Genomic DNA, 57,671 nt, shown 5'->3' with positions numbered 1-57,671 from the left:
GATCGGTCACAAGGACCTGTTCTGCACCCAGGGCATCCGCACCAGTTGCGGCTCGAAGATGCTCGACAACTTCAAGGCTCCGTACGACGCCACCGTGGTCGCCAAACTGGCCGCCGCCGGTGCCGTGACCCTGGGCAAGACCAACATGGACGAATTCGCCATGGGGTCGGCCAACGAGTCGAGCTACTACGGCGCGGTGAAAAACCCGTGGAACCTGGAGCACGTGCCTGGCGGTTCGTCGGGTGGTTCGGCGGCAGCAGTTGCCGCTCGTCTGTTGCCTGCGGCGACAGCCACCGATACCGGCGGCTCTATCCGACAGCCGGCAGCATTCACCAACCTCACCGGCCTGAAACCGACCTACGGTCGCGTTTCGCGCTGGGGCATGATCGCCTATGCGTCCAGCCTCGATCAGGGCGGCCCGTTGGCACGCACGGCCGAAGACTGCGCGATCCTGCTGCAAGGCATGGCCGGCTTCGACCCGCAGGACTCCACCAGCATCGATGAACCGGTGCCGGATTACAGCGCCAGCCTCAATGGCTCGCTGCAAGGCCTGCGCATTGGCGTGCCGAAGGAATACTTCAGCGCCGGTCTCGACCCGCGCATCGCCGAGTTGATCCACAACAGCGTCAAGGAGCTGGAAAAGCTCGGCGCCGTGATCAAGGAAATCAGTCTGCCGAACATGCAGCACGCGATTCCCGCGTACTACGTGATCGCCCCGGCGGAAGCCTCGTCCAACCTGTCGCGTTTCGACGGCGTGCGTTTCGGCCATCGCTGCGCAGACCCGAAAGACCTGACCGACCTGTACAAGCGTTCGCGCGGCGAAGGTTTCGGCCCGGAAGTACAACGCCGGATCATGGTCGGCGCCTACGCGCTGTCGGCCGGCTACTACGACGCCTACTACCTGAAAGCGCAAAAGATCCGTCGCCTGGTCAAGAACGACTTCATGGCCGCTTTCAATGAGGTCGACATCATCCTCGGCCCAACCACGCCGAACCCGGCCTGGAAACTCGGCGCCAAGAACAGCGACCCGGTCGCTGCGTACCTGGAAGACGTCTACACCATCACCGCCAACCTCGCGGGCCTGCCGGGCCTGTCGATGCCGGCCGGTTTTGTCGACGGTCTGCCGGTCGGCGTGCAGTTGCTCGCCCCGTATTTCCAGGAAGGCCGCTTGCTCAACGTTGCGCACCAGTACCAGTTACACACTGACTGGCACACCCGCACTCCACAGGGGTTTTGAAACTGCTGCGCTCGGTAATGCTGCGTTGAAAACTGGCTCGTAATGCTCATTGACTACAGTCAACTCCGCTTACTCGCCAGTTTCCGCCTTGCCTTACCTTCGCTCGCGACGTTTCAAAATCCCCTGTTAAGGCTTCTGAGGAGAAACACATGCAATGGGAAGTCGTGATCGGGCTGGAGATTCATACCCAGCTCACCACCCGGTCGAAAATCTTTTCCGGTAGTTCCACCACCTTCGGCTCCGAGCCGAACACCCAGGCCAGCCTGGTCGACCTGGGCATGCCTGGCGTACTGCCGGTGCTGAACCAGGAAGCGGTGCGCATGGCGGTGATGTTCGGCCTGGCGATTGACGCCGAGATCGGTCAGCACAACGTGTTCGCCCGTAAAAACTATTTCTACCCGGACCTGCCCAAGGGCTACCAGATCAGCCAGATGGAGTTGCCGATTGTCGGCAAGGGCCACCTGGACATCGCCATGGAAGACGGCACGATCAAACGCGTCGGCGTCACCCGTGCGCACCTGGAAGAAGACGCCGGCAAGAGCCTGCATGAAGAATTCAGCGGTTCTACCGGCATCGACCTGAACCGTGCCGGTACGCCGCTGCTGGAAATCGTCTCCGAGCCGGACATGCGCAGCGCCAAGGAAGCCGTGGCCTACGTCAAGACGATCCACGCGCTGGTGCGTTACCTGGGCATCTGCGACGGCAACATGGCCGAAGGCTCGCTGCGTTGCGACTGCAACGTGTCGATCCGTCCAAAGGGCCAGGTCGAGTTCGGCACCCGCTGCGAGATCAAGAACGTCAACTCGTTCCGCTTCATCGAGAAGGCGATCAACAGCGAAGTCCGCCGTCAGATCGAGCTGATCGAAGACGGCGGCAAGGTGATCCAGCAGACCCGCCTGTACGATCCGAACAAGGACGAAACCCGTCCGATGCGCAGCAAAGAGGAAGCCAACGACTACCGTTACTTCCCCGACCCGGACCTGCTGCCGGTGGTCATCGAGGACTCGTTCCTCGACGAGGTGCGCGCCACGCTGCCGGAACTGCCGCCGCAGAAACGCGAGCGCTTCCAGGAGCAGTTCGGCCTGTCGGTCTATGACGCCAGCGTCCTGGCCACCAGCCGCGAGCAAGCCGACTACTTCGAAAAAGTCGTGAGCATTGCCGGCGACGCCAAACTGGCGGCGAACTGGGTCATGGTCGAACTGGGCAGCCTGTTGAACAAGCAAGGCCTGGAAATCGACGAAGCCCCGGTATCGGCCGAGCAGTTGGGCGGCATGCTGCTGCGCATCAAGGACAACACCATCTCCGGCAAAATCGCCAAGACGGTGTTCGAAGCCATGGCCAGCGGCGAAGGCAGCGCAGACGAGATCATCGACAAGCGCGGCCTGAAGCAAGTCACCGACAGCGGCGCGATCTCGGCTGTTCTCGACGAAATGCTCGCGGCCAACGCCGAACAGGTTGAACAGTACCGCGCGGCTGACGAAGCCAAACGCGGCAAAATGTTCGGCTTCTTCGTCGGCCAGGCGATGAAAGCCTCCAAAGGCAAAGCCAACCCGCAACAGGTCAACGAACTGCTGAAAAGCAAGCTCGAAGGCTGATTGCAATGGAGCCAGCCCTGCATACTGGCTCCATTCCCTGTGGCGAGGGAGCTTGCTCCCGCTGGTCTGCAAAGCAGACCCAAATCGGCAACCGCATTCTTTCAGCAAGCATGCATCAACCGATTTTGCGACCGCTTCGCGGCCGAGCGGGAGCAAGCTCCCTCGCCACATTTATTTTGGGAATCTTTAAATGAAGCGTCTACTCGGTGCCTGCGCCCTGCTCTCCCTGCTGGCCGGTTGCGCCAGTAACGATCTCATCGATCCACACGGCTACGACAAGACCGGCGTGGCGTCCTATTACGGCGCCAAACACCAAGGTAAACGTACCGCCAGTGGCGAGCGTTTCGACAAGAGTTCCCTGACCGCCGCCCATCGCCAGTTGCCCTTCGGCACGCGGGTGAAGGTCACCAACCTGAACAACGACAAATCCTGCGTGGTCCGCATCAACGACCGTGGGCCACATACCCGTGGGCGCCTGATCGACCTGTCCCATGAAGCCGCCGAACGCTTGGGCATGCTCAAGAGCGGCACCGCGCGGGTTCGCGTGCAAGCCATCGACGACTGACAGACGGAGCCCAGGCCATTTTTGGATTAACCGACCTTCCCCTGCTCAGCGTGCTGCAACTGCTCAGCGGCCTGGTGTTGCTGATCGCCGGCGCCGAACTGCTGGTGCGCGCCGCCGTGCGCCTGGCCGCACGCTTGAAGGTCCGCCCGCTGATCATCGGCCTGACCATCGTCGCCTTCGGCAGCAGCGCGCCGCAAATGGCCGTCAGCCTGCAAGCGACCCTGGCCCATAACACCGACATCGCCGTGGGCAGCGTCATCGGCAGCGGGATCTTCAACATCCTCGTCACCCTCGGGCTGTCGGCCCTGATCATTCCGCTGCGGGTCTCGCGACAACTGGTGCGCCTGGACATTCCCCTGATGATCGGCGCCAGCCTGCTGGTGTTCGCCCTGGCCTGGAACGAAGAACTGACCCCGCTCGACGGCGCCGTGCTGCTGACCGCGCTGGTGTTGTACCTGGCGCTCCTGCTGCGCCAGTCACGGCGCTCGGGCCCCGCCCGCAGGCGCACACCGACGACGGCACGATCAAGCCTCGGGCACCCTGGTTGAGCAGCCTGTTGCTGATGCTGCTGGGGCTGGCGTTGCTGGTCTTCGCCGGGCACTTGCTGCTGGGCGCGGCGGTATCGGTGGCAATGGACCTGGGCCTGTCGGAGCGGATCATCGGCCTGACCATCGTGGCCGTCAGCACCTCACTACCGGAACTGGCGACCTCGCTGATCGCCGCCCTGCGCGGCCAGCGTGATATTGCCGTGGGCAACGTGATCGGCAGCAACCTGTTCAACCTGCTCGGCGTGCTGGGGTTCACCGCGCTGGTGGCGCCCACCCCGTTGTCGGTGTCGCCCAATGCGCTGAGTTTCGATTTGCCGGTGATGCTCGGCGTGGCGCTGCTGTGTTTACCGGTGATCTATTCCGGCTACCGCATCACCCGAGCCGAAGGCCTGCTGTTTCTCGCCTTGTACCTGGCGTATGGGCTGCATGTGGTGTCGTTCACCACGGGCATGCCCCTGGCGGGCAAACTTGAACACCTGATGCTGTTTTTCGTCCTGCCGGCGCTGGTGGCGTTTTTGCTGTTTACGTCACTGCGTGCCTGGCGCCGCCAACATCACAAGAGGGAATCGCCGTGACCGACTCGAACAAAGCGACAGGCATTGAAATGCGTCGCCAGGTGATGGGCGATGCGTTTGTCGATCGCGCCATGGACAATGCCACCGAGCTGACCCAGCCGTTTCAAGCGTTCGTCAACGAACACGCCTGGGGAGCCGTGTGGAACCGGGGTGGCCTGGAACTGAAAACCCGCAGCCTGATCACCCTCGCGGCCCTGACCTCGCTCAAGTGCCCGCAAGAACTCAAAGGCCACGTGCGCGGCGCGCTGAACAACGGCTGCACGGTCGACGAGATCCGCGAAACGCTGATGCACTGCGCGGTGTATGCCGGTGTGCCAGCGGCGATGGAAGCGTTTCGGGCGGCGCAGGAAGTGATCGACAGCTACCAGAAGCCGGAGTAAGACGCCGACGTTCATGGTGTCAGTGAGCTTGCTATCGCGAGCAAGCTCGCTCCCACAGTGGATTCTTGGTGTACACCTATTTTGTGTTCCACACAGATCAAATGTGGGAGTGAGCTCGCTCGCGATTGGACCTGAAGGGCAATGAAGATCTATCGGTTAAATCCAGCCACCCCACTGCAACACGAATATCCCCAGGTTGGTGGTCACCGCCGCCATCAGCGTGGTAATGACGATGATCGCCGCCGCCAGCTCATGATTACCATTGGCCGCCCGGGCCATCACAAAACTGGCCGCGGCGGTCGGGCTGCCGAAATACAGGAACAAAATCCCCAGTTCCGCCCCGCGAAACCCCCACAGCCAGGCCCCGAGTGTTGCAAGGATCGGCAGGCCGATCATCTTCACCAGGCTTGAACTCAACGCCAGGTCACCGCTTTTGCGCAACGCCGCCAGCGACAGCGTGCCACCAATGCAGATCAGCGCCAGTGGCAAGGTCATTTGCGCCAGGTAACCACCGGACGTCTCCAGCCAGCCGGGCAAGCCAATCTGAAAGTACGCGAAGGGCGCAGCCGCGAGCACGCTGAGAATCAGCGGATTGCTGACCACGCTTTTACAGATGCTCCACGGATCGGACTTGATCACCGGGCTGTACACCGCCAGGACGATGGTCGACAGCGTGTTGTAGAAGAGGATCACCAGCGCCGCGAGAATCGCCCCGAGGGAAATCCCGTAGTCGCCATACATGCTCGCCGCCAGCGCCAGGCCGATCACCCCGTTGTTGCCGCGAAACGCGCCTTGGGTGTAGATCCCGCGATCCTCACGCGGGCAACGCCAGATTGCCCAGCCCCAAGCGATGGCAAAACACGCCAGCGTCGCGACCGCGAAGTAGATCAGCAGCGCCGGTTTAAGTGCCGCGTGCAGGTCGGCGTGCAAAATCCCGAGGAACAACAAGGCCGGCATGTTGACGTTGAACACCAGGGACGACGCCGTGTGGATGAAGTTGTCGTCGATCCAGCGGATGCGCTTGAGCAGCACCCCCAAAAACAACATGGCAAAGACCGGCGCGGTGATGTTCAGCGTTTCAAGAAAGATTGCCAGCATGCCTGGTGAACCTTGGAGGACGTCGTTAGGGCGCTAATGATAAGCCAGCGCAGCGCCTTGCAGATCAAAAGATCTGCTTGAGCAGCCCCTCGCCACTGAAAGTTGCCCCCCCTTCCAAAGGCCGATGACGTCGGTATCGGCCCAATCACGGACCAGACAAAACCGTACCTTGACGTAGGAAGTTTCTCAGCTAAGCTCGAAAACAACTGTATAGATGTACAGCTATAAAAACCAAAACCTACGACATATCAAGGAGCTAGAAATGTCAGGTCTACACGCACGAGAGCAGGATAAACCGCAGCACGACCCAGCAATCATTGCCGATCTGGAAAGCCTGTTCAGCGAACAGGGCGTCGCCATTTCCGGTGATGGCGAACACCTGAAACTCATCATCGACGGCCATCACGGCATCAAGTATCACAAACCCGGGCTATTGCCCAACAATCCGCAAAACACGTCAAAGATCCAGCCGCCACTGCGCTTCGAGGGCGGTGAACACACCGCCATCGGTGATGCGACGTTACTGCGTTTCGCCAAGGATGCGCCCCCCATTCCTGCCTGGCAGGTGGAATTGCACCTGCCCAATGGCCTGGCCCTGAGCTACGGCCAGATCGTCGCCCTGGGCGGGGATTTTTATGGCATTCCCGACCAGCCGATCTGTGACGGCGTGACCCCGGTCGACCGCATCCAGCGCTTCAGCAACGCATTCGATTCGATGGCCACGGTGCCTGCGGCAAAAGACGAAGCGCAGCGAATTTTGGCCGTCATGCAACAGGAAATCGTCGCCGCCAATCAGGCGATCAAGGACGGCAAGCAACCCCACGAAGCCTACGATGCCCTCGGCGACACGCTGAATGCACAGTGGAACAAAATCACCGGCGGCGGCAGCTTTATCTCGGACCTGTTCCCGCTGGGGCGCTACCTCAAACTGGCGGCGAACAACGCCGACCACTTTGGTGAATGGGCGATGCTGGCGTACAACGCTGGCCACACAGCGGCCTTGCAACAGGCCGTGCTGGCACAAAAAAGTGGCGACGAAAAACAACTGGAACTGGCCTACGCGATGAACGCGTTTGCCGATCACTACCTGACCGACCTGTTTTCTGCCGGGCACCTTCGGGTCCCGCGCAAACAAATGGCCGCCGTGGTCACGCCCAGTGACCTGGGCTCGCTGATCACCCGCTTCATGCATGACGAGGACAGCAAGTTCGGCCTCAATGTCAGCAACGCCCAAGGCGATCACTGGCATGCCTATGGCGACAAGCGCTTCTTCGACACCGTCGACAGCGCGAACCGTCGGCTGGTTGGCCAGGCCGTGCAACGCTCGGCGGACGACGTCTTCGACACCTTCCTCAGCGGCACGCTGCCCGCCCCTTCCAGCTACGGCGCCTTGAAGTTGCTGCCTGACCTGAACGCCGCAAAGAAACCGGCGGGCAACTTCGCAGCACTGTTTGTGCAAGAGGGCGACAAAGTGCTGCGACGCAGCGACGTCAATAACCTCAACGACACCCAGCGCATCGACAACTGGTGGGGGTGGAGCACGTACCTGCTGCTCAAGAACTACTCGCCGAACAAACCGGCCGGCTACCTCGATTCGCCGAGCGTCGCGCCCTCCATCAACAACGATGGCTGGCAGAGCCACACGCCCTGCGTGCCCAATTGGCTGGCGGGCAATGCCGTGCGGTATGCCTTCAGCTACACCAACGGCTTTAACGAATCCTATATCGGCCCATGGTCCGCCTATACAGAACTGACCGAGCGTTTTCAGCCCACGCTGAATGTGCCGACTGACGGCAACACACGGAATATTTTCCGTCAGTTTCGCGGCGGTTCGCCGGAACTGATCGGCGCCATCGACCGGTTCGCCACCACCTTCATTGACCGCAACGCCTGACAAGGAGATCAACCATGACCATCAACCTGAAACTCGAACTGGCCTCGGGCCAATCCCTCCAGGGCGCACCGCTGGAACTGCTGGCCAATGGCGCGCCCATTGCCAGGGCGACAGTGGATGACAAGGGGCACGTCGCGTTCAATGCCAAGCCTGGCTACGGGCAACTGGCGGTAAGGGTGGATCGTTCGATTCTCAAGAACGGCTGACCGAAAAAACGCAGAGCCCCCATTACGGGGGCTCTGCGTCCATCCTGAACATCGCACTCAACGACAAGGCTGCGTGCCGACGACCACAGCGTTTTCACGCCGTCACGGTCTGCTCCACCAAGTGCCCGCTCTCGATGCGCACATGCCGTGGATGGAAGCGTTTGAGGCTGCTGCGATGGCCGACGCTGACGATGCTCAACCCCGGCAACTGATCGATCAACGCCTGATACAACGACGCTTCATCTTCTTCGTCCATCGCCGACGTCGCTTCGTCCAGGTACAACCAGTGCGGCGCATACAGCAGCGCGCGGGCAAAACCGAGACGCTGCTGCTCACCCGGCGACAGCATGCGTTGCCAGTGATTGGCTTCATCCAGACGGGAAACCAGGTGCGGCAAGCGACAGGTTTCCAGCACGTGCACGTAGCGATCATGCGGATAGGTGTCGCCAGACTGTGGATAACTCAGGGCTTCACGCAGGCTGCCAATCGGCAGATAGGGTTTTTGCGGCAGGAACAGGTAGCGCGCCGCCGGCAGGCGTATGTTGCCGTGCCCCGTTGGCCAGAGCCCACCCATCGCCCGCAGCAAAGTACTTTTGCCGCTGCCGGAACGACCGCTGAGCATCAGGCGATCACCTTCCTCCACGATCATGTCGGCGTTGTTGAGCAAGCGACGACCGTCAGCCAGGTCCAGCCCCAGGTGCTGAACCTTCAATGCGGCACCCTGACTCTGCACATCAATGGCCGGCAAGCGGTCTTCGTTGTCGCTCATGGCCTGACGGAAACTCAGCAACCGGTCACACGTGGCGCGCCACGACGCGAGGTCGGCATACGCACTGATAAACCAGCTGAAGTTCTCCTGGACGTTGCCGAACGCCGAGTTGATTTGCATCAGCTCACCCAGTTCGATCTTGCCCGCGAAGTAACGCGGCGCGGCAACCATGAAGGGAAAGATGATCGCGATCTGGCCATAACCGGCGGTGAAGAAAGTCAGCCGCTTGGACACTTTCATGATGTCCCAGAAGTTGTGCCAGACCTTGCCAAACCGCGTGCTCAGCCGTTGCTGCTCATTCGGCTCGCCGTTGTACAAGGCAATGCTCTCGGCGTTTTCACGCACCCGGACCATGGAAAAACGCAGGTCGGCTTCGAACCGTTGTTGTTGGTTGTTCAGGCCGATCAAGCGGCGCCCGATCAGGTGAGTGATCCAGCTGCCCACCAGCGCATACACCAATGCGCACCAGAACATGTAGCCGGGGATGGTGTAACCGAACACTTCGATGCTGCCGGACACGCCCCACAGGATGATCGAAAACGACACCAGGCTGACCACGGTGCGTATCAGCCCCATGCCCAGGCTCAAGGTATTGGAGGTGAAATTGTTGAGGTCTTCGGAAATCCGCTGGTCCGGGTTATCGGTGTAACCGCCCTGCTCCAGCTGGTAGTAGTTCTTGTGACCGAGCCAACGGGCGAAGTGTTTTTCAGTCAGCCAGGCGCGCCAGCGGATCGTCAGCATCTGGGTCAGGTACAACCGATACACCGCCCCGAGAATCGCCACCGCAGCAATGCCGCAGAAATACAGGATCAGGCTCCAGAATGCCGCATCGTCCTTTTTTTGCAGGGCGTTGTAGAAATCCTTGTACCAACTGTTGATCCACACCGAAATCGCCACGCTGAACAGCGACAGACCGATCACCGCGACCAGCAACAACCAGGCCTTGCCCTTCTCTTCGCTGCGCCAGTACGGCGTGATCATGCCCCACACCCGGCGAAAGAACTCACCGCGCACTGCATCGTTGACCGCGGAATACTCAGCGTTCTGATTCATGGTTAAGGCTCGATAGAGAAAAGAACACGCACAAACCGATCATAGATGATCGGCTTGGGTTGTCGCGTCGTCTGGCGATATTCGTTCAGCGCCGGTTCAGCGGCGAACACCTGCGTGGTGGCGCTTGCAGAGAGTGTCGACCGTCGGTCAGCACTGTCAGATTTGACAGTAGATCGCCTGGCAGCTTTCGATTTCACTAGGCCTGCTTGCACGCCACCGCTGCAAGTACAGCACCCTGCTGAAAACCCAGATTATCGAGGATTTACCCATGGACGATCACAAGCACAGTAAAGAAGGAAGCGTGTCTAAATTTCCCCCTCCTGTTGCCGTAGATGCACGGAAAGGCGTGATACGCCTCGTTGACCTAGAGGGAGAAGAGTTCACCGAGTTAAAACTACCCGATAACCTGATTATTGGGCCAGTCGGTACCCTCGTTAGATTTAGCGTCCACATTCTCCAAAACCCGGAGGAATGGAAGTCGGAATATTCCGAGCAGCGAACGGCCAAACTGCCGGTAAAGTTTTTACGTGACAACCGAGGTAAGCACATCGAGATCAGGTTTCAGGTGAAAGAGGACGACACGGCAACGACCTCTCAAGCGCTGAATCTCCATATTGCCGGTTAACAATACGCGCCTGACTAAAAAGCTACGCTTGATCAAGGTAGCTTTTCAGCGGTGCACTCAAACGCCATCAGCTCAACGCCGAACCGGCCGCTTCTGCAATTTGCGCTGCAAGGTGCGACGGTGCATGCCCAGGGCGCGGGCAGTGGCGGAGATGTTGCCTTCGTGTTCGGTCAATACGCGCTGGATGTGTTCCCACTGCAGGCGGTCCACCGACATCGGGTTTTCCGGCACCAGGGTGTCGAGGTCGGCGTGCTCGGACAGCAAAGCGGCCAGCACGTCATCAGCATCGGCCGGTTTGCACAGGTAGTTGCAGGCGCCGCGCTTGATCGCTTCGACGGCGGTGGCAATGCTCGAATAACCGGTGAGGATCAGCACGCGCATTTCCGGGTCGAGCTCAAGCAGCTTGGGCAGCAGCACCAGGCCGGAATCGCCGTCCATTTTCAGGTCCAGCGCGGCGTAGTCCGGCAGGTCATGCTGGGCGATGAGCAGGCCTTCTTCGGCAGAACCTGCGGTGCTGACGCGAAAGCCGCGGCGGCTCATGGCGCGGGCCATGACGCGGGTGAAAGTAGCGTCGTCGTCTACCAGCAGTAAATGCGGCAGTTCTTCGCCTTCGACTTGGATCTCGTCACTCATGTTCGTCTCCTCGGGCGACACGGGGCAGGCGCAGCTCGGTGAGCGTGCCGCCTTCCTCATGACTGTAGAGTTTCACTGAGCCACCAGCGCGTGTCACGCTGGCCTTGCTCAAAAACAGGCCCAGGCCGAAACCTTTGCCCTTGGTGGTAAAAAACGGTTTGCCGATCTGCTCGGCAATCGCCAGCGGCACACCGGCGCCGTGGTCGCGAATGCTGATCGTCAGGTCCTCGGCGTTCCAGTCCAGCGTCACTTCCAGCCCTTCAGGGCAGGCATCCGCGGCGTTGTTCAGCAAATTCAGCAAGGCCTGGGTCAGGTCCGGCGGCGGCGCCAGGCGCGGCTCTGTGCCCTGCCCCAGACGCTGCAAGCGGTAACTGGCTTCGGGCCGCATCAGGTGCCAGCGATTCAGGGCTTCATTCAGCCAGGCGCTGACGTCCTGCATCTCCACCGCCAGCCGACGATTGGCTTCTGCCGCGCGAACCAGTTGCTGCAACGTCTCCTTGCAGAGTTTGACCTGATCCTGCAACACGCTCAAATCGTCCTGCAACAATGGATCGGGGTGATCCTGCTGCATCTCCTTGAGCAGCACGCTCATGGTCGCCAACGGCGTACCGAGTTCGTGAGCGGCGCCAGCGGCCTGGGTGGCCACGGCCAGCAGTTGCTGATCGCGCAGGCCCTCTTCGCGACGAATGGCCCGCAGTTCTTCCTGGCGGCGCAGCTCTTCGGCCATCCGCGCGGCGAAAAAGGTGATCACCGCAGCTGCCAGGGCGAAGCTCAGCCACATCCCGTAGATCTGCATCTTTTCCCGATACATCGGGAATGTCTCCAGTGGGTAGAACTGCATCAGCAATAAGGTGTACATCGTCAACGCGATGCCGGACAGAATCACCGAGAAACGCCACGGCAATGTCACGGCTGCAATTGTCAGCGGCACCAGGTAATAGGAAACGAACGGGTTGGTCGAACCGCCGGAGAAGTACAGCAGGGCACTGTGGATAAACAGGTCGCAGGCCAGTTGCACGGCGTATTCAAGCTCAGTCACCGGCCACGAAGTGCGCAAACGGATCGCGGTGAACGCGCAGAGCAGCATCGAACAGCCAAGGGTCGCCGCCAGTTGCAGCCACGGCAGAGGCAGCAGCTCGAACCAATAGGCGAGCCCCACCGAACCGGCCTGCGCGGCCAGTACCAACGTGCGGATGAACGTCAGCCGCCAGAGGTTCTGGCGAGTTGCGGAAAGTAGTTGTACGGGGGCGAGCATGAGCTCTCCTGATGAGCGCTCCAGGCGAATCGCGTCGAGTATAACCAAGCGCGAGGGCTGACAGGCAAAAGTGCGGCAAAGCGCCACATGGCAGTGAAGATCCATTGTGGCGAGGGCGCTTGCTCCCGCCGGACTGCGAGGCAGGCCCAAGACTGTCGACCGGGTACATCAGGCAAACTGCGTACACGGATTTTGCAACGGCTGCGCAGCCGAACGGGACGATGTGGCGCGCCGACAAGCTCCCTCGCCACAGGGAGCGGTGTGCGATCAGATCTGTATAGAAGTTGTAACTGTGCGAACCAGACCACAAACGCTAGAGTCTGATGGGTTCACGCAGGCTCGGACCCTTACCCCTGCGCACCGTCCAAGGAGTTTTCATGCACACATTCAGCCGCAGCGCCGCCCTTCTCGCCCTCAGTGTCGGCACCGTTGCCAGCCTGCCGGCACTGGCCGCCGATGAACTTCACTACAATCAGGTGTCCCTGCGCGCCGAAGTCAGCCAGGAAGTGGCCCGCGACCTGATGATCGTGACCCTCTACACCGAGGAACAAAACACCGATCCGGCGAAACTCGCCGCCACCGTCAGCACCACCATGAACAAGGCGCTGGCCCAGGCCAAACAGGTCAAGGACATCAATCTGCGCCAGGGTAGCCGCAACAGCTACCCGATCTACGACACCAAAGGCCAGAAGATCACCGGCTGGCGTGAACGCGCCGAACTGCGCCTGGAAAGCTCGGACTTTGCCGCACTGTCCAAACTCACCGGCGAACTGCTCACCGACCTGAAAATGGGCGGCATGGACTTCGCCATCGCCACCCCGACCCGCAAGACCAGCGAAGACGCGTTGCTCAAGGAAGCAGTCGACGCCTTCAAGGCTCGTGCCCAACTGACCACCGAAGCCCTGGGCGGCAAAGGCTACAAAATCGTCAACCTGAACCTCAACAGCAACGGTTACCCACAACCGTACCTGCGCGGGCCGATGATGATGAAAGCGGCAGGCATGGACTCGGCGCCGGTGACCCCGGAAGTCGAAGCCGGCACCAGCCAGGTCAGCATGACGGCCGATGGGTCGATTGAAGTCTTGATGCCTTGACACCTCATGACATCAGCCAGCCTTTGCGCTGGCTGATGTCGTTTACTGACGGCCAGGTGCCCGAAACAAGACAAAAGCGCTACCAAAGGAAGCATGAGGTTGCACCCGGTAGCACCCTGAATATGTGGTTGATGACTGCGCAGTGCGCGTCCAATTCCGGCGCTCGAATACCGGTGCAGATGATCAGCGGTCCGGGTAAATCCTTAAACAACAAGTACCTATTACACCCCTCGCACACTCCACGATGTGCCAGCCACTAAGCTAGGAACTCGCCGACTGCAAGACAAGCCCATTCGGCCTGACGCGCGTCCAGAAAACAGGTCTGAATAAGTAACACCCACGCCCCAACCGAGTGCGTTAGACGCTCCGGTCGCCCCTCTACGGTGCGTCGCTTGCACCGAAAAAAACCTCCGCAAACGGTCAAATGCGTCAAGTTTTATACATATGCGACATTAAGGTACGTTCGTGCCACTGTTTAAGGCTTGTAGCCGCTCTGGATCTTGCATTGGGTATGGGGCCTGCATAAGTATCCGCAGGTCGACTCACGAGGTCGCCCTCTAATTCCAAAAATGACAACAATCATGAGGCCAACATGCTTAAACACGCGGTCATTCCGTTTTTAGTCGGCGCAAGCTTGTTAGCTAGCGCACCTTTCGCCGTCGCTGCGACTAACCTGGTGTTTTGCTCCGAAGGGAGTCCGGCCGGTTTCGACCCAGGCCAGTACACCACCGGAACCGACTTCGACGCCTCAGCAGAAACCATGTTCAACCGTCTGAGCCAGTTCGAACGAGGCGGCACCGCCGTTGTTCCTGGCCTGGCCACCAGCTGGGACATTTCCCCGGATGGCCTGACTTACACCTTCCATCTGCGCGATGGGGTGAAGTTCCACACCACGTCTTATTTCACGCCGACCCGTAACTTCAACGCCGATGACGTGCTGTTCACCTTCAACCGCATGATCGACAAAGACATGCCGTTCCGCAAAGCCTACCCCACCGAGTTCCCGTACTTCACGGACATGGGGATGGACACCAACATCAAGCAAATCGAAAAAATCGACGACAAGACCGTCAAGTTCACTCTGGGCACGGTAGACGCCGCGTTCATCCAGAACCTGGCCATGAGCTTCGCCTCTATTCAGTCCGCCGAGTACGCCGACAAGCTGCTCAAGGAAGGCAAGCCGGGCGACATCAACCAGAAGCCGATCGGCACTGGTCCGTTTGTGTTCAAGAGCTACCAGAAAGACTCCAACATCCGCTACACCGGCAACAAGGATTACTGGAAGCCTGAAGACGTGAAGATCGACAACCTGATCTTCGCCATCACCACCGACCCGTCGGTACGTATCCAGAAGCTGAAAAAAGACGAGTGCCAGGTCACCCTCTTCCCGCGTCCGGCCGACCTCAAGGCCCTGGGTGAAGACAAGAACCTGAAACTGCCGCATCAGGCCGGTTTCAACCTCGGCTACATCGCCTACAACGTCATGCCTGTGCTCAAGGGCCGCACCGACGCCAACCCGTTGGCCAAGCTCGAAGTGCGCCAGGCGCTGGACATGGCGGTGAACAAGCAGCAAATCATCGACTCGGTTTACCAAGGTGCTGGCCAACTGGCCGTCAACGCCATGCCCCCGACCCAATGGTCTTACGACACCACCATCAAGGACGCCAAGTACGACCCTGAGAAGGCCAAGGAGCTGCTGAAAAAAGCCGACGTCAAACCCGGCACCGAAATCACCCTGTGGGCCATGCCGGTTCAGCGTCCGTACAACCCCAACGCCAAGCTGATGGCCGAGATGCTGCAATCGGACTGGGCGAAGATTGGCCTCAAGGTCAATATCGTCAGCTACGAATGGGGCGAGTACATCAAGCGTTCCAAGGGCGGCGAGAACCAGGCAATGATCATTGGCTGGAGCGGCGACAATGGTGACCCGGACAACTGGCTCAACGTGCTGTTCGGTTGCGACTCCCTGAGCGGCAACAACTTCTCCAAATGGTGCGACAAGCCGTACGACACCATCATCAAGGAAGCCAAAGCCACCACGGACGTTGGCAAACGCACCGAGCTGTACAAGCAGGCGCAACACCTCCTCAAAGATGCCGTCCCGATGACACCTATCGCTCACTCGACGGTGTATCAACCCATGCGCAACACCGTGCAGGACTTCAAGATCAGCCCGTTTGGTCTGAACTCCTTCTACGGCGTCAGCGTCAGCAAATAAGGTGTAGCAACGGCGGCGTTTTTTTAACGGCGCCGTTGCTTTATCTGCCAGGACCGCAGGAACTCGCGTACCTCGAACCTACTGCATAACACTGCAGCGGTATCAGGACGTGTTGCCTTTTCCTACGTGTCTTTCAGGCCCTACGCATTTACTGCCCCACCTTCGGCTCATACCGTCTAGGCGCGGTAAACCTGCGATCCGGGCTGGCGTTTGCTGCACGTGATGGTTTGAACTCAGCGAGGCCTGCACGTCCCCGGACGGGACGATGCCCCCGCTGCAATCAATAAAAAAAGAGAGGGAGCGTCATGCGTCATACCTTGGTTTTATCCGCATTGCTGGGTACCGGCCTGTTGGCCGCCACCTCCATCAGCCAGGCCGCCAACAACAGCCTGGTGTTTTGCTCTGAAGGCAGCCCGGCCGGCTTTGACACCGCGCAGTACACCACGGCGACCGACAACGATGCCGCGGAGCCGCTGTACAACCGACTGGCCGAGTTCGAAAAAGGCGCGACCACTGTCGTACCTGGTCTGGCGACGAGATGGGATATTTCCGAAGATGGCCTCACGTACACCTTCCACCTGCGCGAAGGGGTGAAGTTCCACACCACCAAGTACTTCACGCCGAGCCGCGATTTCAACGCCGACGATGTGCTGTTCACCTTCAATCGCATGCTCGACTCCGAGCACCCTTTCCGCAAGGCTTACCCCACCGAGTTCCCGTACTTCACCGGGATGAGCCTGAACAAAAACATCGCGAAGGTCGAAAAGACCGGGCCGCTGACCGTGGTCATGACGCTCAACAGCGTCGACGCCGCGTTCATCCAGAACATCGCCATGAGCTTCGCCGCGATCCTTTCGGCCGAGTACGCCGACCAGTTGCTCAAGTCCGGCAAGCCGAGCGAGATCAACCAGAAGCCGATCGGTACCGGGCCTTTCGTGTTCCAGCGCTACCAGAAAGACTCGCAGATCCGTTACGCCGGCAACAAACAGTACTGGGACCCGAGCCGCGTCAAGCTCGACCAACTGATTTTTGCCATCAACACCGACGCCTCCGTCCGCGTGCAAAAACTCAAGGCCGGCGAATGCCAGATTACCCTGCACCCGCGCCCGGCCGACGTTGAAGCGTTGAAGAACGACCCGAAACTCAAACTCATCGAAAAGCCGGGGTTCAACCTTGGCTACATCGCCTATAACGTGCGGCACAAACCCTTCGACCAGCTCGAAGTGCGCCAGGCACTGGACATGGCGGTGAACAAGCAGGGCATCCTCAACGCCGTGTACCAGGGCGCCGGTCAACTGGCGGTCAACGCCATGCCGCCAACGCAATGGTCCTACGACGAAACCATCAAGGACACCGCCTACAACCCGGAAAAAGCCAAGGAATTGCTCAAGGCTGCCGGGGTCAAGGAAGGCACTGAAATTACCCTCTGGGCCATGCCGGTCCAGCGTCCATACAACCCGAACGCTAAACTGATGGCCGAGATGCTCCAGGCTGACTGGGCCAAGATCGGCCTGAAAGTGAAGATCGTCAGCTACGAATGGGGCGAATACATCAAGCGCACCAAGAATGGCGAGCACGACATCAGCCTGATCGGTTGGACCGGCGACAACGGGGACCCGGACAACTGGCTCGGCACGCTGTACAGCTGCGACGCGATTGGCGGCAACAACTACTCCATGTGGTGTGACCCGCAATACGACAAGCTGATCAAGCAAGCCAAGGTTGTCACCGACCGTGATCAACGCACGGTGCTTTACAAACAGGCGCAGCAATTGCTCAAGCAGCAAGTGCCGATCACGCCTGTCGCCCACTCGACGGTCAACCAGCCGTTGAGCGCCAAAGTCGAAGGATTCAAGGTCAGTCCCTTCGGCCGTAACGTTTTCTCGGGTGTCGGCATAGACCAGTAACCGTTTAGCCAAACCGCTGGGGGCGTTTCTCGCCCTCACGCAAACGTGTCGCCTGAAATCGGCAATCGTGCTCCCGGCAAACGTTTGCGGTGCTTTGAATGAGTTCCAAACCGATAGCCGGATCACCAAAAAAGACCGGCACTAAAAAAAGAAAGAAAGGAGCTTCACCCATGAAACTGAGCAGCACCGCATTATTGGCTTTAGCCATCAGTAGCATTACGGCCACCGCGTACGCCGAGAACGTCAGCCAGGACTTCGTTCCGACCGGCCTGAACACCACCAACGCCCAGGCCGAAGCCAAGGGGTTTGTCGAGGGTCAGAGCCTGGGGGGCACGACGCGTAACTGGTACTCCAACGAAATGAAGCGACGTGATAGCCGCTTCAGCTACAAGAAAGAAAAGACCGACAAAAACCCGACCAAGGTCTCTCGTCGTTACAACTGGACGCAAGGCACCATCCTCAACTACACCTCCGGTTTTACCGAAGGCACCGTGGGTGTGAGCACCGAAGTCGCGGCCTACAATGAAATTGCCCTGATCCGCGACCAGGAAGACATCGCCGGCGGCTCCAACCGTACACTCGCCGATGGTGGCAAGGATGCTGTGGGCCAGTGGAGCAAACTGGGCCTGGCCAACGTCAAGTTCCGCGTATCGAACACCACCCTGACCGCCGGTCGCCAGAACTACAGCACCCCGATTGTCGATGTCATCGGCAACCGTGCGCTGCCTTCGAGCTTTGAAGGGGTGAGCCTGCACAGTGAAGAATTGAACAACCTGTCATTCGACGCAGGCGTCTTCGACCGTGTCTCGCCACGTACCGAGCAAAGCCTGGCGAAGTTCCGCTCCGAGTACGCCAGCAACAAAACCGAAGCCGACAAAGTCAGCATCGTGGGCCTGGCCTATCAGCCGTTCAAAAGCCTGAAAACCAGCCTGTACGGCTCCCAGGTCGAAGACTTGTGGAACCAGTACTACTTCGGCGCCACCCACGAACTGGGCGACAGCTCGGTCCTGAGCCTGACCACCGGCCTGAACTATTACAAAACGGTCGATACCGGCAAGAAACTGATGGGCGACATCGACAACGATACCTACTCCCTGTCGTTCGGCCTGACTCACCAGGCTCACAGCCTGACCTTCTCGTACCAGGAAGTGAACGGTAACGAGTACTTCGACTACCTGCACGAAACCAACGGCATCTACCTGGCCAACTCCCTGTTGTCCGACTTCAACGGCCCGAACGAAAAATCGTTCCAGATCGCCTACGGTCTGAACATGGCCGAGTACGGCGTGCCAGGCCTGAAGTTCAACATCTACCAGGCTCGCGGCTGGGGCATCGACGGTACTCACTACACCGGCAACCGCGGTGTAGAAGGTAAAGGCTACGACGGTATCCAGACGCAGAACGGTGAAAGCCACTATGAATACGGCATCGGGACTGCCTACGCAGTTCAAAGCGGTCCGCTGAAAGCCACCACGATTCGCGCGACCTACACCGCACACCGCGCTTCCAAAGAACAGTCTGACGGCAGCATCAACGAATTCCGTCTGGTTACCACCATTCCATTCAACATTCTTTAAGCACCAGGTGAACGGCTGATTCATGAGGAATCAGCCGTTCAGCATTTCTGGTTCAACCGATTGCAGGGGGTTCTTGATGAAAATGCTTCCTTTACGAGCGGCCATCGCCGCCGCGCTGCTGAGTGTCGCCGTTGGCGCCTCGGCCAAACCCTTGGTGGTCTGTACCGAAGCCAGCCCGGAAGGCTTCGATATGGTCCAGTACACGACTGCAGTCACAGCCGATGCGGTGGCCGAAACTATCTTCAATCGCCTGGTGGACTTCAAGCCCGGCACCACCGAAGTGGTCCCTGCACTGGCCGAGTCCTGGGACATCAGCCCGGACGCCCTGACCTACACGTTCCATTTGCGCAAAGGCGTCAAGTTCCACACCACCGATTATTTCAAGCCGACCCGCGACCTGAATGCCGACGACGTGGTCTGGAGTTTCCAGCGTCAGCTGGACCCGAAACACCCCTGGCATGACAAGTCCAGCGTGGGCTTCCCGTACTTTGAAAGCATGGGCTTCAAGGAACTGCTCAAAAGCGTCGAGAAAGTCGACGAGCACACCGTGAGGTTCACCCTGACCCGTCCCGAGGCGCCGTTCCTGCCCGACGTGGCCATGGCGTTCGCCTCGATCTACCCGGCCGAATACGCCGACCAGTTGCTCAAGGCCAACAAGACCGCCGACCTCAACAACAAACCTGTCGGCACTGGCCCGTTTGTGTTCCAGCGCTACGCCAAGGACGCCCAGGTTCGCTTCAAAGCCAACACCGACTACTTCCGCGGTGCACCACCGAGCGAAGTACTGATTCTGGCCATCGCTATCGACAACAACGTGCGCCAGCAGAAACTCAAGGCCAACGAGTGCCAGATCGCCCTCTATCCAAAACCCGATGACATCCCCAACCTCAAGGCTGATCCCAACCTGAAGGTCGAGGAAATCGAGGCGATGACCACCTCGTACACCGCGCTCAACACCACCCGCAAATACATGAGCGATGTACGTGTGCGCCAGGCGATTGAAATCGCCTTCGACAAGCGGGCCTACGTCAACGCGCTGTTCGGCAAGGGCAATGCCAGCGTCGCCGTCAACCCATACCCGCCAACCCTGTTGGGTTACAACCACGCATTGCAGAACCCGCCTCACGACCTGGACAAGGCCCGCGCCCTGCTCAAGGAAGCCGGCGTACCGGAAGGCACGGTGCTCACCCTGTTCACCCGTAACGGCGGCGGCCCGACCAACCCGAACCCGATGCTCGGCGCACAAATGATGCAGGCGGACCTGGCCAAGGTCGGGATCAAGGTCGACATCCGCGTGATGGAATGGGGCGAAATGCTCAAGCGCGCGAAGAACGGCGAGCACGATATGGTCTCGGCCGGATGGGCGGGAGATAACGGGGACCCGGACAACTTCCTGACGCCTATGCTCAGTTGTGAGGCCGCCAAGAACGGCGAAAATTACGCGCGCTGGTGCAACGAGAAGTTCCAGGCATTGATCGACCAGGCGCGTGCAAAAACCGACCCGGTCGAACGTGCAGCGCTCTATGAGCAGGCCCAGGCGATTTTCCACCAGGACCAGCCATGGATCAGCATCGCGCACACGCGTATGTTTACGGCCATGCGCAACAACGTCGAGGGTTATCACATTAGCCCCCTGACCACTAACAACTTCGCTACGACCAAAGTGAAGTAGATAAGAAACGCCCGGCAACGTTGACCCCAACGCTGCCGGGAACGCCTAACCGGCTGATGAGGTACACCTGAAGATGTTTAGTTTTATTGCCCGCCGATTGGGACTGTTGATCCCCACGTTCTTCGGCATCACCTTGCTGACTTTCGCGTTGATTCGCATGATCCCTGGCGACCCCGTGGAAGTAATGATGGGCGAACGTCGGGTCGACCCCGAAATGCACGCCCAGGCAATGGAACGCCTTGGTTTGAACAAACCGCTGTATGCCCAATACCTGGACTACATCGGCAAACTGGCGCACGGCGACCTGGGTGAATCCCTGCGAACCCGTGAAAGTGTGTGGAGCGAGTTCACATCCCTGTTCCCTGCGACCCTGGAACTGTCCATGGCTGCCCTGCTGTTCGCCGGCGTTCTCGGGCTCCTGGCCGGGGTGATCGCGGCGCTGAAGCGAGGGTCCCTGTTCGACCATGGCGTGATGGGCATCTCCCTTGCCGGGTATTCGATGCCGATCTTCTGGTGGGGCCTGATCCTCATCATGTTCTTCTCGGTTTCCCTGGGCTGGACCCCGGTTTCCGGGCGGATCGACCTGCTCTACGACATCGAGCCGAGAACCGGCTTCATGCTCGTCGACACCCTGTTGGCCGATGACACCGGTGCGTTCTTCGACGCCCTGCATCACCTGATCCTCCCGGCCATCGTGCTCGGTACCATCCCGTTGGCGGTGATCGCCCGGATGACCCGCTCCTCGATGCTTGAAGTACTGCGTGAAGACTATATCCGCACCGCCCGGGCCAAAGGCCTGTCGCCGGCGCGCGTGGTGTTCGTTCACGGCCTGCGCAACGCCTTGATCCCAGTGCTGACCGTGGTTGGCCTGCAAGTCGGCACATTGCTGGCTGGCGCGGTCCTGACCGAAACCATCTTCTCGTGGCCCGGCATTGGCAAATGGCTGATCGAAGCCATTGGCGCCCGGGACTATCCCGTGGTGCAAAACGGCATCCTGCTGATCGCCTGCCTGGTGATTCTGGTCAACTTTGTAGTGGATATTCTTTATGGCTTCGCAAACCCACGCATCCGTCACCAGCGCTGAGACCCTACGAATGAGTACTCCAACAACCTCCGTAGCAGTCGACACCAGCCTGCTTTATCCATCGCCCTACAAAGAGTTCTGGCAAGCGTTCTCCAAGAACAAGGGCGCCGTCGCCGGCCTGATGTTCATGACGCTGGTGGTCTTCTGCGCGATCTTCGCGCCCTGGGTTGCCCCACATAACCCGAGCGAGCAGTACCGCGATTTCCTGCTGACGCCTCCGGCCTGGCTGGAAGGCGGGCAGATGCAGTTCCTGCTGGGCACCGATGAACTGGGTCGCGACCTGCTGTCGCGCCTGATCCAGGGTTCGCGCCTGTCCTTGCTGATCGGCCTGTCGTCGGTGGTCATGTCGTTGATCCCTGGGATCCTGATGGGCCTGCTGGCCGGGTTCTTCCCGCGCGTGCTCGGCCCAACCATCATGCGCCTGATGGATATCATGCTGGCCCTGCCGTCCCTGCTGCTGGCCGTGGCGATTGTCGCCATCCTCGGCCCTGGCCTGATCAACACCGTGATCGCCATCGCCATCGTGTCCCTGCCGTCCTATGTTCGTCTGACCCGCGCCGCGGTGATGGGTGAACTGAACCGCGACTACGTGACCGCTGCACGCCTGGCCGGTGCCGGCCTGCCGCGCCTGATGTTCATCACTGTGCTACCCAACTGCATGGCGCCGCTGATCGTTCAGGCCACCCTGAGTTTCTCCTCGGCAATTCTCGACGCCGCGGCACTGGGCTTCCTCGGCCTTGGCGTACAACCGCCAACCCCGGAGTGGGGCACCATGCTGGCTTCGGCTCGCGACTACATCGAACGCGCCTGGTGGGTGGTGAGTCTGCCTGGCCTGACCATTTTGCTCAGCGTGCTGGCAATCAACCTGATGGGCGACGGCCTGCGCGATGCGCTGGACCCGAAACTCAAGAACGCCGCCTGAGGAGATTCCCATGTCACTGCTAGAAATCAAGAATCTCAACGTTCGCTTCGGCGACGCCACCGCCGTTCCCGTGGTCGATGGCCTGGACCTGACCGTGGACAAGGGCGAAGTCCTGGCCATCGTGGGCGAGTCGGGGTCCGGCAAGTCCGTGACCATGATGGCGCTGATGGGCCTGATCGAGCATCCCGGCATCGTCACCGCTGACTCCCTCAGCTTCGACGGCAAGGACATGCTCAAGCTCAATGCGCGCCAGCGTCGCCGGATTGTCGGCAAAGACCTGGCCATGGTCTTCCAGGACCCGATGACCGCGCTGAACCCAAGCTACACCGTCGGCTTCCAGATTGAAGAAGTGCTGCGCCTGCACCTGAAAATGTCCGGTAAAGCCGCTCGCAAACGCGCCATCGAACTGCTGGAAAAAGTCGAAATACCGGGCGCCGCGAGCCGCATGGACGCCTACCCGCACCAGCTCTCCGGCGGTATGAGCCAGCGTGTGGCGATTGCCATGGCGATTGCCGGTGAACCGAAACTGCTGATCGCCGACGAACCGACCACCGCGTTGGACGTGACGATTCAGGCGCAGATCATGGACCTGCTGCTCGCCCTGCAAAAAGAGCAGAACATGGGCCTGGTGCTGATCACCCACGACCTCGCGGTCGTGGCGGAAACCGCCCAGCGCGTATGCGTGATGTACGCAGGCCAAGCAGTAGAAGTCGGTCAGGTGCCGCAGTTGTTCGACATTCCGGCGCACCCGTACAGCGAAGCATTGCTCAAGGCCATTCCGGAACACAGCCTGGGTTCATCACGCCTGGCCACGCTGCCGGGCATCGTTCCCGGCCGCTATGACCGTCCGCAAGGTTGCCTGCTGTCCCCACGCTGCCCGTATGTGCAGGACAGCTGCCGTCAACAACGTCCAGGCCTGGACCCGAAAAGCGCCAGCCTCGCCCGCTGCTTCTATCCTTTGAATCAGGAGGTGGCGTAATGGCCGTCGTTCTCACCGCCCGTGACCTGACCCGTCACTACGAAGTCTCCCGCGGCCTGTTCAAAGGCACCGCACTGGTTCGCGCCCTCAACGGCGTGTCGTTCGAACTCGAAGCCGGCAAGACCCTCGCAGTCGTAGGCGAATCCGGCTGCGGCAAGTCCACCCTCGCCCGCGCCCTGACGCTGATCGAAGAACCATCCTCGGGCTCGCTCAAAATCGCTGGGCAAGAAGTCACTGGCGCCAACAAGGCCGAACGCAAGCAACTGCGCAAAGACGTGCAGATGGTGTTCCAGAGCCCTTATGCGTCGCTCAACCCACGGCAGAAAATCGGTGATCAGCTTGCCGAGCCATTACTGATCAACACCAAGCTGTCTGCGGCCGAACGCCGTGAAAAAGTCCAGGCGATGATGAAGCAGGTGGGTCTGCGGCCTGAGCACTACCAGCGCTACCCGCACATGTTCTCCGGCGGTCAGCGCCAGCGGATCGCCCTGGCTCGGGCGATGATGCTGCAACCCAAAGTGCTGGTCGCGGACGAACCGACGTCGGCGCTGGACGTGTCGATCCAGGCGCAGGTACTGAACCTGTTCATGGACCTGCAGCAGGAATTCAACACCGCCTACGTGTTCATCTCCCACAACCTGGCGGTGGTGCGTCACGTCGCCGACCAGGTACTGGTGATGTACCTCGGCCGCCCGGTGGAAATGGGCCCGAAAGAGGACATCTACACCCGTCCTCTGCACCCGTACACCCAGGCCCTGCTGTCGGCCACGCCGACGATCCATCCGGACCCGACCAAGCCGAAAATCAAGATCGTCGGCGAGTTGCCCAACCCGCTGAACCCGCCATCCGGCTGTGCGTTCCACAAGCGCTGCCCGTACGCCACCGAACGGTGCAGCAAAGAAGAGCCAGCCCTGCGCCTGCTCGACACCCGTCAAGTGGCCTGTCACTACGCGGAGCAGTTCCTCGTATAAACCAGGCATGAAAAAGCGCCCCTCGGGGCGCCTTCAATGTGTTCACCAAACCCCTCCTCAGGATTGCGCATCAGTCTTGCTGGAGGGGTTTTCTTTTACCTGCATCATGACCGCTCAGCCCTGGCTATCGCCTTCGTCATCCGTATCAGGCTCATCGGTTGTCGAGTCGTCATCACCTTTGCTACCACCCTGCCCTTCGTCTCCGGGTTCCGATTCCGATTTGGCGATCATCAGACCACTGCCCTGCACGTGACCGGACGCCACAAAACCTGGCGCCTGCACAGGCGAACTGCTGGCCCATGCCGCCGAAGTCCCCAGCGATAGCATCACCAGGACTTTGAGGAGCAATACAATGCGTTGGAAAATGCTCATAGCCGATTTCATCCTTTCGTAGGTGAATCATGAGTGGCCACAGACCGTTTTCCCAACGACCGTAGCGCTGTCTGAAATCTAGTCTGGATAGACCGGATTCTCCAGATAGGACGCTAACGAAGCGCATTAAATGCCCTTTGCCAAAAGACCGGTTTGGACTAATGACTATCGCGAGCGGTTATTTTCAGGACGGAACAGAGCGATAGACCAGCGGTATCGACAACATGGCCAGTATCGCGCAGCCAAACCAGACGCTGTGACCACCAAAATAACCGTAGAGTTGGCCACCGAGCGTTGGAGAGACCAGCACACTGGCGCTCCAGCACATGGAGAAAAGTCCAAAGTAGTGCCCGCTCCTCCCCGTTTGCGCACGCTGCATAACCAGTACGTTAAGGGTTGGCATGAACAGAATCTCGCCAATCGTCCAAATCACTGTCGACAGACAGACATAAAACACCCCGGAGCCAAAAGGTAGCATTCCGAGCCCACAAGCCAACAAAAGGCTACCTGCCAGCAGTTGCCAACGCGCACCCCAGCGTTCACACCAATGAGATAAAGGAATTTGCAGAACCACCACTAACAGGGCATTGAGCGCAAATTGCCATCCAATGATCTCAGCGCCCAGTTGGTAGTAATCAAGCAAGTAGTTACCCAGCATGCTGTACACCGGTTCAAAGGCAAGACCGAGCAAAACGCTGGCTGCCAACAACCAAAGAAAGGCTCTGTCGTTATACGGTGTACGTCCCCCCGTATCAGGACACTCATCCAGCGGCTGGACCTCTCGATGGAGTGTCGCCCCAACAAACCAGATCAACGCTGAAAGTGTCATGGCCGCACTGGCAAAAAACACCCAACGAAAATCCACCTGTGCCAGGACGCCCCCCATCACACCTGCCACCGCCATACCCAGATTACTGGCAACACGGTTCAATGATTGCGTGCGAGCACGCTGTGAAACCTGGCAATACTCCATGATCAAACGCTGATGTAACGTACGAATCGCTCCATCGAGTAAACCACTAAACAGCAATAGCCCCGCCAGCACAGACAGGGTCGTGACCAACCCTAATGCAATCAATACCCATGCAGATACAAAGAACAGTGCAGACGTGAGCCGTGACGAAGACACATGGTCGCTTAACAGGCCACCGCCCATGGAGCCGATCAATAACCCTGCGCCATACCCCGACAACAACCAACCGACGGTTTCGATTGGCAGCCCTAGCGCCTGGCGCAGATACAACGCCATGAACAATTTGACCATGGCACTCAATCGACTGATGAAAATCAGTGCGGCAAGCACCCAGGCCATTGGGCAGAAGTACGTATACAGCCGGGCAAAAGGGGCGAACCACCTAGTCATGCAAATGATCCAGGTTATGGCACACCCTGCTGTCTATACCCTTGGAGGCGAAAGGAATATCAGAGCGGACGGCATGCTTTGCATCGAAAAAATACTGTGCCTGTAAGCCACCCTCTTCATCCTCTCCAAGAAGTGGGTTGTTAATCAGGAATTGCCTGGTAGAAGCGCTAAGCGCTTGCACCCGAATCAATAACCGCCAGTGACCAAATGCATTGTCCGGAATAACTGCTCGGGTGCCAAAACGCTTCTTGTACTGGAAAGTACCTTTGCTCAGAAACGGCTCACACCCCTGGAAGTCAACACGATTGATCGACGGCTGAGTAGCCGCCCATTCGAGGATTGAGTGGTAGACATAGTTCTGCGCCCCATTGTCGCGATAAATCGCCGCACCACTTTTCACACCGATCAACCGAGCGTTCAGCGTGCGGGTAGACTCCTCAATATGAGAAACACTCCCCGCCACCCACTCATCCCCCTGATACACGCGAAACAGAACCCCACGCTTGAACAACGCCTGATACGCCTCCTGCTCTTGCACACTTCGGGCAAATCGACCATAGCGAGCATTCATCGTTGGGGCATGCATAGCACGATAGAAGTAGTAGAAGTCTTCGTCTTCAAACGAAACATCGAAGTGAAAACCTTGCTCAACGGACAGAACCCGACGCTTGTTTTCACGCTGGGAGAGCTGGCTCAGCACGTATTCCCACCCACAGGAAACATCAACCTCCTGATGAATGCGACTTACACCTACGATATCGCCAGACTGATAGCACTGCCGGAGAGTGTCACAAGGCGCCATCAAGAAAGTCATGTCAACTTGAGCCTGCTGCAGAAAGGCCCCCAGTTGAGTTAACTCCAAAGTTCCTTCCTGCTCGACACTTGAACGCTCGAAAAAGCACTGTTCCACAAAGGGTGCGATGTAGGTCAGGCCCTCTTTCACTCCCAGATAGATAATGCTTGCTGGTTCTCCGGCTTTGGAGCATCCACGAGACATACGAAAATGAAACAGTGCCTTCTGCGCCACGACGAGATCAGCCTTCATGGAGAACGAGGCGTACGAAGGTTTTCCATCATTTCTTCAGCTGTGCCAATGTAAACCAACCCCTCAGCAGGAACAGGCTCATAGTCGTTCAGGCCATAGGAGCCCGAAGCGTGAATAGTGCATCCATCCATCCCATCCAACAGTTGGCGGTCGATTGCATTCAGGCAACCGGTCATTGCCATAACCAATGACCACTCTTTCAGATCCCGAGGATCGCTGGGCAACTTCACTGGCGTATCAGCCAACAATTGGGCACATTCGCTGTAGCGCTGCATACATTCATAAAGCGAAACAACGATCCCCGAACCGCCATTGGCCTTGACCTGCTCAGTCATTTCCACTGCTGTGGGCGGTAGATGGGTATAGAACGTTGGCTCAAGCACTTCATCCGGACTCCATGTGGTCTCTGGGAAGTGCGGTGATTCAGATTGAACCCATAAACCGTTCGATGCCTGGGTATAAGCCGGGGTAGAAACACCCTCGAAATTTCCATCGAGCAGGTGCAAAACCATGTCACTGGTCGACAGATGCTGAACCAGCAGGAAGGAAGGCGTGGATACCTGCTGTTTGTGCTTTTTCAATACCTCTACACCTGAGCAGTAGCCCAAAAGACCATAGGCACTGGAAACTGCATGGACATGTACGGTTCGGCGGTCAGAATCCCAGGCATCGCCATATTCGAAGTCAAAAAATGCCCGAGCCTGATCAGAAAAGCGGTAGTTCTCGAGTCGCAGCGAATGCCACAGTTTCAGTTCGTTGAGAGGGCTTTGGTTGAAGAGTTTTTTAAACTGCTGCCCAATGACCTTTACGGCCTCTGGCGACATCGTATCAAGAACAAAAATGGGGTTCAGGATGCGCAAGCGAGGATCATCATAAAGCTCGGTTTTGCGTAATTTCCCAATCGTTTGGGCCGGTGTCAGCGTGACAATGCGCAATTGCTCCGGATGAACCAACCTGGCTTTCAGTGCACGTAACACCGCGTCACGCAGTGCAATGGCCTTATTACCGGAAGAGGGAGAAAACAACAGGATGGAGTCGCCCGTCTCCTGGATATGACGAACAGCTCTCGCAACGATCAGCGTCGAGGCGAACGTCTTGGTCGTTTGGGTATTGGCGTTTTGCCGCAGGTCCAACAAACGCAGCGGCATCCCGCGGTACGTTCCCATCTCGAAAAATTGCGCAGTGGCGACAGAAAGAAATTCACGCATGCGACCGTCCAGTTCCGGTAACCGCATGGACGGTTCGAACTCATCATCCGAACTACTGATTTCAAAGTCACCCGCACTGCTGACAATCAAGTCGTAGTAGCGCTCAATGACAGGAATAGCAGTGGAGGACGATTGTCTTGCCTGCATTGCAACGTTGGCTTTTACCATATCCATTGTGCCGACTCCTTATGCTCGTGGGCCGTCGCAGCACCTGCGATTTACTCACTTGAAGCTAGCTATCAACAGCTCCGTTGTCGTGCAAAAAAGGCTCGAAAAAAGAAATCGGGAACGCAGCTACACGGGACAGGAAAAAAACCTACAAAGCACCACCGAGCAAACGCTCTTGGCACGCTGAAAACATCCTTATTCAGGACGGGACAACAAGCAAAAAAAAGCCCACTGCTTTCACAGTGGGCTTTCGAACATTACCCGTCAGCGCTTAGTGATGCTCACGCGTCGCACGGAATTTCACGTCCGGCCAGCGTTCTTCCATCAGCGCCAGGTTGACCCGTGTCGGGGCCAGGTAGGTCAGGTGACCACCGCCGTCGACCGCGAGGTTTTCCACGGCCTTGTTGGTGAATTCCTCAAGTTTCTTCTTGTCGCTGCAATCGATCCAGCGGGCGGACCACACGGTGATCGGCTCGTAGGAGCACTCGACCTTGTATTCCTCTTTCAAACGGCTGGCGACCACATCGAACTGCAGCACACCGACGGCGCCGAGGATGATGTCGTTGCTGCGAGTCGGGAAGAACACCTGGGTCGCGCCTTCTTCGGCCAACTGTTGCAGGCCCTGGCGCAGTTGCTTGGATTTCAGCGGGTCTTTCAGGCGTACGCGACGGAACAGTTCCGGGGCGAAGTGCGGGATGCCGGTGAAACCCAGGACTTCGCCTTCGGTGAAGGTGTCGCCGATCTGGATAGTGCCGTGGTTGTGCAAACCGATGATGTCGCCTGCAAAGGCTTCTTCCAGTTGCTCACGCTCCGAGGAGAAGAAGGTCAGCGCGTCGCCGATCCGCACGTCCTTGCCGGTGCGTACGTGGCGCATCTTCATGCCTTTTTCGTACTTGCCGGAGCAGATACGCATGAAGGCAATACGGTCGCGGTGTTTCGGGTCCATGTTCGCCTGGATCTTGAACACGAAACCGGCGAATTTCTCTTCCACCGGTTCCACGGTGCGCTCGTTGGCAACGCGGGCCAGCGGTTTCGGCGCCCAGTTGACCACGGCGTCGAGCACGTGATCGACACCGAAGTTGCCCAGCGCAGTACCGAAGAACACCGGGGTCAGTTGGCCGTCCATGAACTCCTGCTGGTTGAATTCGTGGCAAGCCCCTTGCACTAGTTCAAGCTGTTCGACGAAGCGGTCGTACTCGTCACCCAAGTGGGCGCGGGCTTCATCGGAGTCGAGCTTCTCGATGATTTTCACGTCGGTCCGCTCGTGGCCGTGGCCAGCGGTGTAGACGATGATGTAGTCGTCGGCGAGGTGATAAACGCCTTTGAAGTCGCGGTAGCAACCAATCGGCCAGGTGATCGGCGCAGCCTTGATCTTCAGGACGGCTTCGATCTCGTCGAGCAGTTCGATCGGGTCGCGGATGTCACGGTCGAGTTTGTTGATGAAGCTGACAATCGGCGTGTCACGCAAACGGCAAACGTCCATCAGCGCAATGGTACGTGGCTCTACACCCTTACCGCCGTCGAGGACCATCAGGGCCGAATCGACCGCCGTCAGGGTACGGTAGGTGTCCTCCGAGAAGTCTTCGTGGCCCGGGGTGTCGAGCAGGTTGATCATGTGATCGCGATACGGGAACTGCATGACCGACGTGGTAATCGAGATACCACGCTGCTTTTCCATTTCCATCCAGTCGGAGGTGGCATGGCGGTCGGATTTGCGAGACTTCACCGTACCGGCAACGGCAATCGCCTTGCCCATCAGCAAGAGCTTCTCGGTGATGGTGGTCTTACCCGCATCGGGGTGGGAAATAATGGCGAAAGTGCGGCGTTTCGCGACTTCGGCGGCCTGTTTGGTCATGGGAAATCGCCTGGCAGGTGATTCAAAAAAGGGCCGCGATTATAGCCCAACTTGCCTCAAGAACCGAACCGTTGAGCACATCAGGGGTGGCTAAATGCCGCACATGATGGGAACCTTTTAAACAGTCGAGACGTCCACTCCCCTGTTACGGCTTACCGTCAGGGGCTGAAATATCAGCAAGTCAGCCTGACGGGGCTGCGCTTATGGCTCGATCTCTTGCCGCATTGCCGGCATCGAACGAGCTGCTTCTCGCGATCACTTTTTCGGCAGCCAGGAATGGCATAGCCACGCGAAAAAGTGTTCGCCGACAGAAAAAAAGGAGTCCGCCTGTGGCTATTCGCTATGGCAAAGGGCTGATAGGAGGAGCGGTTGTCGTCGCCCTTCTGGCCCTGCTGATCCACTGGATCGGCATCAACACGATCGAACATTACCGCGACGATTTGTTGTTTTACCTGCAAGCTCATCTGATTCTCGTCCTCGCTTCCATGCTGGCCGCCCTCGTTGTGGGCATCCCCGCCGGTATCCTGCTCAGCCGACCCGGCATGGTCGGGCGCGCAGAGCGCTTCATGCAACTCTTCAACATCGGCAACACCGTCCCGCCTCTCGCCGTACTGGCCATCGCCCTGGGTATCCTCGGCATCGGCAGCGGCCCCGCCATCTTCGCGCTGTTCCTGGCCTCCCTGTTGCCCATCGTGCGCAACACCTTTGAGGGTCTGAAAAACGTTCAGGGTTCACTCAAGGAAGCTGCCGTCGGCATCGGCATGACCCCGCGCCAGGTGCTCTGGCGGGTCGAACTGCCGAACGCCGTGCCGATCATCGTCGGTGGTGTGCGGGTCGCGCTGGCGATCAACGTCGGCACCGCGCCACTGGCGTTCCTGATCGGCGCCAACAGCCTGGGCAGCCTGATTTTCCCCGGCATTGCCCTGAACAATCAGCCGCAACTGATCCTCGGCGCGGCCTGCACCGCCCTGCTGGCGTTGCTGCTCGACGGCCTGGTGACACTGGCCAGCCGCCTCTGGCTGGAACGCGGTTTACCCCAGTCTTAATTCAGGCTGAGCGAAGGAATAATCATGAAGACATTGAGCTTTTTACTAGGCTGCGTCCTGCTGTTCGCAGGATTTGCCCAAGCCGCTGAAAAACCAGTCATCCGCATCGGCGCCCGGGTGTTCACCGAGCAAACCCTGCTGGCGGAAATCACCTCCCAATACCTGCGCAGCAAAGGCTACGACACCCGCGTGACGGGCGGTCTGGGCAGTAATCTGGCCCGCAGTGCCCACGAAAGCGGCCAACTGGACCTGGTCTGGGAATACACCGGCGTGTCGCTGGTGGCCTACAACCATGTGACGGAGACACTCGACAGCGAACAGTCCTACGCACGGGTCAAAGAACTCGATGCGAAAAAAGGCCTGGTCTGGCTCACCCCGTCGAAATTCAGCAATACCTACGCCCTCGCGCTACCAGAAACCACCGCGAAGGCGTATCCGCAGATCAACACCATCAGCGAGCTGAACACGGTGTTGCAGGCTGAACAGCAGGAAAACCACCTGGTGGCCCTGGACACCGAATTCGCCAACCGTTCCGACGGTCTGCAAGGGATGGTCAAGCTCTACGGGATGAACCTGACCCGCAAAAATATCCGCCAGATGGACGCCGGGCTGGTCTACACCGCGTTGCGCAACGGCCAGGTGTTTGCGGGGCTGGTCTACACCACCGACGGTCGACTGAACGCCTTCAAACTCAAACTGCTGGAAGACGACAAGCATTACTTCCCGGATTACACCGCCGCGCCCGTGGTGCGTCAGGTCTACCTCGACGCCCACCCGCAACTGGCCGAACAGCTCAAGCCGCTGGCCGAGCTGTTCGATGACGAAACCCTGCGCCAGTTGAACGCGCGGGTCGACGTCGACCACGAAAGCCCTTCATCCGTTGCCGCAGATTTCCTGCGCCAACATCCCTTGCTTTCTGATCAGTAGCCGGAGGAAGAAAAGCCATGGAATTTCTCAACGCCTTTTCCCACCTGGACTGGCCGCTTGTCCTGCACCTGACCTGGCAACACATCACTCTGGTCGGCATTGCCGTGACCCTGGCGATTCTGGTCGGCGTGCCGCTGGGCATTTTGATGACGCGTTTCCCGTCACTGGCCGGTCCACTGCAAGCCAGTGCCACGGTGCTGCTGACCGTACCGTCGATTGCGCTGTTCGGCCTGCTGCTGCCGTTCTACTCCAAGTTCGGCCAGGGCCTGGGCCCGATGCCGGCCATCACAGCGGTGTTTCTGTATTCGCTGCTGCCCATCATGCGTAACACCTACCTGGCGCTGACCGGCGTCGAGCCGGGCATCCGCGAAGCCGCGCGCGGCATCGGCATGACCTTCGGCCAGCGCCTGCGCATGGTCGAACTGCCCATTGCCGTACCGGTGATCCTCGCCGGGGTGCGCACCGCCGTCGTCATGAACATCGGCGTCATGACCATCGCCGCCACCATCGGCGCCGGTGGCCTGGGTGTGCTCATTCTCGCTTCCATCAGCCGCAGCGACATGTCGATGCTGATCGTCGGCGCGGTGCTGGTCAGTCTCCTGGCTATCTTCGCCGACCTGCTTCTGCAATGGCTGCAACGTTCGCTGACTCCAAAAGGACTGCTCAAATGATCGAACTTCAAAACCTGACCAAGACTTTTCAAAGCAACGGCAAAGATGTGAAAGCCGTGGACTCGGTAAGCCTGACCGTCAATGAAGGCGAAATCTGTGTGTTCCTCGGGCCATCGGGTTGCGGCAAAAGCACCACGCTGAAAATGATCAACCGGTTGATCAAGCCGACCTCGGGCAAGATCCTGATCAACGGCGAAGACACCACCGACCTCGACGCGGTCACCCTGCGCCGCAACATCGGTTATGTGATCCAGCAGATCGGTCTGTTTCCGAACATGACCATTGAGGAAAACATCACCATCGTTCCGCGCCTGCTGGGTTGGGACAAACAGAAATGCCACGACCGCGCCCGCGAGTTGATGAGCATGATCAAGCTGGAGCCCAAGCAGTACCTGAATCGCTACCCGCGTGAACTGTCCGGAGGTCAGCAGCAGCGGATCGGCGTGATCCGTGCGTTGGCGGCGGATGCGCCGCTGTTGTTGATGGACGAACCGTTCGGCGCGGTCGACCCGATCAACCGCGAGATGATCCAGAACGAGTTCTTCGAGATGCAACGTGCGCTGAACAAGACCGTGATCATGGTCAGCCATGACATTGATGAGGCGATCAAACTGGGCGACAAGATTGCGATCTTCCGCTCCGGCAAGCTGTTGCAGATCGACCACCCAGACACCCTGCTCGCCCACCCGGCGGATGACTTTGTCAGTAACTTCGTCGGTCAGGACAGCACCCTCAAGCGTCTGTTGCTGGTGAAAGCCGAAGACGCTGCGGACAACGCGCCGTCAGTGAGCCCGGAAACGCCAGTGGCTGAAGCCCTGGAGTTGATGGACGAACTGGACCGTCGCTATGTAGTCGTGACGTGCGCCGACAACAAGGCGCTGGGCTACGTGCGCCGCCGCGACCTGCACCGCCAGGGCGGCGCCTGCGTCCAGTATTTGCGCGAGTTCAACGCCACGGCGGCGTATGACGAACACCTGCGCATCCTGCTGTCGCGCATGTACGAGTTCAACCGCTCGTGGTTGCCGGTGATGGATGCGGAGCGGGTGTTCCTCGGGGAGGTGACGCAGGAATCGATTGCCGAGTATTTGAGTTCCGGCAAGTCTCGTGGGGGCAAGACCAGCATCGTTTCACCTGCTGAGTCAGCGTTGGCCTGACCTGCCTGATACACCCGTGCTTTTGTGGCGAGGGAGCTTGCTCCCGCTCGGCTGCGAAGCAGTCGTACGGTCAGCCGGTGCGGTCTTAAAGAAGAACCGCGCTACCTGATTTGGGGCCGCTCCGCGCCCCAGCGGGAGCAAGCTCCCTCGCCACAAAAGACAATGTAAATCCCCTCACAAACTCTCCAGTCGGGGAACATCAGCCTGTCATCCGGGTCGGTTACATCAGTAACTGTCGGGACCACACGACGGAAGCGTGCAGAAACGCGACATTTTTTGTTGATCTCCAGCCCCTCACGTCCTAAAGTTCGCGCCGAACGTCCATGCTGGAAACGATCCATCCGGCTCAAGTACTGACGACGAGACAGCAAGGCCAAGGGAAGCGTCTGTTCCCATGGCCTTTTTGCTTTCGGCGACATGCCTTGGGAAGTAGGCGAACCAAAGTGGGGATACGGAGGACGTTCATTTGCACCCATTGTTAATTTCAGTTTGCCAGTAGGAGTTCCCAGCATGTCGATCAATGTCGAAGACTATTTCGCGCGCGATACCTTTGAGAAAATGAAGGCCTTCGCCGACAAGCAAGAAACCCCGTTCGTGGTCATCGACACCGCGATGATTTCCCAGGCTTATGACGACCTGCGCGCCGGCTTCGAATTCGCCAAGGTTTACTACGCGGTCAAGGCCAACCCGGCCGTCGAAATCATCGACCTGCTCAAAGAGAAAGGGTCGAGCTTCGACATCGCTTCTATTTATGAGCTGGACAAAGTACTGGGCCAGGGCGTTACCGCCGACCGCATCAGCTACGGCAACACCATCAAGAAATCCAAGGACATCCGCTACTTCTACGAGAAGGGCGTGCGTCTGTACTCCACCGACTCCGAAGCCGACCTGCGCAACATCGCCAAGGCTGCACCGGGTTCTAAAGTCTATGTGCGCATCCTCACCGAAGGCTCGACCACGGCAGACTGGCCGCTGTCGCGCAAATTCGGCTGCCAGACCGACATGGCCATGGACCTGCTGATCCTGGCCCGCGACCTGGGCCTGGTGCCTTACGGTGTGTCGTTCCACGTGGGTTCGCAACAGCGCGACATCAGCGTCTGGGACGCAGCGATCGCCAAGGTCAAAGTGATCTTCGAGCGTCTGAAAGAAGAAGACGGCATCCACCTGAAGCTGATCAACATGGGCGGTGGCTTCCCGGCCAACTACATCACCCGCACCAACAGCCTGGAAACCTACGCCGAAGAAATCATCCGTTTCCTCAAGGAAGACTTTGGTGACGACCTGCCGGAAATCATCCTGGAGCCGGGCCGTTCGCTGATTGCCAACGCCGGCATCCTGGTCAGTGAAGTGGTGCTGGTTGCACGAAAATCGCGCACCGCCGTCGAGCGCTGGGTGTACACCGACGTGGGCAAGTTCTCCGGCCTGATCGAAACCATGGACGAAGCCATCAAGTTCCCGATCTGGACCGAGAAGAAAGGCGAGATGGAAGAAGTGGTCATCGCCGGCCCGACCTGCGACAGCGCCGACATCATGTACGAGAACTACAAGTACGGCCTGCCGCTGAACCTGGCCATCGGTGATCGCCTGTACTGGCTGTCGACCGGTGCGTACACCACCAGCTACAGCGCCGTCGAGTTCAATGGCTTCCCGCCGCTGAAGTCGTTTTACGTGTAACTACCGCTTGCTGAAAACAAAAGGTCCATGACATGTCATGGACCTTTTTTTATGGCCGGGACCATTGCTGCATTCGGTCAGCCATCGACTTGACCTCTTTCAGCACGTGCTCGACCTGCGCCAGGGCGCAATTCAACTGCGAGAGTTTCATGGTCGGTTTGACGTCCCGTAACTCACGCTCTGCCGTCATCAGAAAGCTGCGCATTGCGAAGAGGAAGTCGTTCAGATTTTGAATGGCAGAACAGGCGTCCGTTTTGATCGCGAACAGTTCGCGCAGATGCTCATTCGACCGGGCCTGACGCGCCTGCGCAGAACTGCCTGCACTGGAAGTATTCTTCATCCCCGGGAGACTTGATCCACTGACCACGTACCAGGCTTCAATCCGAGAATAGTGCGAATGGCACTCACACGGCTTCAACGTCAACGACCGGAAAAAACGCTCAAACACGTTGTGGATATCAAAATACAACTCCTCTGGCACAGCCTTGAAATCCAGCAGCGAGGAAGAGGTTCGACCCAAACGGTGGAAAAGCTCGAAAGTCAGGCCTTTCACATCCGAGGGAGGAAACCAGATCCACCATTGGGAACCGGATAGGCTGAAACGTTTGAAATCCACGGAGCTGATACGGACATGCCTACCGTTCTGAGGCGTTTCTTTTGCTATTTTTCGACACTCGTCGGCAAATGCAGCGATATAGCTCAAATTCTCATTACACACTTTACCCAACGCGCGGATATCAACCTCAAGCCGCTCCAGGTAACCGATACTGAATGAAGCTAATACCTTTAGGCGCTCGGCATCGGGGGGAGTGGTCAGCACATGCCCCTGACGTTGCAAGTTATCCGAATAGCTTTTTAACTGATCCAACGTGGCAGGAAGTGCGCGAAGAAAATCAAAGTATTTTCTCAAAGAGCCAAAATGCCGCTCCGCGAGCAGGAATTCATACATGGGAAATAACCTGATGACATTGGCGCATCGCCAAAGTGGGAAACTCTACTGACGGGTATCAGGCAGGAAGTCATCATCCTCGAGGGACGAGCCCCCTGCCATCAGTGAACGCTGTCGTTACGGCAGTGATAAAGGCGCCAGAAAACCGATGAACCGGCCTGCGTCTTTTATCGCACTGGCGCTGCGCATCGCGACATCACCCACCTTGTTTCCCTCCACAGCTGTCAGGAATTGCTTGAACGCGGCGTCAGCCTGCTTGTACTCGCCAACATAACGATTGCGTTGCTCTTCCAGCGCATGGATCAAGTGAATAAACTCGACCTTGCTGAACGACTGGTCAATATCCTTGTCTTTCTGCGCAATCTTGCGGCCAAGCTCATTAATCTTTTCCTGAAGCTTGTTACTTTCATTGATCATGGCGATGAACGTAATACCGCTGCCGATATCGGTCATGGCTTTTTTCAGCTCTTCGATCGCAAACATCACGATCTGAGCTTGCGGTGGTGCCATGCCCAGCCCTTTGAGCTTTTCAATGGTCAACGCAATGTCTTTGCCGATTTTTTCGATACCGGCTTGTTCAATAGCGCTGATTGCATCCGATAACACCTTGAGTTCGCTCTGAAGCTTGATCCGGGTCTCGCCTAGCGCTTGCCTGGCATCCCTGGCATTGAGCTGGTCCTGTTCCAGACCTGCGATGTAGCCCAGTGTGATGCGCTGGTCATAGCCGTCACTGATGTTGGCCAAACGAATACTCACTTTGCCCGCTTCGTTGCGAGTAATGGCAAGCATCTTCTTTAAGGCCGCTGCGAGATCTTCCTCAATCTCCTCAAACTCCTCTGTGCCCTCCACGGCGCCCGCCAGTTCCTTTTCAAGAGCAATCAACTTACGAACCTTGGACTCCAAGTCCATCTTGCTGTTGAGGCTGGACTCTCGCAGATCGCGGGCAGCGGCACTGACATCGCCGAGCAACCTTTTAAAGCGATCGAATATACCCGGCAGGTAATTGAGCTGGATAAAAAGCGCTTCGGCTGCGACCGCATCGTCGCGCATTGCGTAATGACTGTCCTTCATTGCCTGAAGGTTCAACACTGGGTAGTCAAGTTTGCTGGAAAAAGACATCATTTTTGGTACCACCATTCCTTGGTATTGGCCATATTCCCGATCGGCCTCCTTGAACACTTCAATCAACAAGTCTGCATCGTTGTGGATTTGCACCCAAGGGCCAACGACCTCCCGGAATGCCGACATGAACCGTCTCAGCGACAGCGCATCGGTGATCCCCAACATGGCTGTCGAAGATTCATCGACATAACGATGCATCACATTCCAGACATGCATAAGATTCTGCGTGGCCAGATCAGCATCGATGGCAATCACCGTCAGGTTTTGCAGGTCCTGCTCTACACGCTTCAACGAACCGAGGGTTTGATTCATCCTTCTCAGGACTTCAATATCCTTGTCCTGCAACGCGTTGAGCTCTTTGCGCGCGGTGCGTACGGCTTCAGCCTCTACGCCGTAGTAAATGGCCATTCCCAAACCAAAAATATTCAACCCGGCCGCAGAGCTTAAAGCCTTGTCGACCAATGCCTGATATTGGGTGTTCTTTTCCAGAATCTCTGCGGCTCGACGGGCGATCACTTCATCAAGTTTCTTCACCTCGACTGGATAGGAATTGGTTTGAATCAGTGCAACTCTCAGTTTGATACCTGGAAGCACTTTTTCTCGCAGATCATAACCAAACTTATCCAGGTCAATTTTTATGCCTCGGACGTTTTCCAGATTGAATGTAACCCGTTCGAATATTTTCCCCAGATAAAACTTCATGTCCGGAATTGTGTCCGACTCCAGCGCTATCCCGGGAAACCTGCCGCCCATCTCAAGTTGTAGTTGCTTCAGCTGTTCCAGTGTTTTGACATTATATTTTTCAAGCAGCGGCACGGACTTGAGGTCAAAGTAGACTTCCTCCATGTCTTCGCCATAGCGTTGCATGCTGGCGCCAAACAGTTTCAACTCGGTACCGGTAACCATGATGCGTTCACGTAACGGTGACCAGCGCCTGGCATGATCGCGAGTGTCAGTAAACGTCTTCAGGAAATCGGCGGCCCTGAGACCGGCGCCGCCATCCTGATCGGCACCAAAGCGCAAATAGTCGGTGACATCCTTAAGTGTGTAAGGAAGTGCCAGACCCGCCGCTTCGTATCTTCTCAGATCGATGATTTGTTTTTTTGTCAGCAACAAACCGGTTTCACGCATTACATCGTCCGCATTACCTTTGGAGGCATCGGACAGAACTTTTGGAACCTGCGCCGCAAATTCGGTAATTTTTTCGTAGTTCGCGCCCTGTAATGAACGCTCCCACAATGTGTTATTGCTCATAATTATTCCATTAATTACATACATGCTTTAATTCGAACGACATGAAATCGATCGCTGTTACGCAACACATCAACCCACCAAGTTACGCTGACAAAAAGACTAGAACACTTATAAAAGCGATGTCAAACAAACCTTGGCAGCCACATATAAGAAAAGAATACAAATCAGAAAACAATCAACTTTACTTATACAAAGCGAACATTCAATCCTGGCCAAAAAGCGCTCGCTCATGATTTGCATAATCCTCAGCCAACACTGTCAGCAACGGTTCGGACGCTTCCCGTAACCGTTGGGCACTGACCTGGAGGAAACGCTGATTTCCGTTAAGCATTGCCTGACGTAACCACACCAACCCTTCTGCGAGGCTCCCCTGTTCCACCAGAACGGCGCCATGGCTGAACTGGCCACGAAAATCGCCGGCTTCGGCCGAGCGTCGATACCAATCGCGGGCGGCGGGCGAGTCAACCGGGCAAAATCGCCCCTCTTCCAGATAACGCCCCAACAGATTCATCGACTTCGCGTGGCCCATTTCAGCCGCACGTCGATAACAGGCCAGCGCCTGGGCTTGGTCCTCCACCACACCGCGCCCGGTCGCCAGCAGATTGGCGTAGTTGTACAAGCCCCAATCCAGTCCGGCTTCGGCGGCCTGACGATAATGCCGCGCAGCAGCGGTGGCGTTGGCCATGCAGCCCCAACCGTGCTCATGGCAACGGCCGAGCATGTTGCGCGCCATCAGGTGCCCGCCGTGGGCGGCGATTTCGAACCAGCGCAAGGCCAGCGCCGGGTCCTTGGCGATGCCCTGCCCTTCAAGCAGGATTTGCCCGAGCAAGGCCTGACCTTCGAGGATGCCTGCCTTGGCGGCCGTCAGAATCGCCTGGGCGGCGCGGGCCGGGCTTTCGGCAAGCATGGCGCCGAGTTGATCGCCGTCCAGGACTTCTTCGCGGCACAGTCGAAAATCCACGGCCTAGACCTCGACCCATCGACGCAACAGGTTGTGATAGGTGCCGGTCAGGCGAATCAGCGAGGGATGATCGGGCATGTCCTGGGTCAACTGCTGAATTGCCCCGTCCATCTCGAACAGCAATGTGCGCTGGCTGTCTTCGCGCACCAGGCTTTGGGTCCAGAAGAATGACGCGTAACGCGTACCGCGAGTGACCGCGTTGACCTTATGCAGGCTGGAACCCGGATACAACACCATGTCACCCGCCGGCAGCTTGATCCGCTGGGTGCCGAAGGTGTCCTGGATTTCCAGTTCACCGCCGTCGTAGTCGTCCGGGTCGCTGAAGAACAGCGTCGACGACAGGTCCGTGCGCACCCGCTCAACGCTGCCCTTGGGTTGGCGCACGGCATTGTCGATATGAAAGTCGAAACTGCCACCGGCGGTGTAGCAATTGAGCAACGGCGGGAAGACCTTGTGCGGTAACGCAGCCGACATGAACTGCGGATTTTTCCACAGGCGCTCCAGCATCGCCGCGCCGATTTCCTGCGCCAACGGGTGACCTTCAGGCAGTTGCAGGTTGTGCTTGGCCTTGGCCGACTGGTAACCGGCGGTGATCTTGCCGTCCGCCCAGTCAGCCTGCTCCAGAGCCTCGCGAATGCGCAGCACCTCGTCACGAGAGAACAAGCCGGGGATATGCAGCAGCATGGCGCGACACCTGAAAGCAAAAGGATCGCAATGGTATTGATTCTTATTGAGCCTGTAAAACCCGTCAGACGGATGAGACTGTAAAAACCGTAAGGATAAATTGTAAAGAATGTAAATTCGATGCAAATAGCAATAAGTCGCAATTGATACACATACTTGTTTGACCTATATTCCGCGGCCTCAAATCCTTGGGGAGGGGAATTCACATGTCACGCCAACCATCACAATTACCGGTCAGTTCACCACGTTTGCTCGCGTCTGCAATGGGCGTGGCCATCACCGCCAGTTCCGCCGCCCACATGGCTTATGCGGCCGAGAAAACTGACGAAAAAGCGCCGAGCAATGCGATTTCCCTGGATGCCACCAGCGTTGTTGGCGAAACCCAGAGCTCCACTTCCTATCAGGTCGAGAAAGCCTCCTCGCCCAAGTACACCGCGCCGCTGATTGATACCCCGCGTTCGGTGACTGTGATCCCGCAGCAAGTCCTCAAGGACACCGGCGCCCTCTCCATGCAGGATGCACTGCGCACCGTGCCGGGCATTACCTTCGGTGCTGGCGAAGGCGGCAACCCCCAGGGTGACCGTCCATTCATTCGTGGTTTCGACGCCCAGGGCGACACCTACCTCGACGGCATCCGCGACACCGGCTCGCAGAGCCGCGAAATCTTTGCCGTGGAATCGATCGAAGTCAGCAAAGGCCCGAACTCGGCCATTGGCGGTCGTGGCGCAGCCGGCGGCAGCATCAACCTGGTGAGCAAAAAAGCGCACCTGGGCAACGCCTTCGACGGTGGTTTCACCTGGGGCTCGGACCAGACCCAGCGTTACACCCTCGATGGCAACTACCAGTTCAGCGACACCGCTGCCGGCCGTCTGAACCTGATGAGCCATGAAAGCAACGTCGCCGGTCGCGACAAGGTCGACTACGACCGCTGGGGCATCGCCCCCTCGCTGGCCTTCGGCCTGGGCACCGACACCCGCGTCAATCTCGACTACTACCACCTCGAGAACAATGACACGCCGGACTCGGGTATCCCGTACAGCGTGCCCGCCAGCGGCAAAACCACTGATCGCAACAAGCACAACCCGGACAAGCCGAACGCCGGTGGCGACAGCAGCAATTTCTATGGCCTGAACCGCGACTTCCGCAAGGGCCGCACCGATACCGCGACTTTTGCCATCGAGCACGACCTGACCGACGCACTGACCGTCAAGAACACCTTGCGCCACGGCACCAGCATGCAGGACTACATCCTGACCCAGCCGGACGACAGCAAGGGCAACGTGAACAACGGCAGTCTGTGGCGCCGCGCCAACAGCCGCGTCAGCAACGTCTCCACCACCACCAACCAGACTGACCTGTTCGGTGATTTCTACATCGCCGGGTTCAAGAACAGCTTCTCCACCGGCATTGAATTCACCCGTGAGGAAGGCGAAAAGTCTGGGTACCTCGTCAACACCGACACCACCCCAGGCTCAGGCCCGGCGGACAAGCCAAGCTTCAATTGCACCCCGTCGATGATCGGCGCGCCGAGCGGTTTCAACTGCACCTCGCTGTCCAACCCGAACCCGAACGACCCGTGGAACGGTTCCATCGCGCGTGACCGTACCGGCACCGACACCACCGCCAACACCCGTGCCCTGTACGTGTTCGACACCCTGGAACTGTCACCACAATGGCTGGTGAACATGGGCCTGCGCTACGACCACTTCGACACGGACTACAAGTCCCACAACGCCAAGGGTGTCACCACCGCCAAAGGTGGCGATACCAGCGAGTTCATCACCGGCCAGTTCGGCGTGGTGTACAAACCGACCGAACACGGCAGCATCTACGCGTCTTACGCCACCTCGGCCACGCCACCGGGCAACACCCTGGGCGAAGGCATGGACGGCAACCCGCTGGCGGGCACCAAGAACCGTGACGGCAAGCTGCTGAGCAGCGACATGGAGCCGGAAACCACCAAGAACTACGAACTGGGCACCAAGTGGGACCTGCTCAACGATCGCCTGTCGTTGACCGCCGCCCTGTTCCGCACCGAGAAAGAAAACGCACGGGTTCAAGTGGGCACCACCTCCTACGAAAACGCCGGCGAGACCCGCGTGCAAGGGATCGAACTGTCGGCCAGCGGCAAGATCACCGACAAATGGCAAGTCTTCGCCGGCTACGCCTACATGGACAGCGAACAGGTTGACGGCGGCGCGATGAGCCACGCCACCGACGGCAACCAACTGCCGAACACACCGCGTAACAGCGCCAGCCTGTGGACGACTTACAACGTCACACCGAAACTGACCCTGGGCGGCGGCGCATTCTATGTCGATGACGTATTCGGCAACGTGGCCAACACCACCATGGTCGACTCCTATGTCCGTTACGACGCCATGGCCAGCTACAAGTTGAGCAAGAACGTCGACCTGCAACTGAACCTGCAAAACCTGACCGACGAGACCTACTACGACAAGGCCTTCTCGACCCACTTCGCCAACCAGGCGCCGGGCCGTACGGCATTGCTGAGCACCAACTTCCACTTCTGATACAGAGGTGAAGCCCAAAGCCCCGCTCATTATGTGAGCGGGGCTTTTGTGCGTAATAGCGAATACTTCTCGACAACTCACGGCATACTGCGCGCCGTGACGAACACTTTTAAACGAACAAGGCGGTCCACGTGTTGAAGCAAACCCTGTTCCAGCTGCATTGGTTCTTCGGCATCAGTGCAGGCCTGGTCCTGGCCTTGATGGGCATCACCGGGGCGACGGTGTCCTTTCAGGACGAAATACTGCTGGCGCTGAACCCCTCGGTGCTGCAAGTGGAAAAACTGCCGGCCGGGGTCCTGCCGCCCGTGGAACTGGTGGCCAAGGTCGAGGCTGGCGAAGGTAAAAAAGTATCGATGCTCTGGGTCGACACCGACAGCGGCAACGCCGCGCGGGTGTTTTTCACCCCGCCACCAGGCGAGCGCCGTGGCCAGATGCGTTACTTCGATCCGTACACGGGCGAGTTCATGGGCGACGCGGTCGGCCAGGATTTTTTCGGCCTGATGCTGCAACTGCACCGCTTCCTGGCCATGGGTGATACCGGTCGGCAAATCACCGGGGCCTGCACGCTGATCCTGATTTTTTTCTGCCTGTCGGGGCTCTACCTGCGCTGGCCGCGTCAGGTCGGCAACTGGCGCACCTGGCTGACCCTGGACTGGGCGAAAAAGGGCCGCAGTTTCAATTGGGACCTGCATGCCGTGGCCGGCACCTGGAGCCTGTTGATCTACCTGCTGGCGGCGCTGACCGGGTTGTCCTGGTCGTACGAGTGGTACAACAAGGGCCTGACAACACTGCTGTCCGACGCGCCACAAAACGAGCGCGTGCGAAGCGGTCGCGGCGCACCGCCCCCGAAAGGCCCCGCGCCAGTCGCCGATTACAACGCTATCTGGAGCAGCCTCTACAGCGCTGCCGGTCCCGGCCTGAGCGCCTACAACGTGCGTATGCCGCCGGTGGCCGGGCAACCGGCGACCGTGTTTTATCTGCTGCAAAACTCGCCCCATGACCGGGCGTTGAACCAGATCACCCTGGACCCCGCAACCGGCGTCATCAGCCGCCACGATCGCTACAGCGACAAGAGCTTCAAGGCCCAGTTGCTGACCAGCGTCTACGCGCTGCACGTCGGCAGCTACTTCGGCCTCGTCGGGCGGATTGTGCTGATGCTGGGCGCGCTGACCATGCCGCTGTTTTTCATCACCGGCTGGTTGCTGTACCTGGACCGTCGCCGCAAGAAACGCCAGATCAAGAACGCCCGCAAAGACCTGATGCCAACCACCAGCGACGCGCCTGCGTGGCTGATCGGCTTCGCTAGCCAGAGCGGTTTTGCCGAGCAATTGGCCTGGCAGACCGCCAGCCAGTTGCAGGCGGGCGGCGTGCCGGCGAAGGTCCAGGCGCTGGCCGCTATCAGTGAGCAAGACCTGCTGGATGCCAGCCATGCGCTGTTCGTGGTCAGCACCTTCGGCGACGGTGAAGCACCGGACAGCGCTCGCGGTTTCGAGCGCAAGGTGCTGGGTCGGGCCTTGAACCTGACACACCTCAACCATGCAGTGCTGGGCCTCGGTGATCGTCAATACCCACACTTCTGCGGCTTCGCCCGGCGCTTGCACACCTGGCTGACGGAACATGGCGGCACCACGTTGTTTGCCCCGGTAGAAGTCGACAGTGGCGACCCGTACGCCTTGCGTCACTGGCAACAACAACTGGGCCAGTTGACAGGCCAGGCGCCAATCGACCTCTGGCAAGCGCCGGGCTACGACAACTGGACCTTGAGCACGCGCGAACTGCTCAACCCGGGCAGCAGCGGTTGCGGCGTGTACTTGCTGGGGCTGACCGCGCCGAGCACCAGCAGTTGGCTGGCCGGTGACCTGGTGGAAGTGTTGCCGCGCAACTGCCCGTGGGCCATCGAACATTTCCTGCTGGGGCCTGGGCCTTGAAAGCGAGTCGCCCGTGCAACTCGACGGCTTGCAGGAAACCCTCGAACAAGCGCTCGCCAGCCGTCAGTTGCCGGAAAACCGCACTCATCTGGTCGGCCTGCATGCACAGGCGCTGGTGGATGCACTGGTGCCGTTGGCCATGCGCGAATACTCGATTGCCTCGATTGCCGCCGACGGTGTGCTGGAGCTGATTGTGCGTCAGGAACGCCACGCCGATGGCAGCCTCGGCATCGGCTCCGGCTGGCTGACCGAACACGCCCCGGTGGGCAGCGCAATCAGCCTGCGGGTGCGGCGCAACAGTGGTTTCCACTTGCCGCCCGCTCCGGTGCCGATGATTTTGCTGGGCAACGGCACCGGCCTTGCGGGGCTGCGCAGCCTGCTCAAGGCGCGTATCGCCGACGGTCAGCAGCGCAACTGGTTGCTGTTCGGCGAGCGCCATCGGGAGCATGACTACCTGTGTCGCGAAGAGCTTGAAGACTGGCTGATTTCGGGGGATCTGGAACGCCTGGACCTGGCGTTCTCGCGGGATCAGGCCGAGAAGGTCTACGTTCAGGATCGCCTGCGCCAACGCGCGGTCGAGCTGAAGCAATGGCTGGCGGACGGTGCGTCAATCTACATCTGCGGCAGCCTGAAAGGGATGGCCTCCGGCGTGGATCAGGTGCTCAACGAGGTGCTGGGTGCCGATGAAGTGGAGCGGTTGATCGAGCAGGGTCGGTATCGACGGGACGTCTACTGACCAAAAACAAATCCCCCGTGGGAGTGGGCCGGGCGGCGATCCGACGAAAGCGGTCTGACAGGCAACCGTTCTGTTGAATGTCAAACCCTCTTCGCGAGCAAGCCCCGCTCCCACATTTGATCTGTGGCAAGGCCGGAAATGTGTCAAACCGGCTGCAATTTCTGCTCAAACACACCCACCCCATCCAGATCCCGCAACACCACACTCATCTCCCCTGTCTGGCCGTCAATATTCACCTCGCCAAAAAACTGAAACCCGGCAAACGGTGAGGTGTTCTGCGCAGGCGGGGCTTTCTCGAAGACCACTGTAGGGCCGAAGGTTTTATCCAGTGTGTTCGGCCCGAAACTCCCAGCATTCAAGGGCCCGGCGACGAACTCCCAGAACGGTTCGAAATCCTGAAACGCCGCGCGGTCCGGGTGGTACTGGTGCGCCGCGCAGTAGTGCACATCGGCCGTCAGCCAAACGTAATTGCGTACCTGCTGCGCCCGCAGGAAACCCAGCAGCTCGGCGATTTCCAGTTCGCGCCCCTGGGCCGGGCCGGGGTCGCCGTTGGCCACCGCTTCCCAGCGCGGCACGCCGGGGCTGACCTCGCCATCAGGCACGCCCAGGCCAATCGGCATGTCGGCGGCGATGACTTTCCACTGGGCCTTCGAAGCCTTCAACTCACGCTTGAGCCAGTCCAGTTGCTCACGCCCGAGGAAGGCTTTTTCGCCGCCCAGGTTGTCGTCGTTGGCCCCGCGATAACTGCGCATGTCCAAGACAAACACGTCCAGCAGCGGCCCGTAACCGAGCTTGCGATAGATCCGGCCGCCGCCATCGGCGCTCTGCAAGCGCATCGGCGCGTATTCCAGCCAGGCTTGCCGCGCACGCCCGACCAGGCTGTGGATATCTTTGCTCTGGTAGCGGTCATCGAGTTGCTTGCCCGGCGACCAGTTGTTCACCACTTCGTGGTCGTCCCACTGCCAGATCTGCGGCACCTGGGCATTGAACCGGCGGATGTTTTCGTCCATCAGGTTGTAACGATAGTTGCCGCGATATTCATCAAGGGTTTCTGCCACTTTGCTTTTGGCTTCAGTGGTGATGTTGCGCCACACCCGACCGCTTTCGGTGGTCAACTGCGCGGGCACCGGGCCGTCGGCGTAGATGGTGTCGCCGCTGTGGATAAAGAAATCCGGCAGGCGCAGGCGCATGGCTTCGTAGATGCGCATGCCGCCGATGTCCGGGTTGATGCCAAAGCCTTGGCCGACGGTGTCGCCGCTCCAGACAAAACGGATGTCGCGACGGGCCTGCGGCACACTGCGCAGGTGACCGAACCAGGGTTCGCTGGCCACGCCACTTTGGGCGTCTTCAAAGGACACGCGGTAGAAAATCGCCTGATCGGCCGGCAGTCCGGTCAACTCGACCCGCGCCGTGAAATCGGTACGGGCGTCGGCCAGCGGCGAGACGAAACGCCGAGGGTTGCCGAACTGGCTGCGGGTGTCCCATTCCACCACCATCCGCGCCGGACGGTCGCTGCGGCTCCAGATCATCGCCCGGTCGCCCAACAAGTCACCGGATTGCACGCCGTCCGTGAGCTGCGGACGATCCTTGACCGAAGCAATCACCGCCGGGGCCAGGCCGGGCAACAGCAAACCGGCGCCGACGGCTTGCATGACTCGACGGCGTCCCAGGTCGAATTCGCTCATGGTGTTCTCCCTTAAAAGGGAAACTTAAGCATGGCTGTATGAAACCGGTGTGACAGACACCGACCTCTGTGGCGAGGGAGCAAATCAGGCCTTGGCGGGTTCCAGCGCCAACTCCATCACTTCCGGGCGCTTGACCACCGCGTACACCACCGCCGTCAGCACGCTCCCGGCGACAATCGCCAACAGGTACAGCAAGGCATGATTGATCGCATTGGGGATCAGCATCACGAACAAACCACCGTGGGGCGCCATCAGTTTGCAGCCGAAATACATCGACAGCGCACCGGTCAACGCGCCCCCGGCAATGCTTGCCGGAATCACCCGCAACGGGTCCTTGGCGGCAAACGGAATCGCCCCTTCGGAAATGAAACACAACCCCAGCACCAACGCGGCTTTACCGGCTTCGCGCTCGGTCTGGGCGAACTTGCGCCGGGCAATGAAGGTGGCGATGCCCAGGCCAATCGGCGGCACCATCCCGGCGGCCATGGTCGCGGCCATCGGTGCATAACTCTGCGACGCCAGCAGCCCCACCGAGAACGCATACGCAGCCTTGTTGATCGGCCCGCCGAGGTCGACGCACATCATGCCGCCGAGCAATACCCCCAACAGAATCGCGTTGGTGGTGCCCATGCTGTCGAGGAAATGGGTCAGCCCTTCGAGCAGCCCGGCCACCGGTTTGCCAACCACATAAATCATCACCAGGCCGGTGAACAGGCTCGCCAGCAACGGAATGATCAAGATCGGCTTCAGCGCCTCCAGACTCTGTGGCAACCGCGCATAACGGTTGATCGCCTGCGCCGCGTAACCGGCGATGAACCCGGCAATGATCCCGCCGATAAACCCGGCGCCCAATGTGCTGGCCAGCAAACCGCCGATCATCCCCGGCGCCAGGCCCGGACGGTCGGCAATCGAATAAGCGATGTAACCGGCCAGTAACGGCACCATCAGTTTGAACGCGGTGTCGCCACCGATCTGCATCAGCGCCGCCGCCAACGTGCCGGGTTCCTTGAACGCGGTGATGCCGAAGACAAACGACAAGGCGATCATCAAGCCGCCCGCCACCACCATCGGCAGCATGAACGACACACCGGTCAGCAGGTGCTTGTAGACGCCGGTCTTCTCTTGCCTGGCCGGGCCCTTGGCGCCAGTCGACGCGGTTTCTTGCGTGGCTTCGGCCAAGGCTTTGTTGAGGGTGGCTTCGGCCTGCTTCAGAGCGATGCCGGTGCCGCAGCGGTAGATTTTCTTGCCGGCGAAACGCTCGGTGGCGACTTCGATGTCAGCCGCCAACAGCACCACATCGGCGTCATTGATGGCCTGCGCGCTCAACGGATTGCGAGCGCCGACCGAACCCTGGGTTTCCACTTGCAGGTCATAACCCAAACGCTTGGCCGCTTGCTGCAAGGCTTCGGCGGCCATGAAGGTGTGAGCCACACCGGTCGGGCACGCGGTGACTGCCACCAGACGTGGCGCACGTTTGCCGAGGGTGACCGGCGCAACGGCGACTTGCGGTGCGACGTAGACCTGAGCCTCTTCAGCACCACGGCGCAGCACCGCGTCCACATCCTGCAAGGCCTGGGACGGTGTGCTCTGGAACAGGCGTTTACCGACGAACCGCGACTTATCCACAGCCCCGGTGCTGACTAGCAACACCCACTCGGCATCCTCAAGGGTCGCGGCGGACAACTGGCGTTCGGGGTGCGCCGCATCGTGCACTTCGACGCAGGTCATCCAGCCCTGACGCTGCGCGGCCGCCTCCAGCAAACGGGCGCACAGCACACTGGTGACCATGCCATTGGGGCAGGCAGTAACAATGGCTAACTTCATGACCAACCTCTTATTGTTCTGTCAGCGGGTGAACACGCACCCGTTGTTCGAGCTGCGCCAGTTGCGCGCTATCGCTGATCCCGAAACCGATCTGCGTGACCGCCAGGGCGGCAATCGCGGTGGCCGTGCGCAAGGTCTGTTCAGGCATCTCGGCGCTGAGCAGACCGTGCAGCATGCCCGCCAACAGTGAATCACCCGCACCCACCGTACTGGCCACACTGACCTTGGGTGGCGTGGCGTGCATCGCCGAGCCGACGCTGAACCAGTTCACGCCATGGGCGCCGTTGGAAATCACCACGTGTTCGATGCCCTGAGCATGCAAGCGGCTCGCCGCTTCGGCTTGCGCGGTCACCGAAACCACCTCGCAGCCCAGCGCCTCGGCCAGTTCTTCAGTGTTGGGCTTGATCAGCCACGGCCCCGCCGCCAGCCCCGCCCGCAAGGCTTCGCCGCTGGTGTCCAGGGCCACTTTCAAGCCTTTGGACTTGAGCCGCAGCACCAGTGCCTGCAACCACTGCGGGCTGACGCCACGGGGCAAACTGCCGGCGACCACCACCGCATCAAACCCCACGGCTATTTGATCCAGACGATCAAGCAACGCTTGCTGCGCTGCGGCATTGACCACTGGCCCAGGACCGTTCAAATCAGTGATGCGCCCGCCACTTTCCGCCAGTTTGAGGTTGCTGCGGGTTTCCCCCGGCACGCGGATAAACGCATCGACAAAACCACGCCGGGCAAACAACGCTTCGAACGCCTGTGGATTGTCTTCACCGAGAAAACCGCTGACCGTGACGTGATGCCCCAGATCCGCCAGCACCTGTGCAACGTTCACACCCTTGCCGGCGGCGTGGGTGTGCATGGTTTCGCTGCGGTTGACCTGACCGAGCGCCAACTGTGGCAACTGCACCGTGAGGTCCAGCGCCGGGTTGAGGGTCAGGGTTAAAATCTTCGCCATCACAGCACCTCCACTAATGCACGCACTTCGTTCGCGCTGCCCACGGCCAATGCCTGTTGGGCCAGCTGTTTTACCTGCGCAAGGCTCAGTTCGCGAACCCGCGCCTTGACCTCGCCGATGCTGCGTGCCGAGACGCTCAATTCGTCCACGCCCAGCCCCACCAGCACCGGCACCGCCAACGGGTCGGCTGCCAGCTCGCCGCACACACCCACCCATTTGCCATGGGCATGGGCGGCGCGCACGGTGATGTCGATCAGTTGCAGCACCGCCGGGTGCAAGCCATCGGCCTGGGCCGACAAGGTCGGGTGACCACGGTCGATGGCCAGGGTGTACTGCGTCAGGTCGTTGGTGCCGACACTGAAGAAATCGACTTCTTTGGCCAGGACCGGCGCCAGCAAGGCGGCCGATGGCACTTCGATCATGATCCCCAGTTGCAGGTCGGCCACCGGGATTTCCAGACGCAGGCGCTCGGTCATGTCCCGCGCCTGACGCCATTCATCGACGCTGCCGACCATCGGGAACATGATCCGCAACGGACGGTTGTCGGCAGCGCGCAACAAGGCACGCAACTGCGCTTCCATGATCTGCGGACGCTGCAAGGTCAGGCGAATACCGCGCACGCCGAGGAACGGGTTTTCTTCCTTGGCAATCGGCCAATATGGCAGCGGTTTGTCGCCGCCCACGTCCAGGGTGCGCACCACCAGCGGCCGCCCGGCCAAGCCATCGAGCACACGGCGGTACTCGGCTTCCTGGGTGGCCTCATCCGGGGCTTGCGGGTGGGCCATGAAAATCAGTTCGGTGCGCAGCAGACCAATGCCTTCGGCGCCCTGCTCGACGGCGCTGATCACGCCCGCGCTTTCGCCGATGTTGGCGAACACTTCCACCGCGTGACCGTCGGTGGTCAGCGCCGGTTGATGACGCTGCACTGCTGCGGCTTGCAGGCGTTGTTCACGGCTGTCGCGTTCTTCAGTGGCGCGCTGCAAGGTCGCGGCATCGGCGTCGACATGCAGCCGACCGCGTTGACCGTCGAGCAGCAACGGCGTGCCCGGCGCCAGCAGCAACACCGCCGCGCCAGCACCGACCAGCGCCGGAATGCCCAAGGCCCGGGCGACGATGGCGCTGTGGGCGGTGGCGCCGCCACGTGCCGTGAGAATACCGGCCACCCGAGTCGGATCTAGGCGTGCCACATCCGATGGACCGACCTCGTCCATCACCAGAATGTAAGGCTGATCCGGTTCGCTCGGGGTTTCAATACCGCACAGCTGCGCCAGCACCCGCCGACCGATGTCGCGCAAGTCGGCCGCACGCTCGGCGAGCAAGGCGTCCTGCAAGGCTTCCTGTTGTTTGGCTGCCGCCTCGATCACCGCCATCCACGCCGCTTCGGCGCTTTCGCCCTGTTTGAGGCGCGTGTCGACTTCGTCGGTCAGTTCCGGGTCGTCGAGCATTTCCTGATGGGTGATGAAAATTTCGCGAATCGCCTTGGCCTTGCTGCGCTGGATCAGCCCTTCGATGTCGCGGCGGACAGCGGCCAGTGCAGCTTTCAGACGCTCGCGCTCGATGGCCGTGGATTCGCCACGCAGCGGGTAATCAATCGCTTGCAGCACCTGAACATGGGCCGGACCAATGGCAATTCCCGGCGCGGCGGCGATGGCCTGGATCAGGCTGCCCGAGGCGGGAGCAAGCACGACCGTGGCGATGTCCGCGACCACCTCGCGCTGCGCGTTGATGGCCGGCAACGGTTCGACTTCTTCGCCCAGCCCCTCCTCGATGGCAGCCAACAACGCGGGCAACGCGTCTGCCGCGATACTCGGTTCGGCGATCAGCTCCAGCACCTGCCCACGCCGGGCACCTAGGCTGAGCAGTTTGCTCAGGCTCTTCACCGACACCGCGTTGTCCTGGCCGTCGACAAGCCTGACGCGAATCTCGCCGTCAAAACTTTTCGCCAATTGCGCGAGGATTTTCGCTGGCCGCGCATGCAAACCGTGGGCGTTGGCCAGGGCGATGCGGGCACTCGGCCAATCGGCCGGCAACTCACCGCCCAACACTTGCAGCACCGCGCGGCTGCTGGTGGCGCGGCCCAGTTCATGCCCGCGGCCTTCGATCAGCAAGGCGCAAAGACGTTCGAGCAACGCCTGATGGGCTTCACCCAGGCTCGCCAGGCAAAACAACCCGCTCAGCGGCTGGCCGAGGTAACGCATCGGTTTATCGGGGGTGACGAAGGCCAGTCCCGGCCGCTTGACCGTTTGTTCACTGTGCAACCACCACAATCCGTCGCCCAGCGGCAGCGCTTCGACTTGCTGCAATACCGCCGAGAAACCGTTGCTGACGCAGTCAGCCTGACGCAACAACCGGGCGCCGCGCCAGACCAGTTCTTCAAAGTCGTCGGCGGAAACCCCCAGGCCGATCATCTGTGCATCCAGCGCCAACTCCTGCGGCGCGCCTTGCAGCAGTTTCAGCAAGGCCTCGGCGGAACTGGCCCGGCGCAACGCCTGGCCCAGATCGGTTTCACCGAGGGCGCGAGTCAACAGTTGCAACAAGCGCAAATGCTCGTCGGATTTGGCAGCGATACCAATCGCCAGGTAAACGATTTGCCCGTCGCCCCAGTCCACGCCATCGGGAAACTGCAACAGCCGCACGCCGGTGGCAAACACCAGGTCACGGGTTTCGGGCGTGCCGTGGGGAATGGCAATACCTTGACCGAGAAAGGTCGAGCCCTGTGCCTCTCGGGCCTGCAAACCGGCGAGGTAACCGTCGGCCACCAGACCATCGGCCACCAGCGTGTCGGCCAGCAGGTGCAATGCAGCGGCTTTATCCACGGCCGACTGGCCCATGGATATCTGCTCCGGGGTGAGCTCAAGCATGCTTTCTCCTTTTTGGCGCGGTGATGCACCAGGTATTGTTTTGAATGAATCAGCTTAGGCTTTTATGTAGACACTCTTTGGCGGTTTCACGGCAGAACCGGCCAAAATAGCCAATAACGAGGAAAATACGCCTGCTGAAACGTTTAATCTAGATGAATGACTACGTTACTCGATAATCTTCAAGGCTTGAAGTCCAACGCATCGGATGCGCTGCGACAATGGTCGCCTGCCCTAATCGGGTAGGATTGGACAAAATGTCGGGGCAAGCTCGAAAAACAAGGAACTCCCGGGTTGAAACTCAGTGATATTGCCCAGTTGGCCGGTGTGTCCGTCACCACCGCCAGCTATGTCATCAATGGCAAGGCCGAACAGCAGCGCATCAGCAGCGCCACCGTCGAGCGCGTGCGCGCGGTGGTCGAGCAGCATGGCTTCACGCCTAATCCTCAAGCGGCCGGGTTGCGCAGTCGGCACACCCGCACGCTGGGGTTCATTCTGCCGGACCTGGAAAACCCCAGTTACGCGCGAATCGCCAAGCTGCTCGAACAAGGCGCCCGGGCGCGGGGCTATCAGTTGCTGATCGCCAGCTCCGACGATGCGCCGGACAGCGAACGGCAATTGCTGGCGCTGTTTCGTGCACGCCGCTGCGATGCGCTGATCGTCGCCAGTTGCCTGCCGGCCGGCGACGACAGCTACCGCCAGTTGCAGGCCAAGGGCATGCCGGTGATTGCCATCGACCGGGTCATGGAGCCTGAGCATTTCTGCTCGGTGATCAGCGATGATCGCGAAGCCAGCCTGCACCTCACCCGCAGCCTGTTGCAACCGGCACCCCGGCAGATCGCATTGATCGGCGCACGCCCCGAGCTGAGCATCAGCCAGGAGCGGTCGGCCGGGTTCAGACAAGCGCTGGAGGGCTTCGAAGGCCAGGTCCTGATCGAACACGGCGAGTCTTTCAGCCGTGAATGCGGGCGCCAGTTGATGGAAGAGCTGCTGCAACGCCTGGGCCATTTGCCGGACGCGCTGGTGACCACGTCTTACGTGCTGCTGCAAGGCGTGTTCGATGCGTTGCACGACTTCCCGCTCAAGTCCCGCCCGCTGCGCCTCGGTACGTTTGGCGACACTCAGTTGCTGGACTTCCTGCCGCTGCCGGTCAACGCCATGGCCCAGCAACACCCGTTGATCGCCGACAAAGCCTTGCAACTGGCCCTCGCCGCTATCGAGGACGGCCAGTACCAGCCCGGCGTGCAAGCCATTGCACGGACCTTCAAGCAGCGCATTCGCCAGGACTGACCGTGGAGCTGATCGACAGCCACACCCATCTGGACTTTCCGGAGTTCGACGCCGACCGCCAGACACTGTTGGCGGACTGTCGCGCCCAAGGGGTGCGGCGGATGGTGGTGCTGGGGGTTTATCAGCGCAATTGGCAGCGCCTCTGGGACCTGGTGCAACGCGATCCCGACCTGCATGCCGCGTTTGGCCTGCACCCGGTCTACCTCGATGAACACCGCCCCGCCGACCTGACGGAACTCGGCGACTGGCTGACCCGACTGGCCGGGCATCGGCAACTGTGTGCGGTGGGCGAGATCGGTCTGGATTATTTCCTGGAGGCCCTGGACCGCCAACGCCAACAGGCGCTGTTCGAGGCACAACTGCAACTGGCAGCGGACTTCGCGCTGCCCGCCCTGCTTCATGTGCGGCGCAGCCATGCGGCGGTGATTGCGATGTTGAAACGCTTCAAGCTCAAGCGCGGCGGGATCATCCATGCCTTCGCCGGCAGCCAGGAAGAAGCCCGTGAGTACATCAAGCTGGGTTTCAAACTGGGCCTGGGCGGTGCCGCGACCTGGCCGCAAGCCTTGCGCCTGCGCAAGGTGATCGCTCAACTGCCGTTGGCGAGCGTAGTGCTGGAAACCGATTCACCCGACATGGCGCCCGCAATGTTCCCCGGCCAACGCAACAGCCCGGCTCACTTGCCCGCCATTTGCGCAGCGCTGGCCGACATCATGGCCATTCCCCCCGAGCAACTGGCCACCGCCAGCACCGCCAACACCTGTGAGTTGTTCAACTGGTAGTCAGTCGGCGTGCGCCCTGGCGGCTTGCAGGATCAGCGTCATGTGCTGCCGATGCCGGGCCAGGCGCATCACCACGAAATAGACAAAAACCGCGACCAGCGAAATGTTCAACTGCTCGACCACACTGAGCAAGCCCACCCATTCCAGCACCAGCGCCACCAACAGTGCAGTGGAAACCAGCACGATCATGCTCGCGCGCAGCATCGCCAGCGCATCCAGTGACTTGAAGCGCTTGATCTGCTTCGGGCAACTGAGCTGCAAGGTTTGCTGACAGTGGGAACAGGCAAAGGCCTCATTGATCGCAATCGCGTTGAGCTGCCAGGGCTTAAGCAGCAAGGTGATCTGGCAATGGGCACAGCGGCCCTTGATTCCAATGGGTGCAGCAGTCATACACGGACTCCCTCAGGGCAGTGGCGCGATAGCCAGCGGGTCGAAAGACGCGGATCTTCCATCATTGACGACAGAAAATCAGACCGAGAAGGAAAACAGGAAACAGCCCACACACAAAGTTAATAAGTACTACAGATTGTTCAGATCAAGACAACACCGAGAATTCAGCACTCCTTCGGCACCTGACCCAATTACACGCGAAACGCACTGATCAACTGCTTCAGTTGCACCACTTGTGCGGAGAGCGCCCGGCTGGCGTCTTCGGTCTGGTGCGCGCCCTGGGCGGTGCGCTCTCCGGCACGGTTGATTTCGACGATGTTCTGGTCGATGTCGTGGGCCACCGAGGTCTGCTGCTCCACGGCGGCGGCAATTTGCTGGTTCTGATCGACGATCATGCCCACCGCGCCGAGGATGTTTTCCAGCGCCTGCTGAACCTTTTCCGACTGCCCCACCGTACCGCTCGCAGTCTGGTGGCTGACGCCCATGGCCTTCACGGCCGCGCCGACGCCGCTGTGCAGCCGGGTGATCATCTGTTCGATTTCTTCGGTTGATTGTTGCGTACGCTTGGCCAGGGTTCGCACCTCGTCGGCGACCACCGCAAAACCGCGCCCCTGTGCACCGGCCCGAGCGGCTTCGATGGCCGCATTGAGCGCCAATAGATTGGTCTGTTCGGCGATGCTTTTGATCACTTCCAGCACGCGGCTGATGGATTGGCTGTCACTGGCCAGTTGATTGACGACTTGCACCGAGGAATCAATTTCGCTGGCGAGTTGCGCAATACTGCCCTGCTGCGACTCCACCAGGCCGCGGCCGCTGATGGTTTCGTCGTTGACGCTGTGGGCGCTGCTGACCGCCGCGGCCGCGCTGCGCGCCACTTCCTGGGCTGTGGCCGACATCTGATTCATTGCCGTGGCCACCTGCTCGATCTGACTGCGTTGACCGGCCACGGCCTGATTGCTCTGGGCAGACACCGACTCCACTTGCCCGGCCTGCCGCTCGACTTCGTTGACGGTCTTGCCCACCAATTCGATCAGGTCGTGAATCTTGGCCACGGTGCCATTGAACACCTTGCCCAACTCGCCCAACTCATCGCGGCTGTGAGCGGTAAAGGTCACGGTCATGTCACCCGCCGCCACTTTTTCCATCACCGCGCCCAGACGCTTGAGCGTGGTGCGGGTCGAGGCGTAAAAGCCGCCGTAGAGGTAAAAGATCAGCACGAACACCACCGTCAGGGCCGACGCCTGAAGGACCATGTGCGTGCGGTTCTGCTCCAGACGTTGCTGTAACTGAACATCGAGAAATTTCAGCGTCGCTTCATTCAATTGGTAAGTCTGGGCCATCAACTCGCTGACCTGATCGTAAAACGCGGGCCACGGTGCATCGAG

General features: G+C 59.5%; 42 protein-coding genes and 3 pseudogenes (2 of these 45 running past the window's edge). 26 read left to right on the top strand and 19 right to left on the bottom strand.

From position 1 onward, the window contains the following. From gatA to AABM54_RS04585, 5 genes and pseudogenes are all read left to right on the top strand, one after another. Positions 1–1,237, top strand: the 3' portion of a protein-coding gene (gene gatA, locus AABM54_RS04605; protein WP_347904095.1) for an Asp-tRNA(Asn)/Glu-tRNA(Gln) amidotransferase subunit GatA. Its footprint begins 215 nt before the window's first position; only the last 1,237 of its 1,452 coding nucleotides appear in the window; the start codon falls outside the window, past its left edge; its stop codon occupies positions 1,235–1,237. 146 nt (positions 1,238–1,383) lie between these two features. After that, positions 1,384–2,832: pseudogene (gene gatB, locus AABM54_RS04600) on the top strand (Asp-tRNA(Asn)/Glu-tRNA(Gln) amidotransferase subunit GatB); the annotation flags it as partial. A gap of 190 nt (positions 2,833–3,022) precedes the next feature. Beyond that, a complete protein-coding gene (locus tag AABM54_RS04595) occupies positions 3,023–3,397 on the top strand; it encodes a septal ring lytic transglycosylase RlpA family protein (protein ID WP_347904093.1) in 375 nt (124 codons plus the stop codon). A gap of 50 nt (positions 3,398–3,447) precedes the next feature. Then, positions 3,448–4,520, top strand: a pseudogene (locus AABM54_RS04590) (calcium/sodium antiporter). Then, on the top strand, positions 4,517–4,900 hold the full coding sequence (locus AABM54_RS04585) for a carboxymuconolactone decarboxylase family protein (protein ID WP_347904092.1): 384 nt from the start codon (positions 4,517–4,519) through the stop codon (positions 4,898–4,900). The pseudogene AABM54_RS04590 and the gene AABM54_RS04585 overlap by 4 nt, the downstream one beginning before the upstream one ends. A 156-nt stretch (positions 4,901–5,056) precedes the next feature. Here AABM54_RS04585 and AABM54_RS04580 read toward each other — a convergent pair whose 3' ends face one another. After that, positions 5,057–5,998, bottom strand: a complete 942-nt coding sequence (locus AABM54_RS04580; RefSeq protein WP_347904090.1) for an AEC family transporter — start codon at positions 5,996–5,998, stop codon at positions 5,057–5,059. A gap of 262 nt (positions 5,999–6,260) precedes the next feature. Between AABM54_RS04580 and AABM54_RS04575 the strand changes: the two genes are divergently transcribed. Then, positions 6,261–7,892, top strand: coding sequence for a phospholipase (locus AABM54_RS04575; protein WP_347904089.1), 1,632 nt, complete (start codon positions 6,261–6,263; stop codon positions 7,890–7,892). A 14-nt stretch (positions 7,893–7,906) separates the two neighbouring features. Continuing rightward, complete coding sequence (locus AABM54_RS04570; RefSeq protein ID WP_347904088.1) at positions 7,907–8,098, top strand: hypothetical protein; 192 nt, start codon at positions 7,907–7,909, stop codon at positions 8,096–8,098. 94 nt (positions 8,099–8,192) lie between these two features. On the opposite strand, the gene AABM54_RS04565 is transcribed toward AABM54_RS04570, so the two are convergent. Continuing rightward, positions 8,193–9,920 carry an ABC transporter ATP-binding protein/permease gene (locus AABM54_RS04565; RefSeq protein WP_347904086.1) on the bottom strand — a complete coding sequence of 576 codons (1,728 nt, stop codon included), beginning with the start codon at positions 9,918–9,920 and terminating at the stop codon, positions 8,193–8,195. Between the two features lie 268 nt (positions 9,921–10,188). On the opposite strand from AABM54_RS04565, the gene AABM54_RS04560 reads away from it, so the two are divergent. Then, positions 10,189–10,545, top strand: coding sequence for a hypothetical protein (locus AABM54_RS04560; RefSeq protein ID WP_347904085.1), 357 nt, complete (start codon positions 10,189–10,191; stop codon positions 10,543–10,545). A 72-nt stretch (positions 10,546–10,617) separates the two neighbouring features. Here AABM54_RS04560 and AABM54_RS04555 read toward each other — a convergent pair whose 3' ends face one another. After that, complete coding sequence (locus tag AABM54_RS04555; RefSeq protein WP_347904083.1) at positions 10,618–11,178, bottom strand: response regulator transcription factor; 561 nt, start codon at positions 11,176–11,178, stop codon at positions 10,618–10,620. Continuing rightward, on the bottom strand, positions 11,171–12,433 hold the full coding sequence (locus AABM54_RS04550) for an ATP-binding protein (protein ID WP_347904081.1): 1,263 nt from the start codon (positions 12,431–12,433) through the stop codon (positions 11,171–11,173). Before AABM54_RS04550 ends, AABM54_RS04555 begins: the two co-directional genes overlap by 8 nt. A 377-nt stretch (positions 12,434–12,810) precedes the next feature. On the opposite strand from AABM54_RS04550, the gene AABM54_RS04545 reads away from it, so the two are divergent. The 9 genes from AABM54_RS04545 (at position 12,811) to AABM54_RS04505 (ending at position 24,857) form a co-directional block, all read left to right on the top strand. Beyond that, on the top strand, positions 12,811–13,527 hold the full coding sequence (locus AABM54_RS04545; protein ID WP_347904079.1) for an SIMPL domain-containing protein: 717 nt from the start codon (positions 12,811–12,813) through the stop codon (positions 13,525–13,527). 592 nt (positions 13,528–14,119) lie between these two features. After that, positions 14,120–15,745 carry an ABC transporter substrate-binding protein gene (locus AABM54_RS04540; RefSeq protein ID WP_347904078.1) on the top strand — a complete coding sequence of 542 codons (1,626 nt, stop codon included), beginning with the start codon at positions 14,120–14,122 and terminating at the stop codon, positions 15,743–15,745. 305 nt (positions 15,746–16,050) lie between these two features. After that, positions 16,051–17,652, top strand: coding sequence for an ABC transporter substrate-binding protein (locus AABM54_RS04535; protein ID WP_347904076.1), 1,602 nt, complete (start codon positions 16,051–16,053; stop codon positions 17,650–17,652). Positions 17,653–17,822: 170 nt separating this feature from the next. Further along, complete coding sequence (locus tag AABM54_RS04530) at positions 17,823–19,229, top strand: OprD family porin (protein ID WP_347904075.1); 1,407 nt, start codon at positions 17,823–17,825, stop codon at positions 19,227–19,229. Positions 19,230–19,305: 76 nt separating this feature from the next. Further along, positions 19,306–20,901: an ABC transporter substrate-binding protein gene (locus AABM54_RS04525; protein WP_347904074.1), complete on the top strand. Its 1,596-nt coding sequence runs from the start codon at positions 19,306–19,308 to the stop codon at positions 20,899–20,901. Positions 20,902–20,974: 73 nt separating this feature from the next. Beyond that, positions 20,975–21,985, top strand: a complete 1,011-nt coding sequence (locus tag AABM54_RS04520; RefSeq protein ID WP_347904073.1) for an ABC transporter permease subunit — start codon at positions 20,975–20,977, stop codon at positions 21,983–21,985. 10 nt (positions 21,986–21,995) lie between these two features. Next, on the top strand, positions 21,996–22,907 hold the full coding sequence (locus AABM54_RS04515) for an ABC transporter permease subunit (protein WP_347904071.1): 912 nt from the start codon (positions 21,996–21,998) through the stop codon (positions 22,905–22,907). A gap of 10 nt (positions 22,908–22,917) precedes the next feature. Further along, positions 22,918–23,886: an ABC transporter ATP-binding protein gene (locus tag AABM54_RS04510; RefSeq protein ID WP_347904069.1), complete on the top strand. Its 969-nt coding sequence runs from the start codon at positions 22,918–22,920 to the stop codon at positions 23,884–23,886. After that, on the top strand, positions 23,886–24,857 hold the full coding sequence (locus AABM54_RS04505) for a peptide ABC transporter ATP-binding protein (RefSeq protein ID WP_347904067.1): 972 nt from the start codon (positions 23,886–23,888) through the stop codon (positions 24,855–24,857). The genes AABM54_RS04510 and AABM54_RS04505 overlap by 1 nt, the downstream gene beginning before the upstream one ends. 114 nt (positions 24,858–24,971) lie before the next feature. On the opposite strand, the gene AABM54_RS04500 is transcribed toward AABM54_RS04505, so the two are convergent. The 5 genes from AABM54_RS04500 to AABM54_RS04480 all read right to left on the bottom strand — a co-directional run bounded on the left by AABM54_RS04500 (position 24,972) and on the right by AABM54_RS04480 (position 30,868). Beyond that, on the bottom strand, positions 24,972–25,229 hold the full coding sequence (locus AABM54_RS04500) for a hypothetical protein (protein WP_347904066.1): 258 nt from the start codon (positions 25,227–25,229) through the stop codon (positions 24,972–24,974). A gap of 184 nt (positions 25,230–25,413) precedes the next feature. After that, a complete protein-coding gene (locus tag AABM54_RS04495; RefSeq protein ID WP_347904065.1) occupies positions 25,414–26,592 on the bottom strand; it encodes an MFS transporter in 1,179 nt (392 codons plus the stop codon). Further along, positions 26,585–27,637 (bottom strand): hypothetical protein, encoded by a 1,053-nt coding sequence (locus AABM54_RS04490; protein ID WP_347904063.1) that lies wholly within the window; start codon positions 27,635–27,637, stop codon positions 26,585–26,587. Before AABM54_RS04490 ends, AABM54_RS04495 begins: the two co-directional genes overlap by 8 nt. Further along, the gene (locus AABM54_RS04485) at positions 27,634–29,019 is read right to left on the bottom strand and encodes a DUF6002 family protein (RefSeq protein ID WP_347904061.1); all 1,386 of its coding nucleotides are present in this window, start codon (positions 29,017–29,019) and stop codon (positions 27,634–27,636) included. Before AABM54_RS04485 ends, AABM54_RS04490 begins: the two co-directional genes overlap by 4 nt. A 265-nt stretch (positions 29,020–29,284) precedes the next feature. After that, positions 29,285–30,868, bottom strand: a complete 1,584-nt coding sequence (locus AABM54_RS04480) for a peptide chain release factor 3 (RefSeq protein WP_347904060.1) — start codon at positions 30,866–30,868, stop codon at positions 29,285–29,287. 329 nt (positions 30,869–31,197) lie between these two features. Between AABM54_RS04480 and AABM54_RS04475 the strand changes: the two genes are divergently transcribed. The 5 genes from AABM54_RS04475 (at position 31,198) to AABM54_RS04455 (ending at position 36,340) form a co-directional block, all read left to right on the top strand. After that, a complete protein-coding gene (locus tag AABM54_RS04475; RefSeq protein WP_347904059.1) occupies positions 31,198–31,914 on the top strand; it encodes an ABC transporter permease in 717 nt (238 codons plus the stop codon). A gap of 24 nt (positions 31,915–31,938) precedes the next feature. Next, on the top strand, positions 31,939–32,841 hold the full coding sequence (locus AABM54_RS04470; protein WP_347904058.1) for a glycine betaine ABC transporter substrate-binding protein: 903 nt from the start codon (positions 31,939–31,941) through the stop codon (positions 32,839–32,841). Positions 32,842–32,858: 17 nt separating this feature from the next. Next, positions 32,859–33,512 (top strand): ABC transporter permease, encoded by a 654-nt coding sequence (locus AABM54_RS04465; protein WP_347904056.1) that lies wholly within the window; start codon positions 32,859–32,861, stop codon positions 33,510–33,512. After that, positions 33,509–34,666, top strand: a complete 1,158-nt coding sequence (locus AABM54_RS04460) for an ABC transporter ATP-binding protein (RefSeq protein WP_347904055.1) — start codon at positions 33,509–33,511, stop codon at positions 34,664–34,666. Before AABM54_RS04465 ends, AABM54_RS04460 begins: the two co-directional genes overlap by 4 nt. Before the next feature lie 510 nt (positions 34,667–35,176). Beyond that, positions 35,177–36,340 carry a type III PLP-dependent enzyme gene (locus tag AABM54_RS04455; protein WP_347904053.1) on the top strand — a complete coding sequence of 388 codons (1,164 nt, stop codon included), beginning with the start codon at positions 35,177–35,179 and terminating at the stop codon, positions 36,338–36,340. Positions 36,341–36,389: 49 nt separating this feature from the next. Here the strand turns inward: AABM54_RS04455 and AABM54_RS04450 are convergent, their stop codons facing one another. The 4 genes from AABM54_RS04450 to AABM54_RS04435 form a co-directional block, all read right to left on the bottom strand. Continuing rightward, positions 36,390–37,289 carry a hypothetical protein gene (locus AABM54_RS04450; protein WP_347904051.1) on the bottom strand — a complete coding sequence of 300 codons (900 nt, stop codon included), beginning with the start codon at positions 37,287–37,289 and terminating at the stop codon, positions 36,390–36,392. 117 nt (positions 37,290–37,406) lie between these two features. Then, positions 37,407–39,665, bottom strand: a complete 2,259-nt coding sequence (locus AABM54_RS04445; RefSeq protein ID WP_347904049.1) for an alpha-xenorhabdolysin family binary toxin subunit A — start codon at positions 39,663–39,665, stop codon at positions 37,407–37,409. A gap of 202 nt (positions 39,666–39,867) precedes the next feature. Beyond that, positions 39,868–40,626, bottom strand: coding sequence for a tetratricopeptide repeat protein (locus AABM54_RS04440; protein WP_347904047.1), 759 nt, complete (start codon positions 40,624–40,626; stop codon positions 39,868–39,870). A 3-nt stretch (positions 40,627–40,629) separates the two neighbouring features. Then, positions 40,630–41,310 (bottom strand): Fe2+-dependent dioxygenase, encoded by a 681-nt coding sequence (locus tag AABM54_RS04435; protein ID WP_347904046.1) that lies wholly within the window; start codon positions 41,308–41,310, stop codon positions 40,630–40,632. A gap of 206 nt (positions 41,311–41,516) precedes the next feature. Here AABM54_RS04435 and AABM54_RS04430 point away from each other — a divergent pair, with 206 nt between their 5' ends. Further along, on the top strand, positions 41,517–43,844 hold the full coding sequence (locus AABM54_RS04430) for a TonB-dependent receptor (RefSeq protein ID WP_347904045.1): 2,328 nt from the start codon (positions 41,517–41,519) through the stop codon (positions 43,842–43,844). 131 nt (positions 43,845–43,975) lie between these two features. Further along, positions 43,976–46,508, top strand: a pseudogene (locus AABM54_RS04425) (PepSY domain-containing protein). Between the two features lie 143 nt (positions 46,509–46,651). Here the strand turns inward: AABM54_RS04425 and AABM54_RS04420 are convergent. From AABM54_RS04420 to ptsP, 4 genes are all read right to left on the bottom strand, one after another. After that, positions 46,652–48,193, bottom strand: coding sequence for an alkaline phosphatase D family protein (locus tag AABM54_RS04420; RefSeq protein WP_347904043.1), 1,542 nt, complete (start codon positions 48,191–48,193; stop codon positions 46,652–46,654). Between the two features lie 84 nt (positions 48,194–48,277). After that, positions 48,278–50,017 (bottom strand): PTS fructose-like transporter subunit IIB, encoded by a 1,740-nt coding sequence (locus AABM54_RS04415; RefSeq protein ID WP_347904041.1) that lies wholly within the window; start codon positions 50,015–50,017, stop codon positions 48,278–48,280. A gap of 10 nt (positions 50,018–50,027) precedes the next feature. Continuing rightward, positions 50,028–50,969 carry a 1-phosphofructokinase gene (gene pfkB / locus AABM54_RS04410; protein WP_347904039.1) on the bottom strand — a complete coding sequence of 314 codons (942 nt, stop codon included), beginning with the start codon at positions 50,967–50,969 and terminating at the stop codon, positions 50,028–50,030. Continuing rightward, a complete protein-coding gene (gene ptsP, locus AABM54_RS04405; RefSeq protein ID WP_347904037.1) occupies positions 50,969–53,830 on the bottom strand; it encodes a phosphoenolpyruvate--protein phosphotransferase in 2,862 nt (953 codons plus the stop codon). Before ptsP ends, pfkB begins: the two co-directional genes overlap by 1 nt. Before the next feature lie 291 nt (positions 53,831–54,121). Here ptsP and cra point away from each other — a divergent pair, with 291 nt between their 5' ends. Both cra and AABM54_RS04395 read left to right on the top strand, forming a co-directional pair. Next, positions 54,122–55,117 (top strand): catabolite repressor/activator, encoded by a 996-nt coding sequence (gene cra / locus AABM54_RS04400; protein WP_347904036.1) that lies wholly within the window; start codon positions 54,122–54,124, stop codon positions 55,115–55,117. Between the two features lie 2 nt (positions 55,118–55,119). Beyond that, the gene (locus AABM54_RS04395; RefSeq protein ID WP_347904034.1) at positions 55,120–55,896 is read left to right on the top strand and encodes a TatD family hydrolase; all 777 of its coding nucleotides are present in this window, start codon (positions 55,120–55,122) and stop codon (positions 55,894–55,896) included. Here AABM54_RS04395 and AABM54_RS04390 read toward each other — a convergent pair whose 3' ends face one another. After that, positions 55,897–56,286, bottom strand: a complete 390-nt coding sequence (locus tag AABM54_RS04390) for a hypothetical protein (protein WP_347904032.1) — start codon at positions 56,284–56,286, stop codon at positions 55,897–55,899. A gap of 191 nt (positions 56,287–56,477) precedes the next feature. Further along, positions 56,478–57,671 carry the 3' portion of a methyl-accepting chemotaxis protein gene (locus AABM54_RS04385; RefSeq protein WP_347904030.1) on the bottom strand. 837 nt of this gene lie beyond the right edge of the window, so 1,194 of the gene's 2,031 nt are visible here — the last part of the coding sequence; its start codon lies off the right edge, out of view; it ends in the stop codon at positions 56,478–56,480.

The sequence above is a fragment of the Pseudomonas purpurea genome, from assembly GCF_039908635.1.
Classification (GTDB): domain Bacteria; phylum Pseudomonadota; class Gammaproteobacteria; order Pseudomonadales; family Pseudomonadaceae; genus Aquipseudomonas; species Aquipseudomonas purpurea.
Note: the sequence above shows the minus strand (reverse complement) of the source record. Positions and strands in the feature narration are given on the sequence as shown.

Excerpts from the sequence above, each read along its gene's own strand:
- AABM54_RS04595 (WP_347904093.1), top strand. The coding sequence starts at position 3,023 with ATGAAGCGTCTACTCGGTGCCTGCGCCCTGCTCTCCCTGCTGGCCGGT.
- AABM54_RS04580 (WP_347904090.1), bottom strand. The coding sequence starts at position 5,998 with ATGCTGGCAATCTTTCTTGAAACGCTGAACATCACCGCGCCGGTCTTT.
- AABM54_RS04575 (WP_347904089.1), top strand. The coding sequence starts at position 6,261 with ATGTCAGGTCTACACGCACGAGAGCAGGATAAACCGCAGCACGACCCA.
- AABM54_RS04570 (WP_347904088.1), top strand. The coding sequence starts at position 7,907 with ATGACCATCAACCTGAAACTCGAACTGGCCTCGGGCCAATCCCTCCAG.
- AABM54_RS04565 (WP_347904086.1), bottom strand. The coding sequence starts at position 9,920 with ATGAATCAGAACGCTGAGTATTCCGCGGTCAACGATGCAGTGCGCGGT.
- AABM54_RS04560 (WP_347904085.1), top strand. The coding sequence starts at position 10,189 with ATGGACGATCACAAGCACAGTAAAGAAGGAAGCGTGTCTAAATTTCCC.
- AABM54_RS04555 (WP_347904083.1), bottom strand. The coding sequence starts at position 11,178 with ATGAGTGACGAGATCCAAGTCGAAGGCGAAGAACTGCCGCATTTACTG.
- AABM54_RS04550 (WP_347904081.1), bottom strand. The coding sequence starts at position 12,433 with ATGCTCGCCCCCGTACAACTACTTTCCGCAACTCGCCAGAACCTCTGG.
- AABM54_RS04545 (WP_347904079.1), top strand. The coding sequence starts at position 12,811 with ATGCACACATTCAGCCGCAGCGCCGCCCTTCTCGCCCTCAGTGTCGGC.
- AABM54_RS04540 (WP_347904078.1), top strand. The coding sequence starts at position 14,120 with ATGCTTAAACACGCGGTCATTCCGTTTTTAGTCGGCGCAAGCTTGTTA.
- AABM54_RS04535 (WP_347904076.1), top strand. The coding sequence starts at position 16,051 with ATGCGTCATACCTTGGTTTTATCCGCATTGCTGGGTACCGGCCTGTTG.
- AABM54_RS04530 (WP_347904075.1), top strand. The coding sequence starts at position 17,823 with ATGAAACTGAGCAGCACCGCATTATTGGCTTTAGCCATCAGTAGCATT.
- AABM54_RS04525 (WP_347904074.1), top strand. The coding sequence starts at position 19,306 with ATGAAAATGCTTCCTTTACGAGCGGCCATCGCCGCCGCGCTGCTGAGT.
- AABM54_RS04520 (WP_347904073.1), top strand. The coding sequence starts at position 20,975 with ATGTTTAGTTTTATTGCCCGCCGATTGGGACTGTTGATCCCCACGTTC.
- AABM54_RS04515 (WP_347904071.1), top strand. The coding sequence starts at position 21,996 with ATGAGTACTCCAACAACCTCCGTAGCAGTCGACACCAGCCTGCTTTAT.
- AABM54_RS04510 (WP_347904069.1), top strand. The coding sequence starts at position 22,918 with ATGTCACTGCTAGAAATCAAGAATCTCAACGTTCGCTTCGGCGACGCC.
- AABM54_RS04505 (WP_347904067.1), top strand. The coding sequence starts at position 23,886 with ATGGCCGTCGTTCTCACCGCCCGTGACCTGACCCGTCACTACGAAGTC.
- AABM54_RS04500 (WP_347904066.1), bottom strand. The coding sequence starts at position 25,229 with ATGAGCATTTTCCAACGCATTGTATTGCTCCTCAAAGTCCTGGTGATG.
- AABM54_RS04495 (WP_347904065.1), bottom strand. The coding sequence starts at position 26,592 with ATGACTAGGTGGTTCGCCCCTTTTGCCCGGCTGTATACGTACTTCTGC.
- AABM54_RS04490 (WP_347904063.1), bottom strand. The coding sequence starts at position 27,637 with ATGAAGGCTGATCTCGTCGTGGCGCAGAAGGCACTGTTTCATTTTCGT.
- AABM54_RS04485 (WP_347904061.1), bottom strand. The coding sequence starts at position 29,019 with ATGGATATGGTAAAAGCCAACGTTGCAATGCAGGCAAGACAATCGTCC.
- AABM54_RS04480 (WP_347904060.1), bottom strand. The coding sequence starts at position 30,868 with ATGACCAAACAGGCCGCCGAAGTCGCGAAACGCCGCACTTTCGCCATT.
- AABM54_RS04470 (WP_347904058.1), top strand. The coding sequence starts at position 31,939 with ATGAAGACATTGAGCTTTTTACTAGGCTGCGTCCTGCTGTTCGCAGGA.
- AABM54_RS04465 (WP_347904056.1), top strand. The coding sequence starts at position 32,859 with ATGGAATTTCTCAACGCCTTTTCCCACCTGGACTGGCCGCTTGTCCTG.
- AABM54_RS04460 (WP_347904055.1), top strand. The coding sequence starts at position 33,509 with ATGATCGAACTTCAAAACCTGACCAAGACTTTTCAAAGCAACGGCAAA.
- AABM54_RS04455 (WP_347904053.1), top strand. The coding sequence starts at position 35,177 with ATGTCGATCAATGTCGAAGACTATTTCGCGCGCGATACCTTTGAGAAA.
- AABM54_RS04450 (WP_347904051.1), bottom strand. The coding sequence starts at position 37,289 with ATGTATGAATTCCTGCTCGCGGAGCGGCATTTTGGCTCTTTGAGAAAA.
- AABM54_RS04445 (WP_347904049.1), bottom strand. The coding sequence starts at position 39,665 with ATGAGCAATAACACATTGTGGGAGCGTTCATTACAGGGCGCGAACTAC.
- AABM54_RS04435 (WP_347904046.1), bottom strand. The coding sequence starts at position 41,310 with ATGCTGCTGCATATCCCCGGCTTGTTCTCTCGTGACGAGGTGCTGCGC.
- AABM54_RS04430 (WP_347904045.1), top strand. The coding sequence starts at position 41,517 with ATGTCACGCCAACCATCACAATTACCGGTCAGTTCACCACGTTTGCTC.
- AABM54_RS04420 (WP_347904043.1), bottom strand. The coding sequence starts at position 48,193 with ATGAGCGAATTCGACCTGGGACGCCGTCGAGTCATGCAAGCCGTCGGC.
- AABM54_RS04415 (WP_347904041.1), bottom strand. The coding sequence starts at position 50,017 with ATGAAGTTAGCCATTGTTACTGCCTGCCCCAATGGCATGGTCACCAGT.
- pfkB (WP_347904039.1), bottom strand. The coding sequence starts at position 50,969 with ATGGCGAAGATTTTAACCCTGACCCTCAACCCGGCGCTGGACCTCACG.
- ptsP (WP_347904037.1), bottom strand. The coding sequence starts at position 53,830 with ATGCTTGAGCTCACCCCGGAGCAGATATCCATGGGCCAGTCGGCCGTG.
- AABM54_RS04390 (WP_347904032.1), bottom strand. The coding sequence starts at position 56,286 with ATGACTGCTGCACCCATTGGAATCAAGGGCCGCTGTGCCCATTGCCAG.